At 68.5% G+C, this 51,647-nt stretch carries 45 protein-coding genes, 1 pseudogene and 1 riboswitch; of the genes and pseudogenes, 23 read left to right on the top strand and 23 right to left on the bottom strand.

Annotated features, from left to right (window positions below; translation table 11 throughout):
• Positions 1-112 precede the first annotated feature (112 nt).
• The 4 genes from ACFWVE_RS22050 to ACFWVE_RS22035 all read right to left on the bottom strand — a co-directional run bounded on the left by ACFWVE_RS22050 (position 113) and on the right by ACFWVE_RS22035 (position 3,912).
• Positions 113-613 carry a hypothetical protein gene (locus ACFWVE_RS22050; protein ID WP_384016455.1) on the bottom strand — a complete coding sequence of 167 codons (501 nt, stop codon included), beginning with the start codon at positions 611-613 and terminating at the stop codon, positions 113-115.
• A 123-nt stretch (positions 614-736) separates the two neighbouring features.
• A complete protein-coding gene (locus ACFWVE_RS22045; protein ID WP_384016452.1) occupies positions 737-1,999 on the bottom strand; it encodes an MFS transporter in 1,263 nt (420 codons plus the stop codon).
• Positions 2,000-2,102: 103 nt separating this feature from the next.
• Positions 2,103-3,185 (bottom strand): inositol-3-phosphate synthase, encoded by a 1,083-nt coding sequence (locus ACFWVE_RS22040; protein WP_384016449.1) that lies wholly within the window; start codon positions 3,183-3,185, stop codon positions 2,103-2,105.
• Positions 3,186-3,228: 43 nt separating this feature from the next.
• A complete protein-coding gene (locus ACFWVE_RS22035) occupies positions 3,229-3,912 on the bottom strand; it encodes a helix-turn-helix transcriptional regulator (RefSeq protein WP_384016446.1) in 684 nt (227 codons plus the stop codon).
• Positions 3,913-4,308: 396 nt separating this feature from the next.
• On the opposite strand from ACFWVE_RS22035, the gene ACFWVE_RS22030 reads away from it, so the two are divergent.
• A complete protein-coding gene (locus ACFWVE_RS22030; protein ID WP_384016444.1) occupies positions 4,309-7,002 on the top strand; it encodes a transglycosylase domain-containing protein in 2,694 nt (897 codons plus the stop codon).
• A 99-nt stretch (positions 7,003-7,101) separates the two neighbouring features.
• On the top strand, positions 7,102-8,619 hold the full coding sequence (locus tag ACFWVE_RS22025) for a glycosyltransferase family 87 protein (protein WP_384016442.1): 1,518 nt from the start codon (positions 7,102-7,104) through the stop codon (positions 8,617-8,619).
• A gap of 208 nt (positions 8,620-8,827) precedes the next feature.
• On the opposite strand, the gene ACFWVE_RS22020 is transcribed toward ACFWVE_RS22025, so the two are convergent.
• From ACFWVE_RS22020 to ACFWVE_RS22010, 3 genes are all read right to left on the bottom strand, one after another.
• Complete coding sequence (locus ACFWVE_RS22020; RefSeq protein ID WP_384016440.1) at positions 8,828-9,859, bottom strand: alanine racemase; 1,032 nt, start codon at positions 9,857-9,859, stop codon at positions 8,828-8,830.
• Positions 9,860-9,911: 52 nt separating this feature from the next.
• Positions 9,912-11,033, bottom strand: coding sequence for a peptidoglycan bridge formation glycyltransferase FemX (gene femX / locus ACFWVE_RS22015; RefSeq protein ID WP_384016438.1), 1,122 nt, complete (start codon positions 11,031-11,033; stop codon positions 9,912-9,914).
• 186 nt (positions 11,034-11,219) lie between these two features.
• The gene (locus ACFWVE_RS22010; protein ID WP_384016436.1) at positions 11,220-11,534 is read right to left on the bottom strand and encodes a hypothetical protein; all 315 of its coding nucleotides are present in this window, start codon (positions 11,532-11,534) and stop codon (positions 11,220-11,222) included.
• Positions 11,535-11,860: 326 nt separating this feature from the next.
• On the opposite strand from ACFWVE_RS22010, the gene rpsF reads away from it, so the two are divergent.
• The 4 genes from rpsF (at position 11,861) to rplI (ending at position 13,575) form a co-directional block, all read left to right on the top strand.
• Entirely contained in the window at positions 11,861-12,151 is a 291-nt protein-coding gene (gene rpsF, locus ACFWVE_RS22005) for a 30S ribosomal protein S6 (protein ID WP_062188887.1), read from the top strand.
• 77 nt (positions 12,152-12,228) lie between these two features.
• Positions 12,229-12,831 carry a single-stranded DNA-binding protein gene (locus ACFWVE_RS22000; protein WP_384016433.1) on the top strand — a complete coding sequence of 201 codons (603 nt, stop codon included), beginning with the start codon at positions 12,229-12,231 and terminating at the stop codon, positions 12,829-12,831.
• A gap of 42 nt (positions 12,832-12,873) precedes the next feature.
• Complete coding sequence (gene rpsR / locus ACFWVE_RS21995) at positions 12,874-13,110, top strand: 30S ribosomal protein S18 (RefSeq protein ID WP_003949403.1); 237 nt, start codon at positions 12,874-12,876, stop codon at positions 13,108-13,110.
• Between the two features lie 18 nt (positions 13,111-13,128).
• Complete coding sequence (rplI, locus tag ACFWVE_RS21990) at positions 13,129-13,575, top strand: 50S ribosomal protein L9 (RefSeq protein WP_055592318.1); 447 nt, start codon at positions 13,129-13,131, stop codon at positions 13,573-13,575.
• A 94-nt stretch (positions 13,576-13,669) separates the two neighbouring features.
• Here rplI and ACFWVE_RS21985 read toward each other — a convergent pair whose 3' ends face one another.
• Positions 13,670-15,007, bottom strand: a complete 1,338-nt coding sequence (locus ACFWVE_RS21985; RefSeq protein WP_384016431.1) for an MATE family efflux transporter — start codon at positions 15,005-15,007, stop codon at positions 13,670-13,672.
• A 460-nt stretch (positions 15,008-15,467) separates the two neighbouring features.
• Here ACFWVE_RS21985 and dnaB point away from each other — a divergent pair, with 460 nt between their 5' ends.
• On the top strand, positions 15,468-16,946 hold the full coding sequence (gene dnaB, locus ACFWVE_RS21980; protein ID WP_384016429.1) for a replicative DNA helicase: 1,479 nt from the start codon (positions 15,468-15,470) through the stop codon (positions 16,944-16,946).
• Between the two features lie 191 nt (positions 16,947-17,137).
• On the opposite strand, the gene ACFWVE_RS21975 is transcribed toward dnaB, so the two are convergent.
• Positions 17,138-17,701, bottom strand: a complete 564-nt coding sequence (locus ACFWVE_RS21975; protein ID WP_384016427.1) for a dihydrofolate reductase family protein — start codon at positions 17,699-17,701, stop codon at positions 17,138-17,140.
• A 344-nt stretch (positions 17,702-18,045) separates the two neighbouring features.
• On the opposite strand from ACFWVE_RS21975, the gene ACFWVE_RS21970 reads away from it, so the two are divergent.
• Together ACFWVE_RS21970 and ACFWVE_RS21965 are read left to right on the top strand one after the other, a co-directional pair.
• The gene (locus ACFWVE_RS21970) at positions 18,046-18,771 is read left to right on the top strand and encodes a methyltransferase domain-containing protein (protein ID WP_384016425.1); all 726 of its coding nucleotides are present in this window, start codon (positions 18,046-18,048) and stop codon (positions 18,769-18,771) included.
• Positions 18,772-18,862: 91 nt separating this feature from the next.
• Positions 18,863-20,248, top strand: a complete 1,386-nt coding sequence (locus ACFWVE_RS21965) for a serine hydrolase domain-containing protein (protein ID WP_384016423.1) — start codon at positions 18,863-18,865, stop codon at positions 20,246-20,248.
• Positions 20,249-20,357: 109 nt separating this feature from the next.
• Here ACFWVE_RS21965 and ACFWVE_RS21960 read toward each other — a convergent pair whose 3' ends face one another.
• Positions 20,358-20,810: a GNAT family N-acetyltransferase gene (locus tag ACFWVE_RS21960; RefSeq protein ID WP_384016421.1), complete on the bottom strand. Its 453-nt coding sequence runs from the start codon at positions 20,808-20,810 to the stop codon at positions 20,358-20,360.
• Positions 20,811-20,855: 45 nt separating this feature from the next.
• Complete coding sequence (locus ACFWVE_RS21955; RefSeq protein ID WP_384016419.1) at positions 20,856-21,320, bottom strand: MarR family winged helix-turn-helix transcriptional regulator; 465 nt, start codon at positions 21,318-21,320, stop codon at positions 20,856-20,858.
• 143 nt (positions 21,321-21,463) lie between these two features.
• Between ACFWVE_RS21955 and ACFWVE_RS21950 the strand changes: the two genes are divergently transcribed.
• Both ACFWVE_RS21950 and ACFWVE_RS21945 read left to right on the top strand, forming a co-directional pair.
• Complete coding sequence (locus ACFWVE_RS21950; protein WP_384016417.1) at positions 21,464-22,672, top strand: MFS transporter; 1,209 nt, start codon at positions 21,464-21,466, stop codon at positions 22,670-22,672.
• 167 nt (positions 22,673-22,839) lie between these two features.
• A complete protein-coding gene (locus tag ACFWVE_RS21945) occupies positions 22,840-23,262 on the top strand; it encodes a heme-binding protein (RefSeq protein ID WP_384016415.1) in 423 nt (140 codons plus the stop codon).
• Between the two features lie 82 nt (positions 23,263-23,344).
• Here the strand turns inward: ACFWVE_RS21945 and ACFWVE_RS21940 are convergent, their stop codons facing one another.
• The 6 genes and pseudogenes from ACFWVE_RS21940 to ACFWVE_RS21915 form a co-directional block, all read right to left on the bottom strand.
• Positions 23,345-24,217, bottom strand: a complete 873-nt coding sequence (locus ACFWVE_RS21940) for a GNAT family N-acetyltransferase (protein ID WP_384016414.1) — start codon at positions 24,215-24,217, stop codon at positions 23,345-23,347.
• 153 nt (positions 24,218-24,370) lie between these two features.
• Positions 24,371-24,853 carry an NUDIX domain-containing protein gene (locus tag ACFWVE_RS21935; protein WP_384016412.1) on the bottom strand — a complete coding sequence of 161 codons (483 nt, stop codon included), beginning with the start codon at positions 24,851-24,853 and terminating at the stop codon, positions 24,371-24,373.
• A gap of 86 nt (positions 24,854-24,939) precedes the next feature.
• Positions 24,940-25,831, bottom strand: a pseudogene (locus tag ACFWVE_RS21930) (LysR family transcriptional regulator).
• Between the two features lie 225 nt (positions 25,832-26,056).
• Positions 26,057-27,229: a cystathionine gamma-lyase gene (locus tag ACFWVE_RS21925; RefSeq protein ID WP_384016410.1), complete on the bottom strand. Its 1,173-nt coding sequence runs from the start codon at positions 27,227-27,229 to the stop codon at positions 26,057-26,059.
• Positions 27,226-27,717 (bottom strand): low molecular weight protein-tyrosine-phosphatase, encoded by a 492-nt coding sequence (locus ACFWVE_RS21920; RefSeq protein ID WP_384016408.1) that lies wholly within the window; start codon positions 27,715-27,717, stop codon positions 27,226-27,228. The genes ACFWVE_RS21925 and ACFWVE_RS21920 overlap by 4 nt, the downstream gene beginning before the upstream one ends.
• Positions 27,718-27,722: 5 nt before the next feature.
• Positions 27,723-28,100, bottom strand: coding sequence for a phage holin family protein (locus tag ACFWVE_RS21915; RefSeq protein ID WP_384016407.1), 378 nt, complete (start codon positions 28,098-28,100; stop codon positions 27,723-27,725).
• 59 nt (positions 28,101-28,159) lie between these two features.
• Between ACFWVE_RS21915 and ACFWVE_RS21910 the strand changes: the two genes are divergently transcribed.
• From ACFWVE_RS21910 to ACFWVE_RS21895, 4 genes are all read left to right on the top strand, one after another.
• Positions 28,160-28,477, top strand: a complete 318-nt coding sequence (locus ACFWVE_RS21910; RefSeq protein WP_384016466.1) for a cupin domain-containing protein — start codon at positions 28,160-28,162, stop codon at positions 28,475-28,477.
• Between the two features lie 175 nt (positions 28,478-28,652).
• A complete protein-coding gene (locus ACFWVE_RS21905) occupies positions 28,653-28,865 on the top strand; it encodes a DUF5326 family protein (protein ID WP_384016405.1) in 213 nt (70 codons plus the stop codon).
• A gap of 302 nt (positions 28,866-29,167) precedes the next feature.
• Positions 29,168-29,893 carry an IclR family transcriptional regulator C-terminal domain-containing protein gene (locus ACFWVE_RS21900; RefSeq protein ID WP_384016463.1) on the top strand — a complete coding sequence of 242 codons (726 nt, stop codon included), beginning with the start codon at positions 29,168-29,170 and terminating at the stop codon, positions 29,891-29,893.
• 97 nt (positions 29,894-29,990) lie between these two features.
• A complete protein-coding gene (locus ACFWVE_RS21895) occupies positions 29,991-30,425 on the top strand; it encodes an SsgA family sporulation/cell division regulator (protein ID WP_384016403.1) in 435 nt (144 codons plus the stop codon).
• A gap of 176 nt (positions 30,426-30,601) precedes the next feature.
• On the opposite strand, the gene ACFWVE_RS21890 is transcribed toward ACFWVE_RS21895, so the two are convergent.
• Positions 30,602-32,128: a YibE/F family protein gene (locus tag ACFWVE_RS21890; RefSeq protein WP_384016460.1), complete on the bottom strand. Its 1,527-nt coding sequence runs from the start codon at positions 32,126-32,128 to the stop codon at positions 30,602-30,604.
• A gap of 273 nt (positions 32,129-32,401) precedes the next feature.
• A riboswitch (TPP riboswitch) is annotated at positions 32,402-32,592 on the top strand.
• Here ACFWVE_RS21890 and thiC point away from each other — a divergent pair.
• Both thiC and ACFWVE_RS21880 read left to right on the top strand, forming a co-directional pair.
• Positions 32,585-34,399, top strand: coding sequence for a phosphomethylpyrimidine synthase ThiC (gene thiC, locus ACFWVE_RS21885; RefSeq protein WP_384016401.1), 1,815 nt, complete (start codon positions 32,585-32,587; stop codon positions 34,397-34,399). It overlaps the preceding riboswitch by 8 nt.
• 99 nt (positions 34,400-34,498) lie before the next feature.
• Positions 34,499-36,016: a VWA domain-containing protein gene (locus tag ACFWVE_RS21880; protein WP_384016399.1), complete on the top strand. Its 1,518-nt coding sequence runs from the start codon at positions 34,499-34,501 to the stop codon at positions 36,014-36,016.
• A 203-nt stretch (positions 36,017-36,219) separates the two neighbouring features.
• On the opposite strand, the gene ACFWVE_RS21875 is transcribed toward ACFWVE_RS21880, so the two are convergent.
• The 3 genes from ACFWVE_RS21875 to ACFWVE_RS21865 all read right to left on the bottom strand — a co-directional run bounded on the left by ACFWVE_RS21875 (position 36,220) and on the right by ACFWVE_RS21865 (position 39,926).
• Complete coding sequence (locus tag ACFWVE_RS21875) at positions 36,220-37,080, bottom strand: hypothetical protein (RefSeq protein ID WP_384016397.1); 861 nt, start codon at positions 37,078-37,080, stop codon at positions 36,220-36,222.
• A 183-nt stretch (positions 37,081-37,263) separates the two neighbouring features.
• Positions 37,264-38,355, bottom strand: a complete 1,092-nt coding sequence (locus ACFWVE_RS21870) for a metallophosphoesterase (RefSeq protein WP_384016457.1) — start codon at positions 38,353-38,355, stop codon at positions 37,264-37,266.
• 458 nt (positions 38,356-38,813) lie between these two features.
• Positions 38,814-39,926, bottom strand: a complete 1,113-nt coding sequence (locus ACFWVE_RS21865) for a LacI family DNA-binding transcriptional regulator (RefSeq protein ID WP_384016395.1) — start codon at positions 39,924-39,926, stop codon at positions 38,814-38,816.
• Positions 39,927-40,494: 568 nt separating this feature from the next.
• On the opposite strand from ACFWVE_RS21865, the gene hisC reads away from it, so the two are divergent.
• The 5 genes from hisC (at position 40,495) to ACFWVE_RS21840 (ending at position 49,208) form a co-directional block, all read left to right on the top strand.
• Complete coding sequence (hisC, locus tag ACFWVE_RS21860; RefSeq protein ID WP_384016393.1) at positions 40,495-41,574, top strand: histidinol-phosphate transaminase; 1,080 nt, start codon at positions 40,495-40,497, stop codon at positions 41,572-41,574.
• Positions 41,575-41,834: 260 nt separating this feature from the next.
• Positions 41,835-43,340 carry a cytochrome ubiquinol oxidase subunit I gene (locus ACFWVE_RS21855; RefSeq protein WP_384016391.1) on the top strand — a complete coding sequence of 502 codons (1,506 nt, stop codon included), beginning with the start codon at positions 41,835-41,837 and terminating at the stop codon, positions 43,338-43,340.
• 21 nt (positions 43,341-43,361) lie between these two features.
• On the top strand, positions 43,362-44,366 hold the full coding sequence (gene cydB / locus ACFWVE_RS21850) for a cytochrome d ubiquinol oxidase subunit II (RefSeq protein ID WP_384016389.1): 1,005 nt from the start codon (positions 43,362-43,364) through the stop codon (positions 44,364-44,366).
• A gap of 12 nt (positions 44,367-44,378) precedes the next feature.
• Entirely contained in the window at positions 44,379-47,939 is a 3,561-nt protein-coding gene (gene cydD / locus ACFWVE_RS21845) for a thiol reductant ABC exporter subunit CydD (protein ID WP_384016387.1), read from the top strand.
• 204 nt (positions 47,940-48,143) lie between these two features.
• Entirely contained in the window at positions 48,144-49,208 is a 1,065-nt protein-coding gene (locus tag ACFWVE_RS21840; RefSeq protein ID WP_384016385.1) for a M23 family metallopeptidase, read from the top strand.
• 17 nt (positions 49,209-49,225) lie between these two features.
• Here the strand turns inward: ACFWVE_RS21840 and ACFWVE_RS21835 are convergent, their stop codons facing one another.
• Positions 49,226-50,134 carry an HAD family hydrolase gene (locus ACFWVE_RS21835; RefSeq protein ID WP_384016383.1) on the bottom strand — a complete coding sequence of 303 codons (909 nt, stop codon included), beginning with the start codon at positions 50,132-50,134 and terminating at the stop codon, positions 49,226-49,228.
• Between the two features lie 83 nt (positions 50,135-50,217).
• A complete protein-coding gene (locus ACFWVE_RS21830) occupies positions 50,218-51,111 on the bottom strand; it encodes an LLM class flavin-dependent oxidoreductase (RefSeq protein ID WP_384016381.1) in 894 nt (297 codons plus the stop codon).
• Between the two features lie 280 nt (positions 51,112-51,391).
• Between ACFWVE_RS21830 and ACFWVE_RS21825 the strand changes: the two genes are divergently transcribed.
• Entirely contained in the window at positions 51,392-51,607 is a 216-nt protein-coding gene (locus ACFWVE_RS21825) for a hypothetical protein (RefSeq protein WP_384016379.1), read from the top strand.
• Positions 51,608-51,647 lie beyond the last annotated feature (40 nt).

Below are 51,647 nucleotides of genomic sequence, written 5' to 3'. Positions count from 1 at the left end.
ATACACCAAACCCAGTAAATCCCATTTACTCGTTTGTGTGGGGGGTTCTTTTTTGTTTAAAAGACCCGGGGGCGTTTTTTCCCTTAAACCCCCCCCCCTCCGTGTATCCGCCTTACTTCTTGTAGTCCCTCAGGCAGAGCAGGAAGTCCTTGCCGTCACCGCTCTGGGTGTACACGTACTGGAAGTCCTCGGCCTCGGCCTCGCACTTGCTGGAAGCCAGAGTGTCGGAGAGGAACGAACCGTCGATCTTGGCCAGCACTTCGTACTCGGCGTCCGAGGAGCCGCAGTCGACGACCTCGAGGTCGGGATTGTTGTCGCTGGTGCTGCCGCGGTGCATGCAGTCGCCGACTGCCGCGGTGTTGGCGTCGTCCCGGCTGGCGATGAAACCGCCGATGGCCACAGCGGCGACCACCACGACGATGGCGATGTTCTTGATCGTCTTGAAGCCGATCCTGCGGCGCGGCTGTTCCGGCGGAACGGGGGCACCCTGCGGGGGGAATCCAGGCTGACCGGCCTGCTGGGGAAAGCCCGGCTGGCCCTGGGCGTAGGGGTTCTGGCCCTGAGGCTGCTGGCCCTGAGCGAACGGGTTGCCCTGAGGCGGCGGAGTGGTCACTTGGAGGTCCCCCTGGAACACAAGAACATGGCGCGAATGGCGCGTTGATAAGACGCATGTAAGTTACCGGGCACCACTGACAACGCCACACGGCCAGGGAGCTCTGTGGCATTGATGTGACACTTACTGACGTTCAAAACGGCTGATAGCTACAGCTACTGCCCCGTAGATAACGGCGATCGTTACCACCAGAGGGGCCGATCGGCCGTCCGGTGGCAGCATCAGGGCGGCCACTGCGGCGGCACCGACGAAGGCCACGTTGAACAGGACGTCGTAGAGAGAGAAGATCCGGCCACGGAAGGCGTCGTCGACGGAGGACTGGACGATGGTGTCCGTGGCGATCTTCGCGCCCTGCGTGGTCAGGCCCAGGACGAATGCCCCGAGCAGCAGGGGGCCACTGGCGAAGGGCAGACCGAGCGCGGGCACCAGGACTGCGGCGGCCGCCGAACACAGCATGATCCAGTGGCCCGGCCCGAACCGCCCTGCGGCCCAGGGGGTCACGACGGCCGCGACGAAGAAACCGGCGCCGGACACGCCCAATGCCAGGCCCAGCAGGGCGAGTCCCTCCTCCGTCGTGTCGGTCAGGGCGTAACGGCACAGCATCAGCAGCATGACGAGCATCGCGCCGTAGCAGAACCTCATCAGGGACATCGCGGAGAGCGCCCAGGCGGCCCCCCTGCGCGAGGGTGCCGCCAGGTGGCGCAGGCCCGCCAGCAGATCGCGAGCGGTGCCGGTGAGCGCCGCGGTCAGCCGCGGCTGCACCAGCGCCCGGTCGGGACCCAGTAGTTCCTTCGCCATGCGCAGCGATGCCAGAGCCGCGCACAGGTACAGCGCCGCGCCCACGAGCACCACGGCCGCGTCGGAGTCGGAGACGGCCAGGCGTACGAGGAAGGCGAGTCCGCCGCCCGCGGTCGCGGCGAGCGTTCCGGCGGTCGGGGAGAGGGAATTGGCGATGACCAGCCGCTCGGAGTCCACCACGCGCGGCAGCGCGGCGGAGAGGCCGGCGAGGACGAAGCGGTTGACGGCGGTCACGCACAGGGCGGAGACGAAGAGCATCCAGTCCGGGACCTGGCCGAGAATCAGGACGGCGGTCACCGAGGCCATCAGCGCGCGCAGCAGATTGCCGTACAGGAAGACCTGGCGGCGGCGCCAGCGGTCGAGCAGCGCCCCGGCGAAGGGGCCGACCAGGGAGTAGGGAAGCAGCAGGACCGCCATCGCGGAGGCGATCGCCGCAGCCGATGTCTGCTTCTCCGGTGAGAAGACCACGTAGGAGGCGAGTGCGACCTGGAAGACACCGTCGGCGCCCTGGGAGAGCAGCCGGACGGTGAGCAGGCGTCTGAAGCCCTGGAAACGCAGCAGGACGCGCAGGTCACGGACGACGGCCATGGGGCACAGCCTCACATACGGGGAGGGTCCCCGGGACATGCGCCCCGGGGACCCTCGATCACCCGCAGGGGGAGGCGGGGCCCTTACCCGAAGGAGACGGGTTTCAGCGCTCGACCTCGCCCTGGATGAACTTCTCGACGTTCAGACGGGCCTCGTCGTCGAAGTACTGCACCGGAGGGGACTTCATGAAGTACGAGGAGGCCGACAGGATCGGGCCGCCGATGCCACGGTCCTTGGCGATCTTCGCGGCGCGCAGGGCGTCGATGATGACACCGGCGGAGTTCGGGGAGTCCCAGACCTCGAGCTTGTACTCCAGGCTCAGCGGAACGTCACCGAACGCGCGGCCCTCGAGGCGCACGTAGGCCCACTTGCGGTCGTCCAGCCACGGGACGTAGTCGGACGGGCCGATGTGGACGTTCCTCTCGCCGAGGTCCCGGTCGGGGATCTGGGAGGTGACGGCCTGCGTCTTGGAGATCTTCTTGGACTCCAGTCGCTCCCGCTCGAGCATGTTCTTGAAGTCCATGTTGCCGCCGACGTTCAGCTGCATGGTGCGGTCCAGGACGACACCGCGGTCCTCGAACAGCTTCGCCATGACGCGGTGCGTGATGGTGGCGCCGACCTGGGACTTGATGTCGTCACCGACGATCGGCACACCGGCCTCGGTGAACTTGTCCGCCCACTCCTTGGTGCCGGCGATGAACACCGGGAGGGCGTTGACGAAGGCGACCCTGGCGTCGATGGCGCACTGGGCGTAGAACTTCGCCGCGGCCTCGGAACCGACGGGCAGGTAGCAGACCAGGACGTCGACCTGCCTGTCCTTGAGGATCTGGACGACGTCGACCGGCTCCTCGGCCGACTCCTCGATGGTGGCCTGGTAGTACTTTCCGAGGCCGTCGAGGGTGTGGCCGCGCTGGACCGTCACCCCGGTGCTGGGGACGTCGCAGATCTTGATGGTGTTGTTCTCGGAGGCGCCGATGGCGTCAGCGAGGTCGAGGCCGACCTTCTTGGCGTCCACGTCGAAAGCGGCGACGAACTCGACGTCGCTGACGTGGTAGTCGCCGAACCGGACGTGCATCAGGCCCGGCACCTTGGACGCCGCGTCGGCGTCCTTGTAGTACTCGACGCCCTGCACCAGTGACGCTGCGCAGTTGCCCACGCCGACGACGGCTACGCGAACCGAACCCATTCCGGTTGCTCCCTGTGTGTACGAGTGAGGCCCTGAGCGGGACTCACGTGACGGTGTCGTCGGGCGAACCGGTCCGGGGGGTGTCCCCGGACCGGGGCAGGTCGCCCGACGCTCCAGATGTGGTGTCCTGTCGAGGGGGCACCCCTGAGGCGGGGCCCTTCAGGTCCCGCCCGGCCCGCTCGCTCTCGATGAGCTCGTTCAGCCAGCGCACTTCCCGCTCCACGGACTCCATTCCGTGGCGCTGGAGCTCGAGCGTGTAGTCGTCGAGACGCTCCCGGGTCCGGGCCAGTGAAGCGCGCATTTTCTCCAGGCGCTCCTCCAGCCGGCTGCGGCGGCCTTCCAGCACACGCATGCGTACGTCGCGTGATGTCTGTCCGAAGAAGGCGAACCGCGCGGCGAAGGTCTCGTCCTCGTACGCGTCGGGGCCCGTCTGGGAGAGCAGCTGTTCGAAATGCTCCTTGCCGTCGGCCGTCAACCTGTAGACGATCTTGGCGCGGCGGCCCGTGAGCGGAGCGGCGAGGGCGTCCTCGGTGGTGTTCCCCGGCTCCTCGATCAACCAGCCGTTGGCGACCAGCGTCTTGAGGCAGGGGTAGAGCGTCCCGTAGCTGAAGGCACGGAACACACCCAGTGACGTGTTGAGTCGTTTGCGCAGCTCGTAACCGTGCATCGGAGACTCGCGGAGCAGGCCGAGTACGGCGAACTCGAGGATCCCGGAACGCCGGCTCATCGTCGCCTCCTCTCTGCCGCGGTCGTGCGGTGACGGTCTTGCGTGTGGCTCATCGCCATCTTTATGCCGAGCTGATGTATCGACTCGATACATCATGACGATAGAGCGGCGTTCCGGCTGGGACAAGAGGGGGTGTGGTGAACGGGATCACATCATCGATTCAATGGGAGCAAGTTGCCTGATTTGAGCTGAACTTCTGTGCTCGGCGGGTTTTGGTGGTGCGTAGTCTGTGCGCCATGCACAACACCGGGAACCAAGTGACGCCCGGGGGCGTCCCCGTCCCTGGTGCAGTACGGGATGAATGCGGAACCCACCGCATCCGTACTTCGGGGGGACCGGAAACCAGCTGCCGTTTCCAGGCGCGCGAAATGCGCCTGCCCGAGGAGTAGTCGTTCGATGAGCGAGCACCGTCGCAAACCGCCGCAGCCGCAGGGAGGCGGACGTGCCGCGGCCCGACGCGGCCAGTCCGGCTCGTCCTCCGGCCGCCGCGCGGCACCGCGAGGCGCCACCGGGTCTCCGTCCGATTCCTATGGGTCGGACTCCCGCGACTCGGGTGGTGAGGACCATACCTACGGAAGCCGCGCCGAAGCACGACGCGCGGCACAGAGAGGCGGGGGCCGCCGGGCAGGTTCCACCGGCCCTGGCCGGGGCCGTGCTGCGCCTCCAGGCAAGAAGCGGATCATCGACTATCCGCGCCACGACAAGGACGGCTGGCGTCGCTGGATGCCGTCCTGGAAGCTCGCCACCGGGCTGTGCATCGCGTTCTTCGGCAGCATGGTGGCCGCCGCGGGGATCGGGTACGCGCTGGTGAGCGTGCCCGTCGTCGCCGAGACCGCCACGGCGCAGAACAACGTCTACTACTGGGCCGACGGCAAGCAGATGGTCGCCACGGGTGGTGAGCGCAACCGCCAGATCGTCAATCTCGAGCAGATCCCCAAGGCGATGCAGGACGCGGTCATCTCCCAGGAGAACAAGACCTTCTACGAGGACAGCGGTATCGACCCCAGGGGTATCGCCCGCGCCGTGTTCAACATGGCCAGGGGCGGCGACACGCAGGGCGGATCCACGATCACCCAGCAGTACGTCAAGAACGCCATGCTGGACGACCAGTCGCAGACGTTCACCCGCAAGTTCAAGGAGATCTTCGTCTCGATCAAGGTGGGTGCCACCGAGGACAAGGACGACATCCTCGAGGGCTACCTGAACTCGGCGTACTACGGACGCGGGGCCTACGGGATCCAGGCCGCCGCCCGCGCGTACTTCGACAAGGACGCACTCGAACTCAACGAGGGCGAGTGCGCCTTCCTGTCGGCGGTCCTCAAGGGTGCCACCTACTACGACCCGGCCGGTGCGACCTCCATCGACCCGGTCGGCGCCACTGTCGAGGCGAACACGAAGCGCGCTCTGACCCAGATGCAGGACACGCTGGACAAGATGGTCGAGTACGACCGTCTGGATCCCGCGACCAGGGCCAGGTACACCAAGCTGCCCAAGGTGCAGAACCCCCGGTCGAACACCGCGCTGAGCGGGCAGATCGGTTACCTCGTCGACCTCGCCAAGGCGTACATCGTCAACAACAGCGAGGAAACCGGTATCACCGCCAACCAGCTGGAACAGGGCGGCTACTCGATCCACACGACCTTCAGCAGGAAGAAGGTCGAGGAGCTCGAGAAGGCGGTCCAGAAGGTCTACAAGGAGAACATCAAGCCCGAGGAGCGCCCGGAGACGGACACCCACGTCCAGTTCGGCGGGGCTTCGGTGAACCCGGCGACCGGTGCGATCGAGGCCATCTACGGCGGTACCGACGCGACCAAGCACTTCACCAACAACGCCGACTCGACCGGTGCGCAGGTGGGGTCGACGTTCAAGCCGTACGTGCTGGCGGCCGCCATGAAGTGGGGCGTCCGGGACCCCGGCGGGGACCCGGTACAGGCCCAGGACGAGCGTACGAAGGTGTCCGAGAAGAGCCTGTACAGCGGCAAGAACAAGCTCAAGATCAAGGAATACGACGGTTCGGTCTGGCAGAACGAGAAGGGCGAGCAGTGGGAGCAGGTCAACGACGGTGACGAGTCACACGGCACCCCGCCCGATTACAAGATCGACCTCCGCGAGGCGATGCAGTTCTCGGTGAACTCCGCGTTCGTTCAACTCGGCGTGGATGTCGGCCTCGACAAGGTGAAGGCCTCCGCGGTGGACTCCGGGCTTCTGGAGAGCAGCCTCGCCGGAACGAACTACCCGTCCTTCTCCCTCGGTACCTCCAACCCCAGTGCGATCCGCATGGCGGGTTCGTACGCCACCTTCGCGGCCAGTGGCGAGCAGCGCGATCCGTTCTCCGTCAAGAAGGTGACGAGCAAGGACGGCACGGTCTACACGCACAAGACCCAGACCGAGCAGGCGTTCACCGCCCTGGTCGCCGACAACGTCACCGACATCCTGACGACCGTCGTCGAGGACGGAACCGGCACCAACGCCCAGCTCGAGGGCCGCGAGGTGGCCGGCAAGACCGGTACCACGGACGGCAACAAGTCCGCCTGGTTCGTCGGCTACACCCCGCAGCTGTCCACCGCGATCAGCATGTTCCGGTACCCCGATGACGAGACCATCAAGAACCGCCAGTTCCTGGAGATGTACGGAACAGGTGACCAGGAGTCGATCCACGGTGCCTCGTTCCCGTCCGAGATCTGGGCGGACTACATGGAGGACGCGCTGAAGGGGCAGAAGCCGGAGCCCTTCCCGACGCCGGAACCCATTGGCGAGATCGTCAACGACACTCCGTCGCCGACCGCCACTCCCTCGCCCACCGAGACCGAGGAGGAAACTCCGTCGGCGTCTCCGACCACTTCGGAGCCGGAGACTGAGCCCAGCAGCCCCACTCCCACCGAGACCGACACCTGTGGGCCCTTCGACTTCAACTGCGAGGAGGAGGACACAGGTGGTACCGGGTCGGGCGGCACGGACGCCGGCGGGACGGACGGTGGGGTAACCAACTCACCGACGGCCTCGGAATCGGAGGAGGAAGACGACAGCCAAGGCAACGACAACGGCAACGGCAACGGCAACGGCGCTCTCTTCGGAGGCCCGACCGGTTAGCCCTCCTTTCGCCCGGCTTGGGTGTTTCACGTGAAACACAGGCCGCCGTACCCCTCGGGTACGGCGGCCTTCGGTATTTGCGCCGGCACGTACGGCAGGATGTGCGGCATGCCCAGTGGAAAATCGATGCAAGCGAGCGCCCACGTGCCGGAGCTGGTGGAACCGGCCCGGGAGGACAAGGTTGCCAAGGCCGGCAGCGAGCTGATCGGCGGTCCGCTCGGGCGGCATGCCCTGCTGGGGGCGTCCTGGTGGGCCCCGGTCCGGGTGATCGCGCTCGTGGCGATCGGTATGTTCACCCTCGGTCTGGTCCAGAAGGCGCCCTGCTACAACGGCGCGTGGTTCTTCGGCGCCGGCTCCCAGTACACCCACGCGTGCTACTCGGACATCCCTCACCTCTACCAGGGGCGGGGCTTCGCCGACGGCCTCGTACCGTACTTCGACCAGCTCCCCGGCGACATGCAGTACCTCGAATACCCGGTGCTGACCGGTGTGTTCATGGAGGTCGCGTCCTGGCTCACACCCGGCAGCGGGAGCATCCAGGACCAGGAGCAGTGGTACTGGATGGTCAACGCCGGGATGCTCATGGTGTGCGCGGCCATCATCGCCGTCTGCGTGACCCGCACGCACGCCCGGCGGCCCTGGGACGGTCTGCTCGTCGCCCTGGCACCCGCCTTCGCCCTGACCGCGACGATCAACTGGGATCTGCTGGCGGTCGCGCTGACGGCCGCCGCGATGCTCATGTGGTCGCGTAACCGGCCCCTCGCCTTCGGAGTCCTCCTGGGGCTGGCCACGGCCGCCAAGCTCTATCCCATGCTCCTCCTGGGGCCGCTGCTGGTCCTGTGCTGGCGTGCGGGACGCTGGCGGGAGTTCGGGAAGGCCCTGGGTGGTGCCGTCGTCGCCTGGGCCGTGGTGAACGGGCCGGTGATGTTCTTCGCCTTTGACGGCTGGTCGAAGTTCTACACGTTCAGCCAGGAGCGGGGCGTCGACTTCGGGTCCTTCTGGCTGATCATCGCCCAGAACTCGTCCGACCCGCTCAGTACCGAGACCGTCAACACCCTTGCCACGCTGCTGATGCTGCTGTGCTGCGTGGGTGTCGCGGCGCTGGCTCTCGCGGTCCCCCGCCGGCCGCGCTTCGCGCAGCTCGCCTTCCTGATCGTCGCGGCGTTCATCCTCACCAACAAGGTCTACTCGCCCCAGTACGTCCTGTGGCTGGTGCCCCTGGCCGCCCTGGCCCGGCCGAAGTGGCGGGACTTCCTGATCTGGCAGGCCTGCGAGGTGGCCTATTTCCTCGGTATCTGGATGTACCTCGCCTACACGACCAGTGGAGACGCCCACAAGGGACTGCCCGCCGACGGCTACCACTGGACCATCGGCCTGCATCTGCTCGGGACGCTCTATCTGTGCGTCATGATCGTGCGCGACATCCTGATGCCGGAGCGGGACCCGGTGCGCCGGTCCGGTGACGACGATCCCTCGGGCGGGGTGCTGGACGGAGCGGAGGACGCCTTCGTGCTCGGTCCCGCTGCTCGGTCCGCTCGCTCCGCTCGGGACACCGTGCACTTCGACGGACCGCAGGCCGAGTGGGACAAGGCCGGCGCCACGGGCGGTTCACTCTGAGCGAACGACCGGCGGCCGGGCGGGCAGCCGGGCAGGCGATCGGGTCGGTGGCAGGTCGCCCCGGATGTTGGTGAGAAGCACGAGAAGGGCCGTGCACGGGAGCACCGTGCACGGCCCTTCTCGTTGTCCTGGTGCCTGCTGTTCAGGCGCTGCCTCTGTCTCCCCCGCCCTGCTCCGCCTGATCCGTCTGCTCCCCGCCTTGTGCCGCTCAGCGGTCGAGGATCCGGTCGAACTGCGTGGTGGTGTGCCGCAGGTGGGCCACCAGCTCCTCACCGACCTGCGGTTCCGGTGCCTCCGCAGGCACGAACAGGATCGACACCTGCATGTGCGGCGGTTCGGCGAACCAGCGCTGCTTCCCGGCCCAGACGAAGGGAGAGAGGTTCCTGTTCACCGTGGCCAGTCCGGCACGGGCAACGCCCTTGGCACGCGGCATGACGCCGTGCAGAGCCTTGGGGGCCTCCAGGCCCACCCCGTGCGACGTACCGCCCGCCACGACCACCAGGAAGCCGTCGGAGGCGGCTTTCTGCTGCCGGTAGCCGAACCTCTCGCCCTTGGTTATGCGCGTGACGTCCAGGACGGCGCCGCGGTACTCGGTGGCCTCGTGGTCCCCCAGCCACAGCCGCGTGCCGATCCGGGCGCGGAACCGCGTCTGCGGGAACTGCTGCTGCAGCCGGGTGAGTTCCTCGGCCTTGAGGTGGCTGACGAACATGGTGTGCAGCGGGAGGCGGGCTGCCCGCAGCCGGTCCATCCAGCCGATGACCTCCTCGACGGCGTCCGAGCCGTCGGTGCGGTCCAGGGGCAGGTGGATCGCGAAACCCTCGAGCCGGACGTTCTCTATGGCGGAGTGCAGCTGGGGCAGATCCTGCTCGCTGACGCCGTGCCGCTTCATCGAGGACATCACCTCGATGACCACCCGGGCGCCGACCAGGCCGTACACGCCGTCGATCGACGAAACCGAGCGGATGACCCGGTCGGGCAGGGGGACGGGCTCCTCGCCGCGCCGGTACGGCGTCAGCACGAGCAGATCGCCGCCGAACCAGTCCTTGATCCGGGCGGCCTCGTACGTCGTGCCGACGGCGAGGACGTCCGAGCCCAGCCGGGTGGCCTCCTCGGCCAGCCGCTCGTGTCCGAAGCCGTAGCCGTTGCCCTTGCAGACCGGGACGAGTCCCGGGAACTGCTGCTGCACGTGCTTGTGATGCGCCCGCCAGCGCGCGGTGTCGACGTAGAGCGTGAGCGCCATGGCCGGACCTGGAACCTTTCTCGTGGCTGTGGTGTGTCGGGGGAAGCCGGGATCAGCGGCGCGACATGTAGATGTCGAGCGCCTTGTGGAGCAGCTTGTTCAGCGGGAAGTCCCACTCGCCGAGATACTCGGCGGCCTGGCCGCCCGTGCCCACCTTGAACTGGATCAGGCCGAAGAGGTGGTCGGTCTCGTCCAGCGAGTCGGAGATGCCACGCAGGTCGTAGACGGTGGCGCCGAGCGCGTAGGCGTCGCGCAGCATCCGCCACTGCATCGCGTTCGAGGGACGGACCTCACGGCCGATGTTGTCGGAGGCGCCGTAGGAGTACCAGACGTGGCCTCCGACGATCAACATCGTCGCCGCCGACAGATTGACACCGTTGTGCCGGGCGAAGTACAGCCGCATGCGGTTGGGGTCCTCGGTGTTGAGGGCGGTCCACATGCGCTGGAAGTACGACAGCGGGCGCGGCCGGAAGTGGTCGCGCACGGCGGTGATCTCGTACAGCCGCTGCCACTCGGCCAGGTCGTCGTAACCCCCCTGGACGACCTCGACACCGGCCTTCTCGGCCTTCTTGATGTTGCGGCGCCACAGCTGGTTGAAGTTCTTGTGGACCTCTTCCAGAGAGCGGTTCGCCAGCGGCACCTGGTAGACGTATCGGGGCTGGACGTCGCCGAATCCGGCCCCGCCGTCCTCGCCCTGCTGCCATCCCATACGGCGCAGCTTGTCGGCGACCTCGAAGGCACGGGGCTCGATGAAGTCGGCCTCCAGGTCGCGCAGACGCTTCACGTCCGGGTCCTGGATCCCCTTCTTGATGGTCGTCGCCTCCCAGCGCCGGATGATCACCGGCGGGCCCATCTTCACCGAGAACGCGCCCTGCTGCTTCAGATGCGCGAGCATCGGCTCGATCCACTCCTGAAGATTTGGCGCGAACCAGTTGATGACCGGGCCTTCGGGGAGATAGGCCAGGTAGCGCTTGATCTTGGGGAGTTGCCGGTAGAGGACGAGGCCGGCGCCGACGATCTCACCGGTCCGGTCGTCGAACCAGCCGAGGTTCTCCGCGCGCCACTCCGCCTTGACGTCCGACCAGGCAGGGACCTGCATGTGACTCGCCGACGGCAGGCTCTGGATGTATGCCAGATGCTGCTCTCGGCTGATGGTCCTCAGGGTCAGGCTCATTCGGGGCGCTCCTCGGGCTGGTGTGTCCCCATGGGTTCAGGGGCTCCGGCTCTCGCGCGAAGCCTACTGCGCCGTGGGAGCGCCCAGGTTGGGCACATGGGGCCTGCGCCCCGGCCCGTCACGGTCGGGGCGCTCCACGGTATGCGGGAGGAGGCGCGCGACGGAACGGTCCGCCTGAGGGGCTGCCTAGTCGATGACCCCGCCGAACAGGCCACCGTGCGCCATGCCGAGGAAGAAACCGATCGCCGCGGCGCCCAGTCCCAGGATCAGGCCGAAGCGCTCCCGTGTCGTCTCCGAGATCCACTGGCCGTACGCGCCGGTGAGGATTCCCACCAGGCCGGCCCAGGAGCTGAGCAGGTGCAGATGGTGGAACATCGCGGTGACGAGGGACGTGACCCCCAGCACCAGGGTGACCGCGAGCAGGGCGCCCTGGACTGGGTGGGGTTTGCCGTCCGTGGCGAAAAGGCCTCCGGCGGTGTTGGGCCGCAATGCCTGTGCCATAGGGCACCTCCTGCGAAAGGCGGCGCATCGTAGCGCCGTACACACCCGATGTGTACAGACTGACGGGCTTCCGGGCCGGATTTCAACCGGAAGCCGCTGTGCGGGTACTCTGTACCGTCTGCACCGGTGTCTGTTGTCTGTTCGGACAGATCCAGTCACGTTCAGGACAGGGCCACGGGTCCGCCCCGGCCGACCTGGAGAAACCGCCGTCCGACCTCGATTGTCAGTGGCGGCTGTTCTACTGACAGACATCGTTGCGCAACGCATCACGACCCTCCTGCCACGGAACGACCGTGGCCGCTGAGTCCAAAGGAGGTGGGTTCCACATGCGTCACTACGAGGTGATGGTCATCCTCGACCCCGATCTCGAGGAGCGCGCTGTCTCCCCGCTGATCGAGAACTTCCTCTCTGTCGTCCGTGACGGCGGCGGAAAGGTCGAGAAGGTCGACACCTGGGGCCGTCGTCGTCTCTCGTACGAGATCAAGAAGAAGCCCGAGGGCATCTACTCGGTCATCGATCTGCAGGCCGAGCCTGCGGTCGTCAAGGAGCTCGACCGCCAGATGAACCTGAACGAGTCGGTCCTCCGGACCAAGGTCCTCCGCCCCGAGAACCACTGAGCCCTTCCGCTCAGCTGGTCTCGGGATCCGAGTAGCAGTACAAGCAGCCAGCAGCAAACCCGCCGAGAGGTTCCCCCATGGCAGGCGAGACCGTCATCACGGTCGTCGGCAACCTTGTCGATGACCCCGAGCTGCGCTTCACCCCGTCCGGTGCGGCCGTCGCGAAGTTCCGTGTCGCGTCGACCCCCCGCACCTTCGACCGTCAGACGAACGAGTGGAAGGACGGCGAAAGCCTGTTCCTGACCTGCTCGGTCTGGCGTCAGGCGGCGGAGAACGTCGCCGAGTCGCTCCAGCGAGGCATGCGCGTCGTCGTGCAGGGCCGGCTGAAGCAGCGGTCCTACGAGGACCGTGAGGGCGTCAAGCGCACGGTCTACGAACTGGATGTCGAGGAAGTCGGCGCCAGCCTGCGCAACGCCACGGCCAAGGTCACCAAGACCACCGGCCGCGGTGGCCAGGGTGGTTACGGCGGCGGTGGCGGCAACCAGGGTGGCGGCAGTTGGGGCGGAAGCCCCGGCGGTGGCCAGCAGGGTGGCGGCGCTCCGGCCGACGACCCCTGGGCATCCGGCGCTCCTGCCGGCGGCCAGCAGGGTGGCGGCGGCCAGAGCGGCGGCGGCTGGGGCGGAGGCTCCGGCTCCGGCAGCGGCGGTGGCGGCGGCTACTCGGACGAGCCCCCCTTCTAGGCGGGGCCGCACCACACTTCTTGATCACACAGGAGATACATCATGGCGAAGCCGCCTGTGCGCAAGCCGAAGAAGAAGGTCTGCGCATTCTGCAAGGACAAGGTCACGTACGTGGACTACAAGGACACGAACATGCTGCGGAAGTTCATTTCCGACCGCGGCAAGATCCGTGCCCGTCGCGTGACCGGCAACTGCACCCAGCACCAGCGTGACGTCGCCACGGCCGTCAAGAACAGCCGTGAGATGGCGCTGCTGCCCTACACCTCCACCGCGCGATAAGGGAAGGGTGACCGACTCATGAAGATCATCCTCACCCACGAGGTCTCCGGCCTCGGTGCCGCAGGCGACGTCGTCGACGTCAAGGACGGTTACGCTCGCAACTACCTGGTTCCGCGGAAGCTCGCGATCCGCTGGACCAAGGGTGGCGAGAAGGACGTCGAGCAGATCCGTCGCGCTCGCAAGATCCACGAGATCCAGACCATCGAGCAGGCCAACCAGGTGAAGGCCCAGCTCGAGGGCGTCAAGGTCCGCCTCGCGGTCCGCTCCGGCAACGCCGGTCGTCTCTTCGGTTCCGTCACGCCGGCTGACATCGCTTCCGCGATCAAGGCCGCCGGCGGTCCCCAGGTCGACAAGCGCCGCATCGAGCTCGGCGCGCCGATCAAGACCCTCGGCGCCCACGAGACGTTCGTGCGTCTGCACCCCGAGGTTGCCGCCAAGGTCGACCTCGAGGTCGTCTCGGAGTAAGTGCTGTTCGTTGTAGCAGCGGGATGGGGCCGCGCCTTTCAGGGTGCGGCCCCATCGTCGTTTCACGTGAAACACGAGGTTCCACGTGAAACGGTCAGCGTGCGGCGCCGGTGACGATCCAGCGGCCCGAGCGGGTACGGAACCACAGGGTCAGTAGCCGAACGGTCATCATCAGCGTCATCGTGCCCCACAGTGCGGTGAGCCCACCTCCGAACACCGGGACCAGCAGGGCGAACGGAGTGAAGACCGCCAGGGTGATCAGCATCGCCCATGCCAGGTACGGCCCGTCGCCCGCGCCCATCAGCACCCCGTCCAGAACGAAGACGATGCCGGAGATCGGTTGGGACAGCGCGACGATCACCAGAGCCGGGAGTGCCGTGTCCGTGACCGTGGGATCGCGGGTGAACAGAGGCAGGAAGACCGGCCGGGCGAGCACCACAAGTACCCCGAGGGCGACCCCGACCGCGAAGCCCCACTCCACCATGCGACGGCACACCTGGCGGGCACCCTGGGCGTCCCCGGCTCCCAGATAGCGGCCGATGATGGCCTGCCCGGCGATCGCGATGGCGTCCAGCGCGAAGGCGAGCAGGCTCCACAGGGAGAGGATGATCTGGTGAGCCGCGATGTCGGAATCGCCCATTCGGGCGGCGACGGCGGTGGTGATCATCAGAATGGCCCTGAGTGAGAGGGTCCGTACCAGCAAGGGTGCGCCGGCCTGGGCAGAGGCTCTGATTCCCGCGAGATCCGGGCGTAGAGAGGCGCCGTGCTTGCGCGCGCCTCTCAGCACCACGATCAGATAGACAGCGGCCATGCCCCACTGGGCGATGACCGTGCCCCAGGCGGAGCCCGCGATACCGAAACCGGCGCCGTAGACGAGGGCGACATTGAGAACGCCGTTGGCGGCGAAACCGCCGACAGCGACGTAGAGAGGGGTCCTGGTGTCCTGCAGTCCGCGGAGGACCCCGGTCGCGGCGAGCACGATCAGCATGGCCGGTATGCCGAGTGAGGAAATACGCAGATAGGTGATCGCGTAGGGGGACGCGGTGTCCGAGGCGCCGAACAGATCCACGAGGGCGGGTGCCGCGGGCAGGACCACGGCGACGACACCGGCACCGAGGAACAGGGCGAGCCAGATTCCGTCCATGCCCTGTCGGATGGCTGAGGGGAGATCGCCGGCACCGACTCGCCGGGCGACGGCGGCAGTGGTGGCGTAGGCGAGGAAGACAAAGACACTGACTGCGGTCATCAGGAGGGCCGAGGCGACGCCGAGTCCGGCGAGTTGTGCTGTGCCGAGATGGCCGACGATGGCGCTGTCTGCCATGACGAAGAGGGGTTCGGCGACGAGGGCGCCGAACGCCGGTACGGCCAGCATGACGATCTCGCGGTCGTGCTGCCGTCGGACGGCTCGAGGGCGGGCGGGGGCCTGTGTCATGTGCACCAATCTAATCGTCCACAGGTAAGAGATGCAATGCGGCATGGACCCTTACGTGATGGCGCAGGGTGTGTGCTTGCGTACAGTGCTCGAGGAGATCTTGGGCCGATAGGGAAAGTTTTTGTTCTGCACAGGCGGTGGACGATGAAATGCCAGGTCAGAGCCTTTGTTGTAGATCGATGCAGGTCTTGTTCACAGGGCTGTCCACCGGGTCGTGCACAGGTTTGGCGGACTTCTCCACAGCAATGGGCCGGTCGTCCACATGGCCTGTGGATAACCAGATTGGCTGACGGTGCAGAGGGGCCTACGGTGGTCCGGCGCCTGCTCCGTCCGCCGGTTTCCAAAAGGCCACAAAACCGGCGCGCGACAACCGGAGTCGGGCGTCCTATTTGTCAGTGCCGTGCCGTAGAAAAAGAGGGGCATGGCGAGGTCCGCTCGGCGGACGGGAGGAGGTTGCTCGGTGAGCATTTCCGAGCCCTTGGACGACCCGTGGGCCGACAGCGGACCCAGTGATCGTCTGCCTGCTTCCCGGCGCCGTGAGGACGGGGGCCGGGGCCGCGACGAGCAGCACGACCGCGGCCGTGACTCCGGCGGATGGGACGGCACGGGCTCCGCCTTCGAGCGGGTGCCGCCGCAGGACCTCGAGGCCGAGCAGTCCGTTCTGGGCGGCATGCTGCTGTCCAAGGACGCCATCGCCGATGTCGTCGAGATCCTCAAGGGCCACGACTTCTACAAGCCGGCTCACGAAACCGTCTACACAGCCATTCTCGACATCTATGCGAAGGGCGAGCCGGCCGACCCCATCACGATCGCCGCAGAGCTGACCAAACGCGGTGAGATCAACAAGGTCGGCGGGGCCTCGTATCTGCACACCCTCGTCCAGACGGTGCCCACGGCGGCCAACGCGGCGTACTACGCGGAGATCGTGCACGAGCGCGCCGTGCTGCGCCGCTTGGTCGAAGCCGGTACGCGCATCACCCAGATGGGATATGCGGCCGACGACGACGTCGACGAGATCGTCAACCGCGCGCAGGCCGAAATCTACGCCGTCACCGAACAGCGCACCAGTGAGGACTACCTCCCGCTCGGCGACATCATGGAGGGCGCGCTCGACGAGATCGAGGCGATCGGCTCGCGCAGCGGTGAGATGACCGGTGTGCCCACGGGGTTCACGGACTTCGACTCGCTCACCAATGGGCTGCACCCCGGGCAGATGATCGTCATTGCCGCGCGTCCCGCGATGGGAAAGTCGACGCTCGCACTGGACTTCGCCCGTGCCGCGTCCATCAAGCACAACCTGCCGAGTGTGGTCTTCTCGCTCGAGATGGGGCGCAACGAGATCGCGATGCGTCTGCTGTCCGCCGAGGCCCGGGTCGCCCTGCACCACATGCGGTCCGGCACGATGACCGACGAGGACTGGACCCGCCTTGCGCGCCGGATGCCGGACGTGTCGGCGGCGCCGCTCTACATCGACGACTCCCCGAACCTGTCGATGATGGAGATCCGCGCCAAGTGCCGTCGGCTGAAGCAGCGCAACGACCTGCGACTGGTCGTCATCGACTACCTCCAGCTGATGCAGTCCGGCGGTTCCAAACGGGCGGAGAGCCGTCAGCAGGAGGTCTCGGACATGTCCCGTAACCTCAAGCTGCTGGCCAAGGAACTGGAACTCCCGGTCATCGCGCTCTCCCAGCTCAACCGTGGTCCCGAGCAGCGAACCGACAAGAAGCCGATGGTCTCCGACCTGCGTGAGTCGGGTTCCATCGAGCAGGACGCCGACATGGTCATCCTGTTGCACCGGGAGGACGCGTACGAGAAGGAGTCCCCGCGTGCGGGCGAGGCCGACCTGATCGTGGCCAAGCACCGAAACGGCCCGACGGCGACCATCACGGTCGCCTTCCAGGGGCACTACTCCCGCTTCGTGGACATGGCGCAGACCTGACGATTCCCTTTGTAGGGTCTCAAAAGCCTTGGCAGAATCTCACGGCAGTTGGCAGATGGATGGCAGAAATGCCACTGCCATGAGACTTGCAGTTCAGGGGCTTCACTCGTTTGGGTGGCTCAGGCGGTAGTCCGGGTCACCCAGGGGGTGTCACCCGCGGAGCATATGGCCCGTGACTCCCGGACGGGCGCTCAGCGCCTCGTCTCGTACCTGGTCAGGATCACGCCGCAGGGAAACGTCCGCGTCTCCACCAGGTTCAGGTTCACCCAGTTCTCCAGCGCGGTGAAGAACGGCGTGCCGCCGCCCACCAGGACCGGCGCGGTGGCCAGCACGTACTCGTCAATCAGCCCGGCCCGCATGGCCGCCCCGGCGAGCGTCGCGCCGCAGATGTCCATCGGGCCGCCGTCCTCGGCCTTGAGCCGGGTGATCTCGGCGACCGCGTCACCGGTGACCAGGCGGGTGTTCCAGTCGACCTTGTCGATCGTCGAGGAGAACACCACCTTCGACATGTCCCGCCAGCGGCGCGCGAACTCGATCTCCGCCGGGGTGGCGTTGGGCTGCTGGTCGCCGGTCGGCCAGTAGGAGCTCATCGTCTGCCACAGCTTGCGCCCGTACAGCGACAGGTCGGTCGCCTGCAACTGGTCGGACCAAAACTGGAACAGTTCGTCGCTCGGCACGCTCCAGCCGATGTCGTCGCCGGGCGCGGCGATGTAGCCGTCCAGGGTCAGGTTCATGCCGTAGATCAGTTTCCGCATGGCGCCAGCCTTCCGTGAGTCGGTCTCACGCGTACAGACCGGCGCGGCGCGGGAGACTCATCGGTGCGCGATCTGAGCTCACATGTAGTCCTCGTGCTCGGTGGCTCAGCCGCAGACTCATCGTTCCGCCGAGGAAATGGCATCGATCTGAGACTGATCTTGGGTGACATCGCGGTGAGACAACAGAGAACCAGCAGGTCACAGAAGATCGACATGTCATCGGCGGCGGGACCCTACACCCTTGCTGCCGAACGCCAAGGGATGGCACGGCTGTCGGCCGCGGTGTTTGACTCTCCCGTATGTCAACGACTCTCGGTGTGCCCCGACCTGATCAGGCTGACTACATGCTGCGAGCGGCAACCGGCGCCGGCCGCGGCTACAAGCGGGAGCTGGTGGACCGGCTGGACGTCCGGGCGGGGCAGACGGCGCTCGACGTGGGCTGCGGCCCGGGCGCCGACCTGCCGGAACTGGCCGAACGCGTGGGCGGCAGCGGCACGGTGATCGGAGTCGACCGTGATCCGGCCATGATCACCGAGGCGCGCCGGCGCACGAGTGACCTGTCGACAGTGGAGATCCGGGAGGGGGACGCCCACTGCCTGCCCGTCGCGCCGGGGGCGGTGGACCGGGCCAAGATCGATCGGGTTCTCATGCATGTCGCCGAGCCCGCCGATGTCCTGGCACAGCTCCACCTGGTCACCCGGTCAGGTGCGCGCATCGGTCTCGTCGAACCCGATTGGGACACGTTGATCGTCGACGCGGAGGATATCGGCACAAGCCGCGCCTTCACGCGCTACACCACCTCGGAAGTGGTCCGTCACGCCACCATCGGCCGCGGACTCGCCCGCTACGCCGAGCAAGCCGGCTTCACCGTTGAGACGGTGATCGCCACGACACCGGTCTTCCTCGACTTCCAGGACGCGGACCACACTCTGGGACTGGGCCGCAACATGCAACAGGCCATTCAGGACGGCCACATCGGCGAAGAACGTGGCCGTCGCTGGTTCGCCTCTCTTTCCGAGGGGACCTTCTTCGCTTCCTTCATGCTCGTCAGCGTGATCTGCTCCCGCTGACGAGCATGAAGGAAGGATGCGGTGACGGAGGCTCCGGCGCCCCGGCTCTCGGCTTCGTTCGGGCGGAACCCGCACCTGATGAACTGGGGGCATGACGACACATCAGGAAGAATTGCTGGCCGGCACGCGCCGGGCATTGCTGCACCGGATCGCCGTCGCCCAGGCGGAGGAGCGTGCTCCGTCGCTCGTCGCGACCGTGGTACGGAGCGGTGAGGCCGTGTGGACAGGGGCGCGGACATCGGTGGAGGGACATGCGCCGGACGAGGACGTGCAGTACCGGATCGGCTCCATCACCAAGACGTTCACCGCCGTTCTCGTTCTCCAGCTGCGAGACGACGAAGTGATCGACCTCGGGGACCCGCTGGAGAAGCATCTGCCGGGTACGGGCGTGGGGGAGGCGACCCTTGCCGAACTGCTCTCGCACTCGGGCGGTCTGGCGGCCGAGACGCCGGGTCCCTGGTGGGAGCGCACTCCCGGCTCACTGCGGCCCGACCTGGCCGATGTCCTGGGCGAGCGGCCCCGGGTGCATCCGGTCGGCCGACGGTTCCACTACTCGAACCCCGGATACGCGCTGCTCGGCGCGCTCGTGGAGAAGCTGCGCGGTGCCTCGTGGGAGGAGGTACTCCGGCGTGACGTGCTCGAGCCCTTGAGTCTGCACCGGACGGGTGTACGTCCGCAGGCGCCGCATGCGGGTGGGTGGGCCGTGCATCCGTGGGCCGACGTGATGCTGCGCGAGCCGGCCGAGGACCTCGGGAGGATGGCGCCGGCGGGACAACTCTGGTCCACCACAGGTGACTTGGCGCGCTTCGCGGCCTTCCTGGCCAACGGGGACGAACGCGTGCTGAGTGTCGAGTCACTGCGGGAGATGAGGAGGCCCGCGGCGCCGGCGGAGGCGACGGACGTGGCGAGCGGTTATGCCTACGGCCTGGGTCTGGAGTTGCGTCATCGGGGCGGGCGGGCTCTCGTCGGGCACACCGGATCCCTGCCGGGCTTCCTCGCCTGTCTGGTGATCGGCGTGGAGGACGATGTGGCTGCGGTGGTCCTGGCCAACTGCACGTCGGGGCCGCTGCTGTTCCCGGTCGCCGCCGATCTCGTCCGGATCGTCGCCGAGGCGGAACCGCGTATCCCCGCTCCCTGGCGGCCGTTGCGGGAGGTTGATTCCACGATGCTGGCGCTGGTGGGTCAGTGGTACTGGGGAACGCAGGGCTTCGCTCTGCGGCTGCCGGTCGACGGGCTGCTGTCGTTGGAGCCGCTGTCCGGTGCGGGCCGTCGTGCCCGCTTCCACTCGAACGGCGACGGAACCTGGACCGGACTGGAGGGCTACTACGCCGGAGAGCTTCTGGAGCCCGTACGGAGGCCGGACGGATCGGTGAGCCATCTGGACCTCGGATCCTTTGTGTTCAGCCGTCAGCCGTACGAGGAGGGGGCTTCTGTGCCGGGCGGAGTGGACCCTGAGGGATGGCAGGGGATCGGCTAGGGCCGATCCCCGCCCATCCGGCCTGTCTCAGGGGGTTCGGAGGGATTAGGGGCCTCTGGGGGTGGGGGCCTGGGGCTGTTTCACGTGAAACAGCCACCACGGATCGTCCTTACAGCGCCAGCTTGAAACCCAGGTGGGAAGCCGAGAAGCCGAGCCGTTCGTAGAAGCGGTGGGCATCGGTACGGGTGTTGTCGGAGGTCAGCTGCACCAATCGGCACCCCCGGCGGCGGGATTCGTCGATGGCCCACTCGATGAGCCGGGTTCCCAGGCCGCTGCCGCGCTCGTCGGCGTGAACGCGGACGCCTTCGATGATCGATCTTGTGGAGCCGCGCCGGGACAACCCGGGAACGATCGTGAGCTGGAGTGTGCCGACCACACGGTTCTTGCGGACTGCGACGACCGCGTGCTGGTTCGGATCGGCGCTGAGTTGCTCCAGTGCGGCCAGGTACGGAGTGAGGTCGTCCGGAGACTCGCGCTGCGCCCCCAGTGCGTCGTCCGCGAGCATGCCGACGATCGCGGGGATGTCGTCGGCGGCCGCGGCGCGTATCTCAAGATCTCCCATGGCGGCACCTTACGTACACAGTGGGCACGTTCCGATGCGGCCGGCTCATGCCGGTACGGACGCCTTCAGTGTCTCCACTGTGCGGACCAGCGGGGCCAGGTCGGGGTTCTCCGCCGCCACGTCGAGTGCCTCGCGCAGTGCGGAGTCGTTGGTCGGCCGCGCCTCCTCGAGAAGAGCGAGGCCGGCGGGTGTGACGTTGGTGTAGATGCCACGCCGGTCCGTAGGGCAGAGGTAGCGCTCCAGCAGGCCACGGTCCTCGAGCCGGGTGACCAGGCGAGTGGTGGCGCTCTGGCTGAGTACGACCGCGTCTGCGACCTGTTTCATCTGGAGATGTCCCCCGTCGCCGTCGTGCTGTCGGCTCAGCACGTCGAGCAGGGAGTACTCCCGCACGCTCAGATCGTGCCGGGCCTGGAGGGCCCGCTCGATGTGGGCCTCGATTCTCCCGTGCAGCAGGGAGAGCGCGCACCAGCCCTGCGCAAGGGAGGTGAGTACGGGGTCCGTGGCTGTCATTGACGTTTCCCTCCGTCCAGGAGCTGCTGGAACCAGGGTAGAGCAGGACCGAAATAGACCGCGCTTGCACTTACCCCGCGCTTGCAATTATTGTCTTAGCGCGCAAAGTGATTCTGCAATCGTTTGGGAAGGGCTGTCTCCTCATGCCTCTCGCGCTTCTGGCCCTCGCGATCGGGGCCTTCGGGATCGGAACGACCGAGTTCGTGATCATGGGCTTGCTGCCCGAGGTCGCCGGCGACTTTGGGGTCTCCCTCCCTACAGCCGGTCATCTGGTGACCGGCTACGCCCTGGGCGTCGTGCTCGGCGCCCCGCTGATGACCGTGCTCGGCACCAAGATCTCCCGCAAGCGGATGCTGATGCTGCTGATGGGACTGTTCATCGCCGGGAACCTGCTGTCGGCCCTGGCCCCGGTCTTCGGCGTCATGCTGCTCGGGCGGGTGATCGCTTCGCTCGCTCACGGCGCCTTCTTCGGGATCGGCTCGGTGGTCGCGGCCGGTCTGGTCGCCCCGGACAAGAAAGCCGGAGCCATCGCCCTGATGTTCACCGGACTGACCGTGGCCAATGTCGTCGGTGTCCCCCTGGGTACCCTCATCGGCCAGTCGGTCGGCTGGCGCATCACGTTCGGGCTCGTCGCCGCGCTCGGTGTCATCGGACTGGCCGGCATCGCCGGGCTCGTTCCCGACCTTCCCGTGCCCGAGGGCGTACGGCTGCGTCACGAACTGGCTGCCTTCAAGAACGTCCAGGTACTGCTCGCCATGGCGATGACCGTCCTCGGATTCGGCGGTGTCTTCGCGGCCATCACCTACATCGCGCCGATGATGACGCAGGTCGCCGGCTTCGCGGACGGATCGGTCACCTGGCTGCTGGTCCTCTTCGGCCTCGGCATGGTCGGGGGCAACCTCGTCGGCGGCAGGTACGCGGACCGCGCCCTGATGCCCTTGCTGTACGTGTCCCTGGGCGCTCTCGCCGTCGTCCTCGCGCTCTTCACCCTGACCGCGCACCACAAGGTCCTGGCGGCCGTCACGATCGTCCTGATCGGCGGTCTGGGCTTCGCCACCGTTCCGCCTCTGCAGAAGCGTGTTCTCGACCAGGCCCACGGTGCTCCCACGCTGGCCTCTGCCGTGAACATAGGCGCCTTCAACCTCGGCAACGCCCTGTCCGCTTGGCTCGGTGGCCTGGTGATCGCGGCCGGCCTCGGTTACACCGCGCCCAACTGGGTCGGTGCCGTTCTTGCCGCGAGCGCCCTGGTGCTGGCCTTCGTCTCCGCCGCCCTCGACCGTCGCGGCGAGGCCTTGGGCACTGTGACAGTCGGCCAAGTGCCTGCCGAGCGGCAGACCGCGGCTCCCCACTGACCGGAACCCCTGAGGGCACAGAGGCCAAGGTCGCCTCCGTACCCTCCGGCGGACCCCTTCGCCGCCACAGTCGGTATCGCCTTCACCCTCAGCAGTACTTCCCTCACGGACCTCACCGCTTCGAGCGGCATCACCGATACACACCGCACACCGAGGAGCACCTGTTCATGGACACCAGCACCGTTGTCACCCCGCTCACCACCGCCGACGCCGAAGCCCTCGTCATGGCCGCACACCAGGCCGCCGAGGCCGCCGGGGCCACGGTCGGTGTGACCGTCCTGGACGCGGGCGGGCATCTGCTCGCCTTCCGGAGGGACGACCGCGCCGTGCTGATCTCCGGCGAGACCAGCACCCGCAAGGCGTACACCGCTCTTCAACTGAACGCGCCCACCGCACACCTCGTCGAGGCCGTACAGCCCGGAGAGCCCTTCCACACCCTGCCCACCGCACTGGACCGGCCGTTGCTGTTCATCGCCGGGGGCGTGCCCATCCAGCGCGGCGGCCGTCCGATCGGCGCGATCGGCGTCGGCGGCGGCGCGCCGGAGCAGGATCACTCCTTCGCCACGGCCGCCGTGGACGCCCTCGTCTGAACGGCGGACCTCAGGCACGTACGCCGGTTCTACGCCGGTTCCAGGCACCCACGGGAACCGGCGTCGTCGTGTCCGGAGGGCGTCAGCCGGCCGCGACTGTCACAGGGGCGAACCGTCTGGTCCAGTCGCCGGGCAGTTCCGTGCTCCCGTACGTCATCACCGCGTTGAAGGCGATGGACGCCAGACCGCGGTCCTTCGCCCAGGCAAGCAGCTCTTCGTGCCGCACGTCGATGTCGGTGCGCAGCGGCCGGTCGGTGTGGGCGGCGAGCGAGGTGATGAGCGCCTTGGCCGTGGGAGTGTCGCGGGCGATCAGGGGGCCCACGACATGAGTGTCCATGTTGGGCCACGCAGCGGCGTAGCCGACGATCCGGCCGTTCTCCTCGGCCACGCGCAACTGGTCGGCGAATGCGGGCAGCCGGGCGACGATGTGTGTGCGGTCCGCCCCGAACACGCCCTCGTCGAGCCGGAGGAGGGTGGGCAGGTCCCTGGCGGTCGCGGCTCGGGTGGAGACCCCGGCCACCGGTTCGCCCGCACCCGGGACGAAGCGCCCGCGGAGCATCTCCGCCCGGCCGGTGACCTTGAAACCGAGCTCCTCGTAGAGCGGGAGGCCGTAGGACGTCGCGTGCAGTGTCAGCGGCGTGGAGCCCATCGCCGAGACCACGTGGCGCATCAGACGGCGTCCGACGCCCTGCCGGGCATGCCGTTCCGCGACCAGAACCATGCCGATGGCGCCGAGCGTGGGCTGCTCCTGGGGTCCGTACTCGGTGACGACGCAGGCGGAGACCAGTCCGCCGTAGGGGTCGTCGATGCCGTAGCCCTTCCCGGCGGAGAGGAGGAATCCCCACTTGTGCTCTTCGCGTGGCCACCCCCGGTCCTCGGACAAGTCGGCGCAGGCCGAAAGATCGCGGAGTGTCAGGCGGCGGATGGGCAGAGAAACAGGGGGAGGTGTCGGCACGCAGGTCAGGCTGTCCGACGTCGACTGTCGGCGTCCACTTGTTTCCGAAGATTGATGCGACCTTTCGGTCACACCGAGACCGGCGCGGAACGCGGTCGCCAGCAGGGAATGTTTCACGTGAAACGCTCGAAACCGATGAATTTTCCAGGTGGGTCACCCCAGGTCGGGAGCGTGCAGGGCGCGCACACCCTCGATGTTGCCGTCCAGGTAGTGCCGCAGCGACAGGGGGACGAGGTGGACGGAAGCGATGCCCACGCGAGTGAACGGCACGCGGACGATCTGGTACTCGCCGGCGGGCTCGTCGACCTCTGGGCCGTGCCGCAACGACGGGTCCATGGAATCGAGGTGGCAGACGAAGAAGTGCTGCACCTTCACGCCGGTGGCGCTCTCGTCCGCGCCGATGTGTTCCACCGTGTCGACGAAACAGGGCACCACATTACTGATCTTGGCGCCGAGTTCCTCGTACACCTCTCGGTGGAGGGCGTCGACGACGGTCGAGTCCTCCGGCTCTACACCACCACCCGGGGTGACCCAGTAGGAATCCACGCCGGGCTTGGTGCGCTTGATCAGGATCAGGTGGTCGTCGTCCAGCAGAACGGCTCGAGCGGTGCGCTTGACCACGGGTCGGACGGTCATGGAGGAAATCTGGCCCAGCTTGTTCCACGTGAAACATCACGACACATCACCGGTCGGATTTCCGGCGCGGGCCGCACGGTCGAAGGTCAGCACCAGTCGGTGGCCGCCTGCTGCAGTGCCTCATGGGCGCGTGCGACATGTGGCATGGCCAGGGTGCCGTTCCGGACCACCAGGAAGTACGTACGCAACGGCGGCACCGCGGGTTCGTGCAGGGCGGTCACTTCCCCTCGTCCGAGTGCGGCCGTGCACAGATACCTGGGCAGCACGGCCAGCCCGGCCCCCGCGACGGCGCAGGCCAGCACCGCGCGTAGATCCGGGACGACGACAGCGCCTGCGGTGACAGGCCGGAAGTCGAAGACAGCGGCCCAGTAACGGGAGACGAGGGGGAGCGACTCATGCACCTCGATCACCGAGATCTGTTCCAGAGCGGATACCCCCGTGGGGTGAACCCTGCCGGAGTCGAACCATTCGGTCCAGCGGGGCGCGGCGACGAGGACGTGTTCCTCGTCGCAGAGCGGAGTCGCCGAGAGCAGTGCACCGCGTGGCCGGACCGTACTGATGGCCAGATCGTGCCGCCCGGCGGCCAGCCCTTCCAGCGTCTCCTCGGCGGTTCCGAAGGAAGCGCGCAGGGCAAGGCTCTGGCCGTTCCTGCGGGGCAGCGCGGTAAGCACGGGCACTGCCCGCTCGGACGTGAACTCCAGGGGCCCGCCAGGTGCAGCGTCCGCGAGGAGGAGTCCTCGTCGAGCCCGGTTTCGGTGATCTCCACCAGGGCGTCGAGATGGGGGCGGCCTTGTGGGCGAGCTCGTCCCCGATGGTCGTGGGTGTCACGCCCCGGGCCTGCCGCAGGAACAACGGCCGCCCCAGGGTCCGGATCTGTGAGGTCACGGCCGGTTGGGAGAGGCCGAGCAGGGCGGCGGCACGGGTGAAGGACCCGGCTCGGTGCACAGTCACGAAGGTCCGCAGCAAAGCCAGATCCACAGCACACCCTCCCGTTTGCCGGCCCCGCTGCCGCTCCGGTGTAACTATAAATATGTCGATAGGTCGCTGTCGCTACAGTGATTGGACGCTGACGTAAAGTCAACTAGCCTTGGTCGCGCGGTTCTTCGTGCGCGCAGAACCGGGACGGTCCGAGCCATGAGGGGGGAGACTCGGACCGTCCGTCGTCCGGCACCGGGTTCCTGGTGCCTCGCCCGGACGGACTGGTCAGCCGGCTGACTCGTCGAGTGCGCGCAGCACGTCCGCCACCAGATCGGCAGGGTCCTCGGCACCGACGGACAAGCGGACGAAGCCCTCCGGCACCGCGTCCCCGCCCCAACGACCCCGTCGTTCGGCCGTGGACCGGACACCGCCGAAGCTCGTCGCGTCGTCCACGAGCCGCAGGGCGTCGAGGAACCGGTCCGCACGCGCGCGTGAGGGCAACGTGAAGGACACCACACATCCGTAGCGTCGCATCTGCTGTGAGGCGATCTTGTGCGAGGGGTCGTCCGGCAGCCCCGGATAGCGCAGCCCTGTCACCTCGGGCCGTTCCCGCAGAGCCTGGGCCAGCGTCAGCGCCGTGGCGTTCTGCCGGTCGACCCGCAACTGGAGCGTGGCGATCGAACGGTGTGCGAGCCAGGCCTCCATGGGCCCGGTAATAGCACCGGCGATCTTGCGCCAGCGGCGTACCGAGGTCATCGCCGCGGCGTCGCGGCCGGCGACGTATCCCAGGAGGATGTCGCCGTGCCCGGTGAGCTGCTTGGTGCCGCTGGCCACGGTGAAGTCGGCACCGAGCTCCAGGGGGCGCTGGCCGAGCGGTGTCGCGAGGGTGTTGTCGACGGCGACCAGCGCACCGCGCGCGTGTGCCGCCTCGGCGAGCCGCCGCACGTCGCACACGTCGAGCCCGGGGTTGGACGGAGTCTCGATCCACAGCAGCCTCGCGCCGTCGAGGAGATCGAGTTGGGCGTCACCGCCGGTCGGTGCGGTGCGCACCTCGATGCCGTACGCCTCCAGCTGGGTGCGTACCAGAGGCAGTGCCTGATAGCCGTCGTTCGGCAGGACGGCAACGTCCCCGGCGCGGAGCTGGGAGAAGAGCACCGAGGAGATCGCGGCCATGCCCGAGGGGAACACCAGGGTTTCGACGCCGTCCTGTCCCGGTGCCTCCAGTTCCCCGATGGCCCGCTCCAGCAGCGTCCAGGTCGGGTTCTCGTCCCTGCCGTAGGTGTAGGGGCCGGTGGGGTCGCCGGGCAGGTGGAAGTGGGCGGCGAAGACGGGACCGGGCAAGGTCGGCTCGTGCTTGACCGGCTCGGGCAGCCCGGCCCGCACCGCGCGCGTGCCGTCACCGGGAGACGTTTCCCCCGCGTCCGCACCGTAGCCGCTGTCCTTTGTCGGATCGTTCATGCCGCCTGTCCTTCCGCTTGCTCACGTATCGAGGAGAGCAGCCCGGTGCCCGCCGCCTCCACCATCTCAAGACACGCGTAGAAGCCGTCCGTCTCCCCGTAGTAAGGGTCCGGCACGTCGAGATCGTCGCCCGCTCCGGGGTCGTACGAGCGCAGCAGGCGCACCTTGTCCGCGTCCCGCTGGGTGGGAGCCAGGCGGCGCAGGGTCCTGGGATGGCTTGCGTCGAGGGCGACGACCGGATCGAGGCGGGCGAACCAGGACGGGTCGAACCGCCGGGCGGTGTGGTCGGCGGCGTAACCGTTCTCCTCAAGGACGGCCACCGCCCGGGGATCGGCGCCGTCGCCCGCGTGACGGCCGTCGGTGCCGGCGCTGTCGGCCTCGACCACGCCGTCGAGACCCGCCTCGACGATGCGCGCGCGGAAGACGGACTCGGCCATCGGGGAGCGGCAGATGTTGCCGGTGCAGACGAGACAGCCGCGGTAGGCCATGCTGCTCAGTCTCCGTCGGGCAGGACGACGTTGAGGGCCCAGGAGACGACCGAGATGACCAGACCGCCCAGCACGGCCGTCCAGAAGCCCTCCACATGGAAGCTCAGGTCGACCACGTCGGCGAGCCAGGAGGTGAGCAGCAGCATCAGGGCGTTCACCACCAGCGTGAACAGCCCGAGCGTCAGGATGAGCAGCGGGAGACTGAGGAGCTGCACGAGTGGCTTGACCAGGAAGTTCACCACACCGAAGATCAACGCGACGAGTATGAGGGTACCGATCTCCTTGCCCGTGCTGTCGCCGGACAGGGTGATCTTGTCGATCAGCCACACCGCGACCGCGAGGGCCGCGGCGTTGGCGATCGTCTTGACTACGAAATTCTTCATGTGTCTGATCGTGGCAGACAGGACCGGACATGAGCATTGAGGCAGGGGCGGACAAGGCTATGAAGGCATTCCGGCTGGACGAACTGGAGGCCGAACGCGCCGCCAACGAGGGCGCCTACCTCCAGTTCCTGCGGGAACGGAACATGTCGGTCGGCCTGTACGCCCTGGACGCGGGCGGGCAGGATCCGCAGCAGCCGCACGGCCAGGACGAGGTGTACTTCGTCGTCAGCGGCAGGGCGGCCATCACCGTCGGCATGGAGACCACGCAGGTGGCCCGCGGCAGCATCGTGTACGTGCCGGCCGGTGTCGCGCACAAGTTCCACCACATCAGTGAGGACCTGAGGGTCCTGGTGGTGTTCTCTCCGCCCGAGAGCTGAGCTGCGGTTTCCGGCCGAGAGCTGAGCTGCGGTCTCGGGGTTCCCTAGGGGACCGCTCAGGGGCGGACAAGGGATCCGAGGCCCCCGGCAGGGCTCCTGCCGCCCTAGCATCGAGTGCAGGACATCATTCACGCGACCCGGTACGAGACGGGCGGAGCAGGTAAGGACGAAGGCGATGCGAGAGATCTACATGGGACTGCCGTGGTGGGTGAAGTGGATCGCGGTGCCCGTCATCGCCCTGGTCGTGTTCGGCGGCCTGATAGCCAGCGTGGTCGGCTTCGTGATCGGGCTGCTCTTCAAGGTGCTGGTCTTCGTCGCCCTGGTCGGCGGACTCATCTACGTCGTACGGAAGTTCACGTCGAGTTCGACGTCACGCGGCGACTGGTGAGCCCCACGGGGAGCCGGTGAAGCGGTGACAGCCGGCGCCGGTTCCCTCGGGCGGGGGAAGTTTCCCGGACGGACCGTCTGTCCGCGGTGACAGACGGTTAGAGTCCGGAAAGCCATGCGGGGACGATCCCCGCGAGCGGCGTACACCCCCACCCGTGTTCCCCCGCACGGGCTGCCCCCTCGCTCCGGGAGTGACCCTTGGCCACGGCTGCCACTGTCCCCGCACATCTGTCCGCCGTTCCCTGCCAGCCCCGTGCGCGGGCGGCGTCCGAGCCGGCGCCCACCGCGACCCTCATCGGCTCGGTGCAACGCGCGATGCGTCTGCTGGAGTCCGTCGCGGGGCACGAGTGCGGGGCCCCGGCCAAACAGCTGGCCCGAGAGACGGGGCTGGCGCTTCCCACGGCCTACCACCTGCTGCGCACCCTGGTGCACGAGGGCTATCTGCGCCGCGACAAGGGGCTGTTCTTCCTCGGCGACGCGGCCGAGCGGCTGACCAGTACCGGAGCCCCGCAGAAACGTCGCAGCACGATTGTCGACGCGCTCGCGCGCTGGCGTGACGCGATCAGGGCTCCCGTCTACTACGCGGTGTACCACGAGGGCGAGATCGACCTGGTGTGCGTCTCCGACACCCCGGGCCATCCCGCGGTCCAGGAACGGGCCGATTTCCGCGCGACCGGTCATGCGCACGCCATCGGGCAGTGCTTGCTCTCCCAGCTCGACGAGGCCGCCCGCCGGGACCACCTCGACCGCTACCCCGTGCAGCCTGTCACGCCGTACACCGTGCGCGACGGGCACAGCCTGCTCCGGCGTCTGGAGCGGACGCGTCGCATGGAGCCGGTGTTCGCGCGTCAGGAGTACGCGCTGGGCACGGTGTGCGCGGCCGTCCCCATCACAGCCGGTGCCACGGCCGCGACGGTCGCCGTCTCTCTGCCGGTGCATCAGGTCCACCGGCTGCGCCCTGCCGCCCAGCAGTTGCAGACGGAAGTGGGCCGTCTGCTGGGGCCGTTGGCGCTCTCTATCAGCATCTGAAAACTTACTCCTTGTGATTTACCGTGTACGTTGAGCAAGATTCACCTAGTGCCAGGGGTCCATTCCCGGCCGGTCCGTAGCGAAGACGGGGTAGGCGATGCGCGAGTCCGTGCAGGCAGAGGTCATGATGAGCTTTCTCGTGTCGGAGGAGCTGTCCTTCCGTATCCCGGTGGAGCTCCGCTACGACACCTGTGATCCCTACGCCGTACGGCTGACCTTCCATCTTCCCGGTGACGCGCCGGTGACCTGGGCGTTCGGCCGGGAGCTGCTGATCGACGGCGTGGGCAGACCATGCGGCGAGGGTGACGTACGCGTATCGCCGGTCGACCCCGACGCCCTGGGCGAGGTGTTGATCCGGCTTCAGGTCGGCGGTGACCACGCGCTGTTCCGCTCGTCGACGGCGCCGCTCGTGGCCTTCCTCGACCGCACCGACAAATTGGTGCCGCTGGGCCAGGAAGGGGCGCTCGCCGACTTCGACGCCCATCTCGACGATGCGTTGGACCGCATCCTGGCGGAGCAGGGCGCCGGGTGAAGCGTTCCGCCACCGGGTAGCCGGTGGCGGAACGAGCCAGCACGTTCCGCCGCACCGTGCAGGAACGCTTCCGCAACGGGGACCGGGCCGCCCTGGTGGCCGGCTGTCGGAGGGCGGGTCGCCGGGGGAGGGACCGCGGACGGTCACGAGCCGACGGTGCGGTCCGGCGCAACGGGTCAGTGCTTGCGGCGCCTGCCCCGCCCGCCGCGTGCCGGAGCCGCCCGGACGCCTTCCTCGGCCGCCTGAGCCGTCGGACGGTCGGCCGAGACCACCAGGGCGGCCAGCGCCGTGGTGACCGGCACCGAGGCGACCAGACCGATCGAGCCGATCAGCGTACGCACGATCTCCTGCGCCACCAGCTCGCTGTTGGCGACCGTCCCCACACTGCTCTGTGCGATGGAGAACAGCAGCAGCAAGGGCAGCGCGGCGCCCGCGTAGGCGAGGACCAGGGTGTTGACGACGGACGCGATGTGGTCGCGGCCGATGCGGATGCCCGCGCGATACAGTCCGCGCCGGCCCATCGACGGGTTGGCCTCGTGCAGTTCCCAGACGGCCGACGTCTGCGTGACCGTCACGTCGTCGAGCACACCGAGTGATCCGATGATGATGCCGGCCAGCAGCAGACCGCTCATGTCGATGTCGGGGTAGAGGCCGTGGATCAGCCCGGTGTTGTCGTCGGTGTCGCCGGTCAGCGCTGCCCAGCTGATGAAGACCGAGCCCAGAATGCCGATCAGCAGCAGCGAGATCAGGGTGCCGAGCACCGCCACGGAGGTGCGTGCCGACAGTCCGTGGCAGAGATACAGGGCTTGCAGCATGATGGCGCTCGCCCCCACCACCGCCACGGCCAAGGGGTTCGATCCCTGCAGGATCGCGGGCAGGATGAAGAAGTTCAGCACCAGGAAGCTGACCGCCAGTGCGACCAGTGCCATCACACCGCGCAGCCGTCCGACGACCACGACGGCGACCGCGAAGATACCGGCGAGCAGGGCCAGCGGCACGCGCCGGTTCACATCGGCGACCGAGTACTGGAGATCCCTCGGAGCGGAGGGCTCGTAGGCGACCACGACCTCCTGGCCTTCGCTCAGCTGCCGTGACTGGTCCGGCTGCACGATCTCGGTGAAGGTGCGGCCCACATCGTCGCCGGTGTCGACCCTGATCGTCGCCTTCTTGCACGTGCCGTCCGCCTGCTGCTGCGCGGAGGATCCCTCGGCCGTCGAGGTGTCGCCGGTCGGGACGCCTCCGGACGCGTTGACGGACGAACAGCTCACCTCGTCCACCTTGGTGACCGTGGCCTGCTGCGTCTGCCGGTCGAAGCCGACACCGGTGCGTTCGTGGCCGGGTGCGCCACCCGGCCACAGCACCGCGAGACCGATCAGCACCGCAGCGCCGAACGGGATGAGGACCGCCGCGATGACCTTGCGCAGGTGCTTCGAGACAGGGGCGGCCGGGCCGTGGCTGTGACTGTGCCCGTGGCCGTTCCCGCCATCGGAGCCCGGACTGTGCTGGTGCCCGCCGTCGCCTGGAGGCGGACCGCCGTGTCCACCGCCCGAGTTCGGTCCGTCACCGGAGTTCGGGCCACGCCCGCGGCCCCCGCCACCGGGGTCCGGTCTGTGGTCATGACCCGGACCGTGATCCTGGCCGCGGGCTCGGCCTTGCCCTCCCCGGCCCTGCCTCGGCCCGTGAGCCGGGACCCGGCCGGGCAGGTGGCTCTGTGCCGCAGGTGCCTCGCCGGGATCGTGTCCATGCCCGAACCAGCCTCCGGAGCCGGGACCGTCTCCCTGGTCCTCCCCACGGTTCAGGCCGTTGTCGGGCGCGGGCCCTCTGCCACGGTCGCCGCCGGTTCGGGCGCCGGAGCCGCGGGGTGGTTCGGGCGGCGGGTACGGGGGAGGCTGCGTCGAGGTCACCGCCCGATCATCGCAAGAACAACGAGGGCCCTCTGTTCACCGCGCCAGAATTCCCGCTAGCGTGGAGGCACCTTTTGTACACGCGGGAGCTCGGAGCACCGGGCTGAGAGGGCGCTGACCTCTGTCCCAGCGACGTTTCACATGAAACATCACCGTTGTCCGAGTGATGTTTCACACGGAACGCCGACGGACGGAAGCCGCTGCGTCGACCGCTGAACCTGTTACCGGGTAATGCCGGCGTAGGGAGTAGGTCTCATGACCAACAAGGACGCACGCACGCCTGCCTCCACCCAGGATCCGACGGAAGCGTCGGTGCGGGAGGAGGACGGGAAGTCCATCGGCTGGCACAAGGTGTATGTCGAGGGCACACGCCCCGACCTGCGGGTGCCGGTCCGTCAGGTGCACCTCACCAACGGGCAGTCGGTCACGCTGTACGACACATCGGGCCCGTACACCGACCCCCTGGTCGACACCGATGTGCGCAGAGGGCTGGCGCCGCTGCGGGAGAACTGGGTCATCGCGCGCGGTGACACCGAGGAATACGCGGGTCGTCCGGTCCGCCCCGAGGACGACGGGATCAAGCACACCTCGCCACGCGGTGGACTGCGCAATCTCGACGCGGTGTTCCCCGGCCGGCCACGTCAGCCGCGCCGGGGCCGCGCGGGCGGGGCGGTCACACAGTTGGCGTACGCACGCCGCGGCGAGATCACGCCCGAGATGGAGTACGTGGCCATCCGGGAGAACGTGTCGCCGGAGGTCGTGCGTGAGGAGATCGCGGCAGGCCGCGCGGTGCTGCCTGCCAATGTCAACCATCCGGAGATCGAGCCGATGATCATCGGCAAACGGTTTCTGGTGAAAGTCAACGCCAACATCGGCAACTCCGCGGTGACCTCCTCCATCGAGGAGGAGGTGGAGAAGATGACCTGGGCGACCCGGTGGGGTGCCGACACGGTCATGGACCTGTCCACCGGCCGCAACATCCACACCACCCGGGAGTGGGTGCTGCGCAACTCCCCCGTCCCCATCGGGACAGTGCCGCTCTACCAGGCACTGGAGAAGGTCGACGGCAGGGCCGAGGAGCTGACCTGGGAGATCTACAAGGACACGGTCGTCGAACAGGCCGAACAGGGCGTGGACTACATGACGGTCCACGCGGGCGTACGGCTGGCGTATGTGCCGCTCACCGCCCACCGCAAGACGGGCATCGTCTCGCGCGGCGGCTCGATCATGGCGGCATGGTGCCTGGCGCACCACAAGGAGTCGTTCCTGTACGAGAACTTCGAGGAACTCTGCGAGATCCTCGCGGCGTACGACGTCACCTACTCGCTCGGCGACGGTCTGCGGCCGGGCTCGATCGCCGACGCCAACGACGAGGCCCAGTTCGCGGAGTTGCGCACGCTCGGGGAACTCAACCGGGTCGCCAGGCATTTGAATGTGCAGACCATGATCGAGGGCCCGGGACATGTCCCGATGCACAAGATCAAGGAGAACATCGAACTCCAGCAGGAGATCTGCGATGAAGCCCCGTTCTATACGCTCGGCCCGCTGACGACGGACGTCGCGCCCGCGTACGACCACATCACCTCCGGTATCGGTGCGGCGATGATCGCCTGGTGGGGTACGGCGATGCTCTGCTACGTCACGCCCAAGGAGCACCTGGGCCTGCCCGACCGTGACGACGTCAAGACCGGTGTCATCACCTACAAGATCGCCGCCCATGCCGCCGACCTCGCCAAGGGGCATCCGGGGGCGCAGGAGTGGGACGACGCCCTGTCCGACGCGCGTTTCGAGTTCCGGTGGGAGGATCAGTTCAACCTGGCCCTCGACCCGGACACGGCACGCGAGTTCCACGACGCGACCCTGCCGGCGGAGCCCGCGAAGACTGCGCACTTCTGCTCGATGTGCGGGCCGAAGTTCTGCTCCATGAAGATCAGCCGGAGTATCACGGAGCGGTTCGGCGGGACCTCGGCGGAGGGCGTGTCGGCCGAGGAGATCGCCGAGGGGATGCTGCGGAAGTCGAAGGAGTTCGCAGAGGCAGGCAACCGCGTGTACCTGCCGTTGGCGGACTGAGACGTACTGAACGAACGAGCGGACGGGAAGGACGAGGGGGCGGGCCGTTCGGGCCTGCCCCCTCCCCTCCCGGGAGGACGGGTCGGCAGACTGGATGCCATGACAGCGAGATCAATGAGCAAGGGGTCCAACCTTCCCGTCGATGCCCAGGCGGTGCACGTCGAGCTCGCTTGGGCGGCCGGGGCCGGTGTGCCCGACATCGATGCGTCGGCTCTGCTGCTCACGGAGACCGGGCGGGTGCGGGACGAGGGCGACTTCGTCTTCTACAACCAGCCGCGGCACACCTCCGACGCCGTGACGCACCTGGGGAAGCGGAGCGCCGCCGGCGCCGCGACCGACACGATCGAGGTGGACCTGCGTCTGCTGGAACCGGCCGTCGAGCGGATCGTGCTGTGCGCGTCGTCCGACGGCGGGACGTTCGGCCAGGTGCCGGGACTGGTGCTCAGGCTGCTCGACGCCGGCGTGGGGGCCGAGATCGCCCGGTTCGACATGGTGGCCGGGACGGAGACCGCGTTCATCGGCGGCGAGCTGTACCGGCGCCAGGGAAAGTGGAAGTTCCGCGCGGTGGGGCAGGGGTACGCCTCGGGGCTCGCCGGGCTGGCCACCGACTTCGGCATCACCGTGGACGACACTTCCCCGGCGGCAGCGGCCTCCGCGACGGCTGACGGCTCCACCACGGCACCCGGCGTGACGACGCCTCCTGCCGCCCTCGCGGTGCCGCCGGTCCCGCCGGCAGTACCCGCCACCCAGTCCCCGCCCCAGTCCCCGTCCCAGTCCCAGCCCTCGGGCGCGCCCGCCGCCTCCGCCCCGGGACACCCTGTTCCGTCCTCTGCGCCGTCGGCCGCTCCGCGGCTCACCAAGGGCGAGGAGCGGCTTCCGGTGGACATGCGCAAGCGGCTGTCACTGCGCAAGGAGCAGGTGGCAGTCAGTCTGCGTAAGCACGGGGCCGCCGGGGTCACCGCGCGCGTCATCCTCGTACTGGACGCCTCCGGCTCCATGTCCTTCCTGTACTCCAGGGGAGTTGTGGCGGACGTCGTCGAACGTATGGCCGCGGTCGCCGCGCAGCTGGACGACGACGGTGAGATGCAGGCCTGGACGTTCGCCTCGAATCCGGCGCGGCTGCCGGACCTGCTCCTGGGCGAGCTGCCCGAATGGCTCCGGCTGCACGTACGGGTGGGAGAGATGAGCCTCTTCCGGCGCGGGCGGAAGAAAGGGCTGGACCCGAGCCAGGTCGACATGCGGGAGGTCGGTATCCAGAACGAGGAGCAGAAGGTCATCGCCGAGGTCCGCTCGTTCGTCAGGCACAGCCCCGCGGCGGCCCCGACGCTCGTGCTGTTCTTCTCCGACGGCGGTGTCTACCGGAACGCAGAGATCGAGCGGGAGCTCCGCGAAGCGGTGGAGGAACCGATCTTCTGGCAGTTCGTGGGCCTCGGCCGGGCGAACTACGGCGTGCTGGAGCGGTTCGACACGCTGCCCGGACGCCTTGTCGACAACGTCGGCTTCTTTGCCGTCGACGACATCGGCACCGTGCCGGACCCGGAGTTGTACGACCGCTTGCTGTCCGAGTTCCCTCAGTGGATCACCGCAGCGGGCCGGGCGGGCGTTCTCCGTTCCTGACCGCCATGGCCCAGGCCGGTAAGGGCACACAGGGCGGCGCGCCGGGCACCCGGCTCACGCCCCTCGGTGCGGAGCCTCGGGAACGGGCTCCGCAGGTGAGGGAGCGCAAGCCGACGGCCGGGCCGTCCGAATACCGTGGTCCATCCGGCAGGTTCATCCGGTTCGACCGGCTCCGGTGGGGCCGGCTTATTCGGTTGCTTCGGCTACTCCGGCTTGTGTTCCGGCCCTCCGAAGTCCGGGCTGGTGTAGTCCGGACTCGAGTAGCTCGGGCGTCGGCGGCGGTTCGTACCCTCGCCGGGGCTGGTGAACCCTGGCCGGTCGTAACCGAGATGCGGGATACGGCCGGCCGGTTCGGCCGGTGCCGCATAGTGCAGTGCGGCCGCCGTACCCGGGTCGGCGAGCGCGTCCCGCAGGAACGGGACGATCCCCCGCTCCAGCAGTGCCTCGTGCCAGGCTTCCCTGGCCAGGGTCATCTCCTTGTCGGCTTCGCCGTACGGCCCGCTTCGGGCCGAGGGCTTGTTGCGCAGTGCGGTGAGCAGCAGGCCCACCGCGGCGACCAGGATGGCGCCCGCGGTCACGGCGCCGAATGTCCAGCCCGTGGTGAGCATGGTCCGGGCGAAGGCCGCGCCGGGGTCGAGCATGCGCAGGACGTAACCGACGAGCAGGAATATCGCGGCCGCGGTTCCGGCCAGAACAGGTGCCAGAACGGCGACGACGGCGACGGCACCCGCGCCGGCGGTCTCGGCGACCTCTCCCATGGTCGTGGCGATACCCGCCGTACCCGGCTCCGGCTCGGACGAGCGCGTGGACGGGGCGGACGACGCCGGCGGCCGGCGCAGTTCCTCGCGGACCTTGGTGTAGTGCTGGTACTCGGTCGCCGCGGCCGCCGTGATGATCGCGGTGGCGTTGAGCGCCATCGTGCGTAGTTGTTCGGAGGTGAGCCGCTGTCCGACAGTGGTCAGTTCCGGGCGTTGTGGTGCGGAGCGCAGCACCTCATCGAGAATCCGCACGTAATCCTGGCGGTCCTCGGTCAACAGATGCTGCGGAACGCTGTTCATGTGCATCCCCCGATGCTCCGTAGGGCTTGTGGCTCGGCATGCTGACGAGCCGTTGGGCAGAAACGGAGGGGAGCCTGCTACGGATAAGCCGATGGTAGAGCGCCGACGGTGCGCCGTGACAGGGGGTTTACCGAAATTGGCCTCGGTCCGGTGCCGGGCCGGCCCGGGGAGACCCGGTCCGGCACCTGTTCACTTCGCGAGCGGCAGCTGCTGGACCAGCAGCTTTCCGGCCATCGTCACGCCACCGTCCATCGCGATGGCCAGTCCCTCGGCGTAGACGTGCGGACCCTCGACGACGGGACCGTTGTCGTCCTCCCCGTCCTCGGAGCCTACTTCGCCCACCAGATACGGAATGGGGCTGTGGCCGTGAACGACCCGGGTGCCGCCGTACGTATCCAACAGGGAGCGCACTGCTTCGGCACCGCCCTCGTCGCGGAAGGAGAACCGCTTGGTGAACTTGCGGAAGAGGTCCCAGACCTCGTCGGCGTCGTTGCGGGTGATCGTCTCGCGGACGGTGTCGTTGACTTCCTCGATGGAACGGCCGTAGTCGAGATAGGCGGTGGTGTCGGAGTGCAGCAGCAGGTGGTCGTCGACGGCCTCGACGGCGTCCAGGCGGGCCATCCACTGCAGGTGGTGGTCCTGGAGGCGGTCCATGTCGGTCTTCTGCCCACCGTTGAGCAGCCAGGCGGCCTGGAAGGTGGCGGTGCCCGCGCCGGAGTTGACGGGGGTGTCGCCGAACCGCTTGGCGCCGAGCAGCAGCAGTTCGTGATTGCCCATCAGGGCCTTGCAGTAGCCGCCGGCCGCGGCGGCCTCGGCGGACAGGCGCATCACGAGGTCGATGACGCCGATGCCGTCCGGACCGCGGTCGGTGAAGTCGCCGAGGAACCACAGCCGCGCGGGGCCGGCGCACCACTGGCCCGCGGAGTCGACGAGGCCCTGCTCCTGGAGGGCGGCCACCAGCTCGTCGAGGTAGCCGTGGACGTCACCGACCACGTAGAGCGGCCCGGGCCCGGGGGCGGGCTGTGGTGCGGTCACGGACGCGGGGTCGACGGTCACCTGCACAGTGTCACCCCGATTGATGACCGGGAGGTCCCGTCGCGTGGGCGTGTATCCCTCCGGGTGGCTCGCCTCGGAGGGCGGGGCCACATCGCCGGGGTGCATGCTGTGGGCGTACGGACCGGTCTCGTGGACGTAAGCGGGTACCCGGAAGTCGCGCACCGTCGCTGTGCGCTCCACCTCGGGTCCCTGACCGGCCCCCTGAGTCATCGACCCCTCCACCATCAAGCCGCAACTGCACCGCGTCGGACTGCCTGGTCGCAGCGGCCCGCGGTGTCGTGGGCCCATCATAGGAATGTGGATCGCGCCGTGTGATGACCCAGGGGTGGTGAATCGGGCACGACTCCGGTTCACCGCGGCTTTTTTCCTGATTGGTCAGGCCTTCGGTCCGCCCGGGCGCCGTCCGGCGGCGCGGGCTCCTCACGGGACCGCGGTCGCTGCCCTCGGAAGGCCGGCCCGTTTTCCGCGGAGGGGAGCTCCGAGGGAAGCCGAAGGAGCGGCGGAGGAAAACTGCGGGAGGGCCGCGGGAGTGCGGCGCCGCACCACTCCCGCGGAAGCGGTGGCTCCACCCCTCCGGGAGCCGCTGCCCCGCCCGGCGCGAACCCGGCCGGATGATCCCCTCCGGGAGCCGCCTCTGCCACCGCTGCCTCCTCCTCCGCCCTTCTGCCGAGCCCCGCGCTCCGTCACGTCCGCTCCGGTGACCGCGGCGGGCTGACCGTCGTGCGCGGCGGGCGGCGCTGCGACGAGGTGCGCACGATCAGCTCGGTGGGTATGACCTGCGCCACCGTGTGCTCGGGGTCGACGCCCTCGATCGCGTCGATGAGCAGCTGGATCACCGCCGTGCCGATGCGGCGCGGTTTGAGCGAGAGCGTGGTGACGGGCGGCTCGGTGTTGGCATAGACGGTCGACTCGCTGCAGCAGACCAGCAGCAGGTCGTCCGGGACGCGCAGGCCGTAGCGGCGTGCGGCGGCGAGCAGATCGGTGCCGTTCGGATCGAACAGGCCGTAGACGGCGTCCGGGCGGTCGGGACGGGCGAGCAGCCGGTCGGCGGCGACGGCGCCCGCGCACGGATCGTGCGCGGGATAGGCCTCGTACACCGGATCCTGGCCGACGCGTTCGCACCAGTGCAGATACGCGGTGGTCGACAGGTGGGTGTAGGTGTCGGTCGTGGTCCCGGTCAGCAGGCCGATGCGGCGGGCACCGGCGTCGGCCAAGTGGTCGAGGATCCCGAGGACCGCCGCTTCGTGGTCGTTGTCCACCCAGGCCGTGACCGGGAGCGAGCCGGCCGGGCGGCCGTCGGAGACGACCGGTAAACCCTGCCGGACCAGTTCGCTGACGACCGGGTCCTGGTCCGAGGGGTCGATGACGACCGTGCCGTCCAGGGCGACGTTGGACCACACGTCGTGGCGGGAGGTCGCGGGGAGGATCACGAGGGCGTAGCCGCGGGCCAGCGCGGCGGAGGTGGCGGCGCGCGCCATCTCGGCGAAGTACGCGAACTCGGTGAAGGTGAAAGGTTCTTCCCCGTACGTGGTCACGGTCAGGCCGATGAGCCCCGACTTGCCGGTGCGGAGCGTACGGGCGGCGGCCGAGGGACGGTAGCCCAGTCTGTCGGCGACCTCGCGGACGTGGCGCCGGGTGGCGTCCGGGAGTCTGCCCTTGCCGTTGAGGGCATCGGAGACGGTCGTGATGGATACTCCGGCTGCGGCGGCCACGTCCCTGATGCCCGCCCGACCCGGCCTGCTGCTTCGGCGTGAGGTTTCCGCGCGGCTCACCTGGTGCTTCCCTGCTGCTGTCATGGCGAGCCGATAGTAGGGCTCATGCGGTGGGGTAGGGCGGACGCATATGCATGCATCGACAGGCACGTTTCTGCATGATCGTTAAGCGGTAATCCCCTTGGAAAGCAAGGATGTTGAACGTTCCAATGTCAAGAACTGGCGTGTCGGCGCATGCGGGCCTGCCGAGGGGGCGATGTTGCGAAGAGGTCTCAACTCACCTGCACGAGGGATGCGCGCCACGGCGCGAGCCACCGGCGCGTAGATATATGTGAGGCGCGCCCCCTGCGCGGACGCCCTTTGTGCGCCTTCGTAGGGTGATGCCCTTGTTGCTGAAGGGGCTGATGCGGTTCAGGGGGCTGATCATTCCGACGGTTCCCGTGAGGCCGCCACGCCCCTCGGTGCCCGCGCCGGCGCGGACCACGAGGTCTCCGCCGACGCGCACGCCGCTCCGCACCATGACCCGAACCTCGGCAGGCCCGTCCGTACCGCCGCTGTACGCGTCTACGCAGTGACGCCGAATCCTCTTAAGGTGAGCAGTATTGGATGTCGGCGGCGGTCAAGGACCGCCGGTCTTCGGAGGAGGACTGCGGTGAGCGAGACGAGCCCCAAGCTGCGCGCCGAGCTGGAGGGTATTCCCACGTACAAGCCGGGAAAGCCGGCGGCGGGCGGGGGCCCGGTGGCCTACAAGCTGTCCTCCAACGAGAACCCCTATCCACCGCTGCCGGGGGTGATGGAGGCCGTGACGTCCGCGGCGTCCGCCTTCAACCGCTACCCCGACATGGCCTGTACATCTCTGATGTCGGAGCTGTCCGATCGTTTCGCGGTCCCGGTCTCGCATCTGGCCACCGGCACCGGCTCGGTCGGCGTCGCCCAGCAGCTGCTGCAGGCCACCTCGGGCCCCGGCGACGAGGTGATCTACGCGTGGCGTTCGTTCGAGGCGTACCCGATCATCACCAGGATCAGCGGCGCCACCGCCGTGCAGGTGCCGCTGACGCCGGGCGATGTGCACGATCTGGACGCGATGGCCGGGGCGATCACCGAACGGACCCGGCTGATCTTCGTCTGCAACCCCAACAACCCGACCGGCACGGTGGTACGGCGGGCGGAGCTGGAGCGTTTCCTCGACCGGGTGCCCCGTGATGTCCTGGTGGTGATCGACGAGGCGTACCGCGAGTTCATCCGTGACCCCGAAGTCCCGGACGGGGTGGAGTTCTACCGGGAGCGGCCCAACGTCTGCGTCCTGCGGACCTTCTCCAAGGCCTACGGGCTGGCGGGACTGCGGATCGGCTTCGCGATCGCCCATGAGCCGGTGGCCGCGGCGCTGCGCAAGACGGCGGTGCCGTTCGGTGTGAGCCAGGTCGCACAGGACGCTGCGGTCGCCTCGCTGCGCGCCGAGGACGAGCTCATCGGACGGGTCGGCTCGCTGGTGTGTGAGCGCAACCGTGTAGTGGAAGCGCTGTGCGCCCAGGGCTGGAAGGTTCCCGAGACCCAGGCCAACTTCGTGTGGCTACGGCTGGGGGAGCGCACAGCGGCCTTCGCGGAGGCGTGTGAGCGGGCGGGTGTGGTGATCAGGCCCTTCGCCGGTGAGGGCGTACGAGTGACGGTCGGCGAGACCGAGGCCAACGACATCTTCCTGAAGGTGACGGAAGCCTTCCGCAAGGAGCTGTAGCGGCTGTAGCCGCACACGGTCAGGAGCAGGTTCAGGAGTGCCGGGTCACGGGTCAGCCGTCGCCCGGCACTCCTGTGCTTCCCGGTCGCCGAGAAGGGGTTGACGTCACAGGGGACCCCCCTTCCGGATGCGAAAAGCAGTAGGTCATAATTGCTTGTGAATGTGAACGCGTTCACAAGCGCATCCTGTTTCCTCCGAGATGTGGGGGGCGAACAGGGTCAAACGGTCGTTGTGACCACGGCGATGTAAGGAGCGGCGACGTGGACCTGGCTCTGGCGCCGGAGACACTGGCGCGATGGCAGTTCGGTATCACCACCGTCTATCACTTCCTCTTCGTTCCTCTGACGATCTCGCTGGCCGCTCTCACGGCCGGGCTGGAGACCGCCTGGGTGCGCACCGGGAAGGAGAAGTACCTCAGGGCGACGAAGTTCTGGGGGAAGCTCTTCCTGATCAACATCGCGATGGGAGTGGTCACCGGCATCGTGCAGGAGTTCCAGTTCGGCATGAACTGGTCCGACTACTCACGGTTCGTCGGTGACGTCTTCGGTGCCCCGCTCGCCTTCGAGGCCCTGGTCGCGTTCTTCTTCGAGTCCACCTTCATCGGCCTGTGGATCTTCGGCTGGGACAAGTTGCCCAAGAAGATCCACCTGGCCTGTATCTGGATGGTCTCCCTCGGCACGCTGCTGTCGGCGTACTTCATCCTGGCGGCCAACTCCTGGATGCAGCACCCGGTCGGTTACCGGATCAACGAGGAGAAGGGCCGGGCGGAACTCACCGACCTCTGGCTGGTGCTCACCCAGAACACCACGCTCAACCAGGTCTTCCACAGCTTCTCGGCGTCCGCACTGACCGGCGGCGCCTTCATGGTCGGCATCGCCGCCTTCCATCTGATGCGCAAGAAGCACATCCCGGTGATGCGGACGTCGCTCCGGCTCGGCCTGGTCACGATGGCGGTCGGAGGCATGTTCACCGCGATCAGCGGAGACACCCTCGGCAAGGTCATGTACGAGCAGCAGCCCATGAAGATGGCCGCCGCCGAGGCCCTGTGGGAGGGCGAGAGTCCGGCGCCGTTCTCCGTGTTCGCGTACGGCGACGTCGACAAGGGGCACAACGAGGTCGCCCTGGAGATACCCGGGCTGCTGTCCTTCCTCGCCCACAGCGACTTCGATTCGTACGTGCCCGGCATCAACGACACCAATGAAGCCCTGCGAGAGCAGTTCGGCCCCGGTGACTACAAGCCCATCGTGCCGGTCGCCTACTGGGGCTTCCGCTGGATGATCGGCTTCGGCATGGCCTCCTTCTCGCTCGCGCTGCTGGGGCTCTGGCTCACGAGGAAGAGGTTCCTGTTGCCCGCCGTCCTGCGCACCGGGGAGGACGAGGTGCCGCACCTGGTGCTGCTGAAGAAGCCGCTGGGCGCGAGGCTCACCCGGCTGTACTGGCTCCTGGCGCTCTGGACCATGGCCTTCCCGCTGATAGCCAACGCCTGGGGCTGGATCTTCACCGAGATGGGCCGGCAGCCCTGGGTCGTCTACGGCGTGATGCAGACCCGGCACGCGGTCTCTCCCGGAGTGTCCCAGGCCGAGGTCATCATCTCGATGACCGTCTTCACCCTGCTGTACGCCGCTCTGGCCGTGGTGGAGGTCAAGCTGCTCGCCAAGTACGTCAAGGCGGGCCCGCCCGAACTCACCGAGGCCGATCTCAACCCGCCCACGAAGATCGGTGGCGATCTCCGGGACGCCGACAAGCCGATGGCCTTCTCGTACTAGGCCCGAGGGAGCCGCAGAGTCATGGAACTGCACAACGTCTGGTTCGTTCTGATCGCCTTCCTGTGGATCGGCTATTTCTTCCTGGAGGGCTTCGACTTCGGGATCGGGATCCTCACCCGGCTGCTCGCCCGTGACCGCACCGAGAAGCGGGTGCTGATCAACACCATCGGCCCCGTCTGGGACGGCAACGAGGTATGGCTGCTCACGGCCGGCGGCGCGACCTTCGCGGCCTTTCCCGAGTGGTACGCCACGCTCTTCTCCGGCTTCTACCTGCCGCTACTGGTCATCCTGGTCTGCCTGATCATCCGCGGTGTCGCCTTCGAGTACCGGGCCAAGCGGCCGGAGGAGCGCTGGCAGCGCACCTGGGAGACGGCGATCTTCTGGACCTCGCTCATCCCCGCGTTCCTCTGGGGCGTGGCGTTCGGCAACATCGTGCGCGGAGTGAAGCTCGACGCCGAGTTCGAGTACGTGGGCAACGTCTGGGACCTGCTCAACCCGTACGCGCTGCTGGGCGGTCTGGTCACGCTGACGCTCTTCACCTTCCACGGCGCCGTGTTCGCCGCGCTCAAGACCGTCGGCGACATCCGGAGCCGGGCCCGGCAGATGGCCCTGCGAATAGGGTTGATCACCGCTGTCCTCGCACTGGTCTTCCTGGTGTGGACGCAGATCGAGCGCGGTGACGGCGCGAGCCTGGTCGCGATGGTCGTCACGGTCGCCGCCCTGGTCGCCGCCCTGGTGGCGAACCAGGCAGAGCGCGAGGGATGGTCGTTCGCCCTGTCCGGTGTCACCATCGTGGCCGCCGTGACGATGCTCTTCCTGACGCTCTTCCCGAACGTCATGCCGTCCACGCTGGACGCGGACTGGAGTCTCACCGTCACCAACGCCTCCTCCAGCGACTACACATTGACGATCATGACCTGGCTCACGGTGATCGCCGCGCCGCTCGTCATGGTCTACCAGGGCTGGACGTACTGGGTCTTCCGCAAGCGGATCGGCACCCAGCACATCGCCGATCCCGTGCACTGAGGTGTGTTTCACGTGAAACCAATCGATCCGCGACTGCTCCGCTACGCCCGTGCCACACGGCTCTTCCTGGTGGCGGTGGTCGCCCTGGGTGTCGTCGGCGCGGTGCTGGTGATCGCTCAGGCCATGCTCATCGCCGAGGTGGTGGTGGGTTCCTTCCAGCACGGCATGGCCGTGGCAGACCTCGGCACTCCCCTGGTGCTTCTGGCCTGTGTCGCGGTCGGCCGTGCCCTGGTCGGCTGGCTCACCGAGCTGGCCGCGCACCGGGCGAGCGCGGCGGTCAAGTCGGAGCTTCGGGGCCGGTTGCTGGAGCGGGCGACGACACTCGGCCCGGGGTGGCTGACCGGGCAGCGGACCGGCTCGCTGGTCGCCCTGGCGACCCGCGGGGTCGACGCCCTCGACGGTTACTTCTCGCGCTACCTGCCCCAGCTGGGGCTCGCGGTGGTCGTTCCGGTCGCGGTGCTGGCGCGAATCGTCACCGAGGACTGGGTTTCGGCGGCGATCATCGTCGTCACCCTGCCGCTCATCCCGGCCTTCATGATGCTGATCGGCTGGGTCACCCAGTCCCGGATGGACCGGCAGTGGGAGCTGCTGTCCCGGCTGTCCGGTCACTTCCTGGACGTCGTGGCCGGACTGCCGACGCTGAAGGTGTTCGGACGGGCCAAGGCGCAGGCGGAGTCGATCCGGCAGATCACCGCCGAGTACCGCAGGGCGACCATGCGGACCCTGCGGATCGCCTTCATCTCCTCCTTCGCGTTGGAACTCCTCGCCACCGTCTCGGTGGCACTGGTCGCCGTGACGATCGGCATGCGGCTCGTGTACGGCGACATGGACCTGTACATCGGCCTGCTCATCCTGATCCTCGCGCCCGAGGCCTATCTGCCCCTGCGTCAGGTCGGCACGCAGTACCACGCGGCGGCGGAGGGACTGGCCGCCGCAGAGGAGATCTTCGAGGTCCTGGAGACACCCGCTCCGGCACCGGGGACCGGGGCGGTGCCGTCGGGTGCCCTGTCCTTCGAGGGCGTGACCGTCCGCTATCCCGGACGGTCGTCGGACGCCGTGTCGGACGTGTCGTTCTCCGTCGAACCCGGGGAGACGGTCGCGCTCGTCGGGCCGAGCGGGACGGGCAAGTCGACGCTGCTGAACGTGCTGCTGGGCTTCGTGCGGCCGGCCGGGGGGCGGGTCCGGATCGGGGAAACCGATCTCACCGGTATCGATCCGGCCCTGTGGCACGGCCAGGTGGCCTGGGTGCCGCAGCGACCGCACCTGTACGCCGGGACGGTCGCCGAGAACGTACGCCTGGCCCGGCCCGACGCGGACGACGATGCCGTCCGCCGGGCTCTGCGGGACGCGGGCGCCCTGGAGTTCGTGGACGCGCTGCCCGAGGGAACCGGCACGGTGCTGGGTGAGGACGGGGCGGGACTGTCCGCGGGACAGCGGCAACGGCTCGCGCTCGCCCGTGCGTTCCTCGCGGACCGGCCCGTGCTGCTGCTCGACGAGCCGACGGCCGCACTGGACGGCGCCACCGAGGCCGAGGTCGTGACGGCGGTACGGCGCCTGGCGGCCGGACGGACGGTACTGCTGGTGGTGCACCGTCCGGCGCTGCTCGCGGTGGCGGACCGCGTGGTGCGGCTGACCGAACCCGTGCCCGGTGACCGGCCGCAGCCCGAGCACGGTGACACCGTTCTCGGTGCCGGCCGGGAACGGGCCGACGGCCGGCCCGCACTCGACTGGGAACAGGTGGAGGAGGCCGAGCCCGCCGACTCCGAAAGCCCGGCGCCGGCCGATCCGGCCGCGGCGGCCGGAGCGGGTGGCGTGCTGGCCCGCGTCCGTGCCCTGTCCGGTGCCCACCGGGGGCGGCTCACGCTCGCGCTGCTGCTCGGCAGCCTCGCGCTGGGCAGCGCCGTGGGCCTCATGGCGACGTCCGGGTATCTCATCTCCCGGGCCTCGCAGCACCCGCCCGTGATGTACCTGATGCTCGCCGTCACGGCGACCCGGGCCTTCGGCATCGGGCGGGCCGTGTTCCGGTATGCCGAGCGGCTCGTGTCGCACGAAGCGGTGCTGCGGATGCTGGCCGACACGAGGGTCGCGGTGTACCGGCGGCTGGAGCGGCTGGCGCCCGCCGGACTGCGCGGGGTCCGCAGGGGCGATCTGCTCTCCCGGCTGGTCGCCGATGTGGACGAACTTCAGGACTACTGGCTGCGCTGGCTGCTGCCGGCCGGTGCGGCGGTGGTCGTCTCGGCCCTCTCCGTCGGCTTCACGGCCTGGCTGCTCCCCGAGGCCGGTGCCGTCCTCGCGGTCGGGCTGCTCGTGGCGGGGGCGGCCCTGCCACTCCTCACGGGCGCGGTGGCCCGGCGTGCGGAGCGCAGGCTGGCGCCCGCCCGCGGAGCCCTCGCGACCCAGGTCACCGACCTGCTCACCGGGACCGGGGAGCTGACGGTCGCCGGGGCCCTGCCCGCGCGGACCGCCGAGACCCGGCGGGCCGACGGTGTGCTCACCCGGATCGCCTCGCGCGCCGCCACCGCCACCGCCCTCGGCGACGGGCTCATCGCACTCGTCTCGGGCCTGACCGTCACAGCCGCCGCCGTCGTCGGCACCCAGGCGGTGGCCGCCGGCCGGCTGGACGGAGTGGCACTGGCCGTCGTCGTCCTCACCCCGCTCGCGGCCTTCGAGGCCGTCCTCGGGCTGCCGCTCGCCGTGCAGTACCGGCAGAGGGTGCGCAAGAGTGCCGAGCGCGTGTACGAGGTGCTGGACGCCTCGGTGCCTGTACAGGAGCCGGAGCAGCCCCGGCAGGCGCCGGCGTCGCCGTTCCCACTCGTGGTCAAAGGGCTCGAGGCCCGGCACGCCGGGCGGGAACGGGACGCGCTCGCCGGGCTGGACCTGACGCTGGAGCAGGGCCGCAGGATCGCGGTGGTCGGCCCGTCCGGCTCCGGCAAGACGACGCTCGCACAGGTGCTGCTGCGGTTCCTGGACCCCGGCGCCGGTTCGTACACGCTGGCCGGTGTGGACGCGTACGCCCTGGACGGCGACGACGTACGAGGGCTGGTCGGGCTGTGCGCGCAGGACACCCACCTCTTCGACAGCTCCGTACGTGAGAACCTGCTGCTCGCGAAGCGCGGAGCCACCGAGGAAGAACTGCGCGACGCGCTCGCCGGTGCCCGGCTGCTGGAGTGGGCCGACAGCCTGCCCGACGGCCTGGACACACTCGTCGGCGAGCACGGGGCGCGGCTCTCCGGCGGTCAGCGGCAACGCCTGGCACTGGCCAGGGCGCTGCTCGCGGACTTCCCCGTGCTGGTGCTGGACGAGCCCGCGGAGCACCTCGACCTGCCGACCGCCGACGCGCTCACCGTCGATCTGCTGGCCGCCACCGAGGGCCGTACGACGCTGCTGATCACTCATCGGCTGGCCGGGCTCGAGGCGGTGGACGAGGTGATCGTGCTGGATGAGGGGCGTGTGGTGCAGCGCGGCGCTTACGAGGAACTGGCCGCCGCAGCGGGGCCGTTGCGGCGGATGGCGCGGCGGGAGGCCGAGTCGGACCGGCTGGTGGAGCTGGTGGAGCTGGTGGAGGTGGGCTGACCGGGCACGACGGGCGGGCACGTGGCACGAGGCACGTGCCCGCCCGGTACGTGCGTGCGTGACGGGAGGGCTATTGACAGGCTGTCAATCTCGGCATCCTGTACCTCTGTTCGGCGGTATCGCTGGTCCATCCGGGTCGTCCGGTCCCCCAGGCGTACGACGTGAACAGGGCTGTGGGCCGGAGCGGGGGCCAGGATCGCTGTCATGCGTCTCACCCGCCGTCATCCGTTGTTCGTCGCCGTGCCGTTGTGCGCGCTCGCCGTGCTCGCCGCCCGGCCCACCGACGGGGAGGGCGACGGCCCGCATGCTCCGGGTCACGGTCCGGAGTCCGGGATCAGCGCGCAGGTGGCGCGGCTCTACGAGGACGCGGCCGCGACGACACTGAAGTACGAGGCGGGCCGGCGCGAGGCGGGCCGGCAGCGGACCGAGGTGCGACGGCTGGAGAAGCTGCTCGACCGGGAGCGCCAGGAGGCCGAGGTCCTGCGCGACGACCTCGGCCGTATCGCACGGTCCCAGTACCGCAGTGGCGGCGGACTGCCGCTGACCGCGCACATGATTCTCGCGGACGACCCGGAGGAAGTGATGCGTGGTCAGCGTGCCCTGTGGAAGGCGAACCTGGCTCTCGACAAGGCGATCGGGAAGAACGCGCGGGCCGAGGCCCGGCTCGCCCGCGACGAGGCGAAGGCGGCGGAGGCGTGGAAGGCGCTGGAGAAACGGAACAAGGAACTCGCCGATCTCAAGAGTGGCATCGAGCAGAAGCTGGAGACGGCTCGGTGGCAGCTCCAGGGCCAGGCCGACACCTCGGTGGCGGCCGGCTCCTGCCGTGGTGCGGTGCGGCTCGACCAGCCGGAGACCGTGTTCATCGACTCCTGGGTGGCACCGGTGGAGACCTACGCGCTGTCCGCGTCCTACGGGAGCGGCGGTGCACGCTGGGCGAGCCGGCACACCGGCCAGGACTTCGCGGTGCCGATCGGCACGCCGGTGCGGTCCGTGGGCGTGGGCAAGGTGGTGAAGGTGTCCTGCGGAGGGGCGTTCGGTATCGAGATCGTGGTCGAGCACGCGGGCGGCTACTACACGCAGTACGCCCACCTGGCCGCCGTCGCCGTGGACCAGGGCGAGCGCGTCTCGCCCGGTCAGTGGATCGGTCAGTCCGGGACCAGCGGCAACTCCACCGGGCCGCACCTGCATTTCGAGGTGCGGGTCACGCCCGAGATGGGCTCGGCGGTGAACCCGGTGTCGTGGCTGGCGCAACGCGGGGTGGCCCTCTGACCGGGTACCGGGCCCGGTCAGGACCGTTGGGCCAGCAGCTGTTCGATCACCACGGCCACGCCGTCCTCGTTGTTGGCGACCGTGTGCCCCGAGGCGGCGGAGAGGACGTCCGGGTGGGCGTTGCCCATCGCGTAGGAACGGCCCGCCCAGGTCAGCATCTCGATGTCGTTGGGCATGTCCCCGAACGCCACGACCTCCTCGTGAGAGATTCCGCGCTCGGCACAGCACAGGGCGAGCGTGCTGGCCTTGGACACGTCGGGTCCGCTGATCTCCAGCAGGGCGCTGGGGCTGGAACGGGTGACGTTGGCGCAGGTGCCGATGGCCAGCCGGGCCAGCGTGAGGAACGCGTCGGGGTCGAGCTCGGGGTGGTGGGCGAGGATCTTGAGCACCGGCTCGCCGGCGGCGGGGCCCTCCGGTGCCAGCAGGTCCTCGGCCTGGGCGCGGACGTCCGGGATCTCCATGTGCAGCTTCGGATATGCCGGCTCCTGGTGGAAGCCGTAGGTCTGCTCGACGGCGTACACGGTGCCCGGCGCCGCCTGGCGCAGCAGGCGTACCGCGTCCAGCGCGTTCTGCCGGGCCAGCTCGCGCACCTTCACGAAGCGGTGGGCACCGGGACCGCCGTGCAGGTCGACGACAGCGGCACCGTTGCCGCAGATGGCGAGCCCGTGGCCGTGGACGTGGTCACTGACGACGTCCATCCAGCGGGCCGGGCGGCCGGTGACGAAGAAGACCTCGATGCCCGCCCTCTCGGCGGCGGCCAGTGCGGCGACCGTACGGGGGGACACCGACTTGTCGTCGCGCAGCAGGGTGCCGTCGAGGTCGGTGGCGATGAGCCGTGGCGGGGTGACAGGGCTGCCTCCCCGCTCGAGCGAGGTCGAGAACTGGGGGGAGCCCGGGGTCTCGGGCTGTGCGGTCACTGAGGTCACCCGACCATTGTCCCGTATGAGTCCGCACGGGCGTGCGGCACTCCGCACATGTGAGTGAGGACCGCTCTTGGTGAGCGGCCCGCTCAGTCCAGCTGGACCGGCGCCTCCATGGCGATCCGCTCGAAGGTCTTCTGGTCCGCCGCGAAGTCCGATTCGGGGATCGGCCAGTGGAGCACGAGCTCGGTGAAGCCCAGCTCCGCGTGGCGGCCCGCGAAGTCGACGAACGCGTCCAGGGACTCCAGCGGGCGGCTCCGGTCCGGGGTGAATCCCGTGAGCAGGAGCTTGTCCGGCCCGGCCATGTCCCGCCCGGTCTCGGCGCAGGCCTTGGCCAGCCTTTCCAACTGGCCTCGAAGGGCGTGCACCGACTGTTCGGGTGTGCCGTTCTCGTACAGCTTGGGGTCGCCCGCGGTCACCCACGCCTGCCCGTACCGGGCGGCGAGCCGCAGCCCACGCGGTCCGGTGGCGGCCACGGCGAACGGCAGCCGGGGCCGCTGCACGCAGCCCGGGATGCCGCGGGCCTCGTGTGCCGCATAGAAGTCGCCCTCGTACGACACCGTGTCCTCGGTGAGCAGCCGGTCGAGCAGCGGGACGAACTCCTCGAAGCGGTCCGCCCGCTGGCGCGGGGTCCACGGCTCCTGGCCGAGCGCGGTGGCGTCGAAACCGGTGCCTCCCGCGCCGATACCGAGGGTGAAGCGCCCGCCCGAGATGTCGTCGAGGGAGATCAACTCCTTGGCCAGGGTCACCGGGTGCCGGAAGTTCGGCGAGGTGACGAGCGTGCCGAGCCGGAGCCGTTCGGTGGCCGCCGCGGCGGCGGTGAGCGTGGGTACCGCGCCGAACCAGGGGCCGTCCCGGAAGGTCCGCCAGGACAGGTGGTCGTAGGTGTACGCAGTGTAAAAGCCTAGTTCCTCGGCTCTCTGCCACAACCTCTGTCCGTCGTTCCATCGATGGATCGGCAGGATCACAGTGCTCAGACGCATACTTCCGACGATAAACGAGACCGGCGGGGTGCCCCACCGGGTGCCGTGACGTCGTCAGGGAAGCGGATCAACTCTCCGTCCTCGGCAAGACAGTTGGAGTAGGGCGTGCTTTTCGAAGCTAGCTTCGCACTGTATGGTCTTCAGTGTCATCACGGTTCGGGTGTAACCCGGACTTGGTGTGTGACGTAACCGCCGCACCACCCTGCATGGTTGGACGCCCGGCAGGGTGGTGCGGCTCAACCATCCCCGCACTGTGTGCGAAGACGGAAAGGACATCCTTATGAGGATTGTCATCACCCATGATGCCTGGTCCCTCCCGCCTCGGGCCATCAAGGCCGTGGTGCCGCTCGTACTGATCGTCGTCGTGGCCGTGGTCGGCGCCTTCATCGTGGGGCACGGTACAGCGGCGCTGACCGTGGTCGTCATGGCTCTGCTGGCCGCTGCCGTGGAGGAACTGGTGCGTGCTGCCATGCGGTACTGGATGCGCGTCGCCTGACCATGGGTGGCGGGGTGCGGTGCGCACCCGCACCGCACCC

The sequence above is a fragment of the Streptomyces sp. NPDC058632 genome, from assembly GCF_042717095.1.
Lineage (GTDB): Bacteria > Actinomycetota > Actinomycetes > Streptomycetales > Streptomycetaceae > Streptomyces.
The sequence above is the reverse complement of the archived record's forward strand: the minus strand, read 5'-3'. Positions and strand labels throughout refer to the sequence as shown.

Excerpts from the sequence above, each read along its gene's own strand:
- ACFWVE_RS21895 (WP_384016403.1), top strand. The coding sequence starts at position 29,991 with ATGCGCGAGTCCGTGCAGGCAGAGGTCATGATGAGCTTTCTCGTGTCG.
- ACFWVE_RS21870 (WP_384016457.1), bottom strand. The coding sequence starts at position 38,355 with ATGGTGGAGGGGTCGATGACTCAGGGGGCCGGTCAGGGACCCGAGGTG.
- ACFWVE_RS22035 (WP_384016446.1), bottom strand. The coding sequence starts at position 3,912 with ATGAGCCGGCGTTCCGGGATCCTCGAGTTCGCCGTACTCGGCCTGCTC.
- ACFWVE_RS22020 (WP_384016440.1), bottom strand. The coding sequence starts at position 9,859 with ATGGCGCTCACGCTCTACGTCGACACCGCGCGCTGGCGGGCGCATCAC.
- ACFWVE_RS21925 (WP_384016410.1), bottom strand. The coding sequence starts at position 27,229 with ATGAACGATCCGACAAAGGACAGCGGCTACGGTGCGGACGCGGGGGAA.
- ACFWVE_RS21915 (WP_384016407.1), bottom strand. The coding sequence starts at position 28,100 with ATGAAGAATTTCGTAGTCAAGACGATCGCCAACGCCGCGGCCCTCGCG.
- cydB (WP_384016389.1), top strand. The coding sequence starts at position 43,362 with ATGGAACTGCACAACGTCTGGTTCGTTCTGATCGCCTTCCTGTGGATC.
- ACFWVE_RS21830 (WP_384016381.1), bottom strand. The coding sequence starts at position 51,111 with ATGCGTCTGAGCACTGTGATCCTGCCGATCCATCGATGGAACGACGGA.
- ACFWVE_RS21950 (WP_384016417.1), top strand. The coding sequence starts at position 21,464 with ATGCCTCTCGCGCTTCTGGCCCTCGCGATCGGGGCCTTCGGGATCGGA.
- femX (WP_384016438.1), bottom strand. The coding sequence starts at position 11,033 with ATGAGCCTGACCCTGAGGACCATCAGCCGAGAGCAGCATCTGGCATAC.
- rpsF (WP_062188887.1), top strand. The coding sequence starts at position 11,861 with ATGCGTCACTACGAGGTGATGGTCATCCTCGACCCCGATCTCGAGGAG.
- ACFWVE_RS21945 (WP_384016415.1), top strand. The coding sequence starts at position 22,840 with ATGGACACCAGCACCGTTGTCACCCCGCTCACCACCGCCGACGCCGAA.
- ACFWVE_RS21935 (WP_384016412.1), bottom strand. The coding sequence starts at position 24,853 with ATGACCGTCCGACCCGTGGTCAAGCGCACCGCTCGAGCCGTTCTGCTG.
- ACFWVE_RS22040 (WP_384016449.1), bottom strand. The coding sequence starts at position 3,185 with ATGGGTTCGGTTCGCGTAGCCGTCGTCGGCGTGGGCAACTGCGCAGCG.
- ACFWVE_RS21825 (WP_384016379.1), top strand. The coding sequence starts at position 51,392 with ATGAGGATTGTCATCACCCATGATGCCTGGTCCCTCCCGCCTCGGGCC.
- ACFWVE_RS21955 (WP_384016419.1), bottom strand. The coding sequence starts at position 21,320 with ATGACAGCCACGGACCCCGTACTCACCTCCCTTGCGCAGGGCTGGTGC.
- ACFWVE_RS22010 (WP_384016436.1), bottom strand. The coding sequence starts at position 11,534 with ATGGCACAGGCATTGCGGCCCAACACCGCCGGAGGCCTTTTCGCCACG.
- ACFWVE_RS22025 (WP_384016442.1), top strand. The coding sequence starts at position 7,102 with ATGTGCGGCATGCCCAGTGGAAAATCGATGCAAGCGAGCGCCCACGTG.
- rpsR (WP_003949403.1), top strand. The coding sequence starts at position 12,874 with ATGGCGAAGCCGCCTGTGCGCAAGCCGAAGAAGAAGGTCTGCGCATTC.
- ACFWVE_RS21960 (WP_384016421.1), bottom strand. The coding sequence starts at position 20,810 with ATGGGAGATCTTGAGATACGCGCCGCGGCCGCCGACGACATCCCCGCG.
- ACFWVE_RS21865 (WP_384016395.1), bottom strand. The coding sequence starts at position 39,926 with ATGACAGCAGCAGGGAAGCACCAGGTGAGCCGCGCGGAAACCTCACGC.
- ACFWVE_RS21880 (WP_384016399.1), top strand. The coding sequence starts at position 34,499 with ATGACAGCGAGATCAATGAGCAAGGGGTCCAACCTTCCCGTCGATGCC.
- ACFWVE_RS21905 (WP_384016405.1), top strand. The coding sequence starts at position 28,653 with ATGCGAGAGATCTACATGGGACTGCCGTGGTGGGTGAAGTGGATCGCG.
- ACFWVE_RS21910 (WP_384016466.1), top strand. The coding sequence starts at position 28,160 with ATGAAGGCATTCCGGCTGGACGAACTGGAGGCCGAACGCGCCGCCAAC.
- thiC (WP_384016401.1), top strand. The coding sequence starts at position 32,585 with ATGACCAACAAGGACGCACGCACGCCTGCCTCCACCCAGGATCCGACG.
- ACFWVE_RS22045 (WP_384016452.1), bottom strand. The coding sequence starts at position 1,999 with ATGGCCGTCGTCCGTGACCTGCGCGTCCTGCTGCGTTTCCAGGGCTTC.
- ACFWVE_RS21840 (WP_384016385.1), top strand. The coding sequence starts at position 48,144 with ATGCGTCTCACCCGCCGTCATCCGTTGTTCGTCGCCGTGCCGTTGTGC.
- ACFWVE_RS21920 (WP_384016408.1), bottom strand. The coding sequence starts at position 27,717 with ATGGCCTACCGCGGCTGTCTCGTCTGCACCGGCAACATCTGCCGCTCC.
- ACFWVE_RS22000 (WP_384016433.1), top strand. The coding sequence starts at position 12,229 with ATGGCAGGCGAGACCGTCATCACGGTCGTCGGCAACCTTGTCGATGAC.
- ACFWVE_RS21970 (WP_384016425.1), top strand. The coding sequence starts at position 18,046 with ATGCTGCGAGCGGCAACCGGCGCCGGCCGCGGCTACAAGCGGGAGCTG.
- ACFWVE_RS22030 (WP_384016444.1), top strand. The coding sequence starts at position 4,309 with ATGAGCGAGCACCGTCGCAAACCGCCGCAGCCGCAGGGAGGCGGACGT.
- ACFWVE_RS21985 (WP_384016431.1), bottom strand. The coding sequence starts at position 15,007 with ATGACACAGGCCCCCGCCCGCCCTCGAGCCGTCCGACGGCAGCACGAC.
- ACFWVE_RS21975 (WP_384016427.1), bottom strand. The coding sequence starts at position 17,701 with ATGCGGAAACTGATCTACGGCATGAACCTGACCCTGGACGGCTACATC.
- ACFWVE_RS21875 (WP_384016397.1), bottom strand. The coding sequence starts at position 37,080 with ATGCACATGAACAGCGTTCCGCAGCATCTGTTGACCGAGGACCGCCAG.
- ACFWVE_RS21965 (WP_384016423.1), top strand. The coding sequence starts at position 18,863 with ATGACGACACATCAGGAAGAATTGCTGGCCGGCACGCGCCGGGCATTG.
- rplI (WP_055592318.1), top strand. The coding sequence starts at position 13,129 with ATGAAGATCATCCTCACCCACGAGGTCTCCGGCCTCGGTGCCGCAGGC.